This is a genomic window from Photorhabdus akhurstii (genome assembly GCF_019090985.1).
Taxonomy (GTDB): Bacteria; Pseudomonadota; Gammaproteobacteria; order Enterobacterales; family Enterobacteriaceae; genus Photorhabdus; species Photorhabdus akhurstii.
In genome coordinates this window covers 1845486-1903156 of sequence record NZ_CP020335.1, presented here as the reverse complement: position 1 = coordinate 1903156, position 57671 = coordinate 1845486, and the positions used below count along the sequence as shown (strand labels likewise).

47 protein-coding genes and 1 other annotated feature (2 of these 48 cut by a window edge) are annotated in these 57671 nt (G+C 41.3%); of the genes, 32 read left to right on the top strand and 15 right to left on the bottom strand.

Translation table 11 applies throughout. The annotated features are described in order from the left end of the window. The 3 genes from B0X70_RS08270 to B0X70_RS08260 all read left to right on the top strand — a co-directional run. Positions 1-253, top strand: partial view of a BPSS1780 family membrane protein gene (locus B0X70_RS08270; RefSeq protein ID WP_246593473.1) — the final stretch only. 545 nt of this gene lie to the left of the window's left edge; the window shows 253 of its 798 coding nt (coding positions 546-798); its start codon lies beyond the left edge, outside the window; it ends in the stop codon at positions 251-253. Between the two features lie 1570 nt (positions 254-1823). Beyond that, complete coding sequence (locus B0X70_RS08265) at positions 1824-2618, top strand: BPSS1780 family membrane protein (protein WP_217471275.1); 795 nt, start codon at positions 1824-1826, stop codon at positions 2616-2618. 1239 nt (positions 2619-3857) lie between these two features. Further along, a complete protein-coding gene (locus B0X70_RS08260; protein ID WP_214067955.1) occupies positions 3858-4658 on the top strand; it encodes a BPSS1780 family membrane protein in 801 nt (266 codons plus the stop codon). A 117-nt stretch (positions 4659-4775) separates the two neighbouring features. Here B0X70_RS08260 and serS read toward each other — a convergent pair whose 3' ends face one another. The 5 genes from serS to lrp form a co-directional block, all read right to left on the bottom strand. Continuing rightward, on the bottom strand, positions 4776-6065 hold the full coding sequence (gene serS / locus B0X70_RS08255) for a serine--tRNA ligase (RefSeq protein ID WP_217471274.1): 1290 nt from the start codon (positions 6063-6065) through the stop codon (positions 4776-4778). 106 nt (positions 6066-6171) lie between these two features. Continuing rightward, positions 6172-7515, bottom strand: coding sequence for a replication-associated recombination protein A (locus B0X70_RS08250; RefSeq protein WP_217471273.1), 1344 nt, complete (start codon positions 7513-7515; stop codon positions 6172-6174). Positions 7516-7522: 7 nt separating this feature from the next. After that, entirely contained in the window at positions 7523-8134 is a 612-nt protein-coding gene (lolA, locus tag B0X70_RS08245; protein WP_036815190.1) for an outer membrane lipoprotein periplasmic chaperone LolA, read from the bottom strand. A gap of 90 nt (positions 8135-8224) precedes the next feature. After that, the gene (locus tag B0X70_RS08240; RefSeq protein WP_217471272.1) at positions 8225-11767 is read right to left on the bottom strand and encodes a DNA translocase FtsK 4TM domain-containing protein; all 3543 of its coding nucleotides are present in this window, start codon (positions 11765-11767) and stop codon (positions 8225-8227) included. Between the two features lie 147 nt (positions 11768-11914). Next, positions 11915-12409, bottom strand: coding sequence for a leucine-responsive transcriptional regulator Lrp (lrp, locus tag B0X70_RS08235; protein ID WP_011145896.1), 495 nt, complete (start codon positions 12407-12409; stop codon positions 11915-11917). A 500-nt stretch (positions 12410-12909) separates the two neighbouring features. Here lrp and trxB point away from each other — a divergent pair, with 500 nt between their 5' ends. The 5 genes from trxB (at position 12910) to infA (ending at position 18598) form a co-directional block, all read left to right on the top strand. Continuing rightward, the gene (gene trxB, locus B0X70_RS08230) at positions 12910-13869 is read left to right on the top strand and encodes a thioredoxin-disulfide reductase (protein WP_217471271.1); all 960 of its coding nucleotides are present in this window, start codon (positions 12910-12912) and stop codon (positions 13867-13869) included. A gap of 134 nt (positions 13870-14003) precedes the next feature. Further along, complete coding sequence (gene cydD, locus B0X70_RS08225) at positions 14004-15773, top strand: heme ABC transporter permease/ATP-binding protein CydD (protein WP_217471270.1); 1770 nt, start codon at positions 14004-14006, stop codon at positions 15771-15773. 2 nt (positions 15774-15775) lie between these two features. Continuing rightward, positions 15776-17524, top strand: a complete 1749-nt coding sequence (gene cydC, locus B0X70_RS08220) for a heme ABC transporter ATP-binding protein/permease CydC (RefSeq protein ID WP_217471269.1) — start codon at positions 15776-15778, stop codon at positions 17522-17524. Positions 17525-17530: 6 nt separating this feature from the next. Further along, positions 17531-18223, top strand: a complete 693-nt coding sequence (aat, locus tag B0X70_RS08215) for a leucyl/phenylalanyl-tRNA--protein transferase (RefSeq protein WP_036780073.1) — start codon at positions 17531-17533, stop codon at positions 18221-18223. A gap of 156 nt (positions 18224-18379) precedes the next feature. Beyond that, a complete protein-coding gene (gene infA, locus B0X70_RS08210; RefSeq protein WP_002211347.1) occupies positions 18380-18598 on the top strand; it encodes a translation initiation factor IF-1 in 219 nt (72 codons plus the stop codon). Positions 18599-18681: 83 nt separating this feature from the next. On the opposite strand, the gene clpA is transcribed toward infA, so the two are convergent. Both clpA and clpS read right to left on the bottom strand, forming a co-directional pair. Then, positions 18682-20958 carry an ATP-dependent Clp protease ATP-binding subunit ClpA gene (gene clpA, locus B0X70_RS08205; RefSeq protein ID WP_036814641.1) on the bottom strand — a complete coding sequence of 759 codons (2277 nt, stop codon included), beginning with the start codon at positions 20956-20958 and terminating at the stop codon, positions 18682-18684. A 31-nt stretch (positions 20959-20989) separates the two neighbouring features. Beyond that, positions 20990-21310 (bottom strand): ATP-dependent Clp protease adapter ClpS, encoded by a 321-nt coding sequence (gene clpS / locus B0X70_RS08200; protein WP_214067945.1) that lies wholly within the window; start codon positions 21308-21310, stop codon positions 20990-20992. A 343-nt stretch (positions 21311-21653) separates the two neighbouring features. On the opposite strand from clpS, the gene cspD reads away from it, so the two are divergent. Next, positions 21654-21875 carry a cold shock-like protein CspD gene (gene cspD, locus B0X70_RS08195; RefSeq protein ID WP_036814644.1) on the top strand — a complete coding sequence of 74 codons (222 nt, stop codon included), beginning with the start codon at positions 21654-21656 and terminating at the stop codon, positions 21873-21875. A gap of 83 nt (positions 21876-21958) precedes the next feature. Here cspD and macB read toward each other — a convergent pair whose 3' ends face one another. Then, positions 21959-23902: a macrolide ABC transporter ATP-binding protein/permease MacB gene (gene macB, locus B0X70_RS08190; protein ID WP_036780063.1), complete on the bottom strand. Its 1944-nt coding sequence runs from the start codon at positions 23900-23902 to the stop codon at positions 21959-21961. Further along, positions 23902-25017: a macrolide transporter subunit MacA gene (gene macA, locus B0X70_RS08185; protein WP_036814648.1), complete on the bottom strand. Its 1116-nt coding sequence runs from the start codon at positions 25015-25017 to the stop codon at positions 23902-23904. The genes macB and macA overlap by 1 nt, the downstream gene beginning before the upstream one ends. A 334-nt stretch (positions 25018-25351) precedes the next feature. On the opposite strand from macA, the gene B0X70_RS08180 reads away from it, so the two are divergent. From B0X70_RS08180 to artM, 5 genes are all read left to right on the top strand, one after another. Next, positions 25352-26251 (top strand): LysO family transporter, encoded by a 900-nt coding sequence (locus B0X70_RS08180; protein ID WP_036814649.1) that lies wholly within the window; start codon positions 25352-25354, stop codon positions 26249-26251. Between the two features lie 243 nt (positions 26252-26494). Next, positions 26495-27223, top strand: coding sequence for an arginine ABC transporter ATP-binding protein ArtP (artP, locus tag B0X70_RS08175; protein ID WP_110086314.1), 729 nt, complete (start codon positions 26495-26497; stop codon positions 27221-27223). Positions 27224-27242: 19 nt separating this feature from the next. Then, entirely contained in the window at positions 27243-27977 is a 735-nt protein-coding gene (gene artJ / locus B0X70_RS08170; protein ID WP_036814652.1) for an arginine ABC transporter substrate-binding protein, read from the top strand. Between the two features lie 14 nt (positions 27978-27991). Continuing rightward, positions 27992-28708, top strand: coding sequence for an arginine ABC transporter permease ArtQ (artQ, locus tag B0X70_RS08165; RefSeq protein WP_217471268.1), 717 nt, complete (start codon positions 27992-27994; stop codon positions 28706-28708). Further along, positions 28708-29376 carry an arginine ABC transporter permease ArtM gene (gene artM / locus B0X70_RS08160; RefSeq protein ID WP_217471267.1) on the top strand — a complete coding sequence of 223 codons (669 nt, stop codon included), beginning with the start codon at positions 28708-28710 and terminating at the stop codon, positions 29374-29376. The genes artQ and artM overlap by 1 nt, the downstream gene beginning before the upstream one ends. Before the next feature lie 53 nt (positions 29377-29429). Here artM and rlmC read toward each other — a convergent pair whose 3' ends face one another. The 3 genes from rlmC to B0X70_RS08145 form a co-directional block, all read right to left on the bottom strand. After that, entirely contained in the window at positions 29430-30563 is a 1134-nt protein-coding gene (gene rlmC, locus B0X70_RS08155) for a 23S rRNA (uracil(747)-C(5))-methyltransferase RlmC (RefSeq protein WP_217471266.1), read from the bottom strand. Positions 30564-30587: 24 nt separating this feature from the next. Continuing rightward, the gene (locus B0X70_RS08150) at positions 30588-31100 is read right to left on the bottom strand and encodes a type III secretion system chaperone family protein (RefSeq protein WP_036814657.1); all 513 of its coding nucleotides are present in this window, start codon (positions 31098-31100) and stop codon (positions 30588-30590) included. 91 nt (positions 31101-31191) lie between these two features. Further along, on the bottom strand, positions 31192-31494 hold the full coding sequence (locus B0X70_RS08145) for a YbjC family protein (protein WP_217471265.1): 303 nt from the start codon (positions 31492-31494) through the stop codon (positions 31192-31194). 189 nt (positions 31495-31683) lie between these two features. On the opposite strand from B0X70_RS08145, the gene B0X70_RS08140 reads away from it, so the two are divergent. From B0X70_RS08140 to B0X70_RS08130, 3 genes are all read left to right on the top strand, one after another. Then, positions 31684-31944, top strand: coding sequence for a GrxA family glutaredoxin (locus B0X70_RS08140; protein WP_214067937.1), 261 nt, complete (start codon positions 31684-31686; stop codon positions 31942-31944). 526 nt (positions 31945-32470) lie between these two features. Then, on the top strand, positions 32471-33079 hold the full coding sequence (gene ybjG, locus B0X70_RS08135) for an undecaprenyl-diphosphate phosphatase (protein ID WP_217471264.1): 609 nt from the start codon (positions 32471-32473) through the stop codon (positions 33077-33079). Between the two features lie 909 nt (positions 33080-33988). Further along, the gene (locus B0X70_RS08130; protein WP_217471263.1) at positions 33989-35287 is read left to right on the top strand and encodes an HAAAP family serine/threonine permease; all 1299 of its coding nucleotides are present in this window, start codon (positions 33989-33991) and stop codon (positions 35285-35287) included. Positions 35288-35363: 76 nt separating this feature from the next. Here B0X70_RS08130 and B0X70_RS08125 read toward each other — a convergent pair whose 3' ends face one another. After that, positions 35364-36188 carry a hypothetical protein gene (locus B0X70_RS08125; RefSeq protein ID WP_046395499.1) on the bottom strand — a complete coding sequence of 275 codons (825 nt, stop codon included), beginning with the start codon at positions 36186-36188 and terminating at the stop codon, positions 35364-35366. 891 nt (positions 36189-37079) lie between these two features. Here B0X70_RS08125 and B0X70_RS08120 point away from each other — a divergent pair. The 3 genes from B0X70_RS08120 (at position 37080) to B0X70_RS08110 (ending at position 40170) form a co-directional block, all read left to right on the top strand. Beyond that, complete coding sequence (locus B0X70_RS08120; protein ID WP_036780034.1) at positions 37080-37394, top strand: hypothetical protein; 315 nt, start codon at positions 37080-37082, stop codon at positions 37392-37394. Between the two features lie 1023 nt (positions 37395-38417). Further along, the gene (locus B0X70_RS08115; RefSeq protein WP_046395500.1) at positions 38418-38756 is read left to right on the top strand and encodes a hypothetical protein; all 339 of its coding nucleotides are present in this window, start codon (positions 38418-38420) and stop codon (positions 38754-38756) included. A 559-nt stretch (positions 38757-39315) separates the two neighbouring features. Further along, complete coding sequence (locus tag B0X70_RS08110) at positions 39316-40170, top strand: hypothetical protein (RefSeq protein ID WP_046395501.1); 855 nt, start codon at positions 39316-39318, stop codon at positions 40168-40170. 91 nt (positions 40171-40261) lie between these two features. Here B0X70_RS08110 and B0X70_RS08105 read toward each other — a convergent pair whose 3' ends face one another. Beyond that, positions 40262-41467 (bottom strand): serine hydrolase, encoded by a 1206-nt coding sequence (locus B0X70_RS08105; protein WP_181150184.1) that lies wholly within the window; start codon positions 41465-41467, stop codon positions 40262-40264. 180 nt (positions 41468-41647) lie between these two features. Between B0X70_RS08105 and B0X70_RS08100 the strand changes: the two genes are divergently transcribed. After that, positions 41648-42268: a glutathione S-transferase family protein gene (locus B0X70_RS08100; RefSeq protein ID WP_217471262.1), complete on the top strand. Its 621-nt coding sequence runs from the start codon at positions 41648-41650 to the stop codon at positions 42266-42268. 6 nt (positions 42269-42274) lie between these two features. Here B0X70_RS08100 and B0X70_RS08095 read toward each other — a convergent pair whose 3' ends face one another. Next, a complete protein-coding gene (locus tag B0X70_RS08095) occupies positions 42275-43102 on the bottom strand; it encodes an SDR family oxidoreductase (protein WP_105395576.1) in 828 nt (275 codons plus the stop codon). Positions 43103-43386: 284 nt separating this feature from the next. Here B0X70_RS08095 and hisL point away from each other — a divergent pair, with 284 nt between their 5' ends. The 11 genes from hisL to B0X70_RS08040 all read left to right on the top strand — a co-directional run. Then, positions 43387-43434 carry a his operon leader peptide gene (gene hisL, locus B0X70_RS25935; RefSeq protein WP_109791964.1) on the top strand — a complete coding sequence of 16 codons (48 nt, stop codon included), beginning with the start codon at positions 43387-43389 and terminating at the stop codon, positions 43432-43434. Further along, positions 43410-43533: a sequence feature (His leader region), on the top strand. (Overlaps the previous gene by 25 nt.) 26 nt (positions 43534-43559) lie before the next feature. Further along, a complete protein-coding gene (hisG, locus tag B0X70_RS08085) occupies positions 43560-44459 on the top strand; it encodes an ATP phosphoribosyltransferase (RefSeq protein ID WP_046395504.1) in 900 nt (299 codons plus the stop codon). A 6-nt stretch (positions 44460-44465) separates the two neighbouring features. Beyond that, positions 44466-45782, top strand: a complete 1317-nt coding sequence (gene hisD / locus B0X70_RS08080) for a histidinol dehydrogenase (protein WP_217471261.1) — start codon at positions 44466-44468, stop codon at positions 45780-45782. A 2-nt stretch (positions 45783-45784) separates the two neighbouring features. After that, complete coding sequence (hisC, locus tag B0X70_RS08075; RefSeq protein WP_046395506.1) at positions 45785-46888, top strand: histidinol-phosphate transaminase; 1104 nt, start codon at positions 45785-45787, stop codon at positions 46886-46888. Further along, positions 46888-47955: a bifunctional histidinol-phosphatase/imidazoleglycerol-phosphate dehydratase HisB gene (gene hisB, locus B0X70_RS08070; protein WP_217471260.1), complete on the top strand. Its 1068-nt coding sequence runs from the start codon at positions 46888-46890 to the stop codon at positions 47953-47955. The genes hisC and hisB overlap by 1 nt, the downstream gene beginning before the upstream one ends. Further along, positions 47955-48560 (top strand): imidazole glycerol phosphate synthase subunit HisH, encoded by a 606-nt coding sequence (hisH, locus tag B0X70_RS08065; RefSeq protein ID WP_105395572.1) that lies wholly within the window; start codon positions 47955-47957, stop codon positions 48558-48560. The genes hisB and hisH overlap by 1 nt, the downstream gene beginning before the upstream one ends. 5 nt (positions 48561-48565) lie before the next feature. Continuing rightward, positions 48566-49303, top strand: coding sequence for a 1-(5-phosphoribosyl)-5-[(5-phosphoribosylamino)methylideneamino]imidazole-4-carboxamide isomerase (hisA, locus tag B0X70_RS08060; protein ID WP_217471259.1), 738 nt, complete (start codon positions 48566-48568; stop codon positions 49301-49303). Then, a complete protein-coding gene (gene hisF, locus B0X70_RS08055; protein ID WP_217471258.1) occupies positions 49285-50061 on the top strand; it encodes an imidazole glycerol phosphate synthase subunit HisF in 777 nt (258 codons plus the stop codon). Before hisA ends, hisF begins: the two co-directional genes overlap by 19 nt. Further along, positions 50055-50660, top strand: coding sequence for a bifunctional phosphoribosyl-AMP cyclohydrolase/phosphoribosyl-ATP diphosphatase HisIE (gene hisIE / locus B0X70_RS08050; protein ID WP_217471257.1), 606 nt, complete (start codon positions 50055-50057; stop codon positions 50658-50660). The genes hisF and hisIE overlap by 7 nt, the downstream gene beginning before the upstream one ends. A 674-nt stretch (positions 50661-51334) precedes the next feature. Further along, complete coding sequence (locus B0X70_RS08045) at positions 51335-52972, top strand: bifunctional metallophosphatase/5'-nucleotidase (protein WP_217471256.1); 1638 nt, start codon at positions 51335-51337, stop codon at positions 52970-52972. 646 nt (positions 52973-53618) lie between these two features. After that, positions 53619-57671 carry the 5' portion of an RHS repeat domain-containing protein gene (locus B0X70_RS08040; protein WP_217471255.1) on the top strand. Its footprint extends 813 nt past the window's final position, so 4053 of the gene's 4866 nt are visible here — the first part of the coding sequence; the start codon lies at positions 53619-53621; its stop codon lies off the right edge, out of view.

The following is a 57671-nucleotide window of genomic DNA, read 5'->3' as shown; positions in this document are numbered from 1 at the left end:
GACTTGGTTTGCGCCAGCACTAATTGTCATCCACAATCTGAAATTTGATGCTGCCATATCCATGAGTTTAGCCGCAGTGAGAAAGAATCTATTACCCGGTTTATTATTCTTTATCACCTCCGCGATCATCTTCATAATCTCGATAATGACTTTTGGTTTAGGTTTTCTCATCTCTATACCAATACTTTTAGTTAGTTATTATTCCTCTTATCGCAGTATTTTTATCGGTAAGGATAAATCATCAACATTTTAATCGGCTAAAAGATATTTAGGTTGGCAAGCCTCTCTATTTAAAACGAGGTTTGTTTTTTTATGATGGGAAACTCCTGCCATTTTTCCCTCTTAACCCCGTTTGATTGCCATTATAGGTTGAATTCTTACCGCAAAGCATAAACCATTTAAGGATTATTTAAAACGAGTAAAAAAATCCGAAGTTATACTGATATTGGAAGAAAAAACGTCAAGAAAAATGAAGTCTAAATTGATTAACAAAATGGGAAAATGACAAATCACCGCATTAAGTAAACTTGCCGAAACAAAAGATTTTACATAGCCGTAATACGTTTTCAAAAAATCAGATAAATCATTAAAAGAAGCCGAAAAATCCTTAGATTAACTAGACTAACATAAAAAATTTAAAAAGATTAAAAGCCATTAAAGAAATAAGCATTGATTTTAATACCATTAATGCCAGATTTTAAAAAAGTACAGGCGCTAAAAACAGCTTATTCCCCGTCGTGTTTAATGCATTTATCGACGATTTTATCCCCCCGATCATTTTACATTTATTTAAACTGCCATAACCATTTAAAAGCACGAACACAGAGAGATTAAGGTTTTTATGTGGCAGGAATATTTAACTATAGTGCAATTTTTTATAAAAGCAATTAATTACACTTAATCGAAATCTATTAACCATTAATAGAGAACTGAAAAGAAATCAGCATGTAAAGGAATATTACCCAAATAGATTGATATTAAGGTGTTTTCTCGCCATTATTTTATGCAGCAAACCATAAAAATGACCTAATAAAAAATGGATAAAACGGTTAATGTGTCGGGATTTAAACCCTTAAAAAGAAAGGGATTATTCGAGAAAACATAAAGGTATATCTTTATATCATCATGCTATTTACTGGTTGATTTATCAAGATAAGATAAAGGTAAAACAGAGCCAGTAAAGATAAAAAAAGTATGATTAATGTTGGTTAAACGAAAAATACGATATTTCATAATGATTAAACTTAATGAAAAGCAGATGTTAAAAGTGGTAAAAAATGGTTAAAACCTTATGCCAATTAAAACCCAAAGTTAAAACAATAGTTTTTAATAACAGTATAAAACCTTCTTTTGGTAAAGCTTATCAGTGAAAACAACAACTTTTTTATTAATACTTATATAACCAATAAGATAATGATATGAATAGGTTAATCAAACAATCTGTTTTCCCAAAAGGGATGATTTTAATAGCGTTTTCAACTACAAGAGTAAATTTTTTCATAACCAATTAAATAATCTATGATGAAAAATCGGCATTGAAATATTAATTAAGCTCTATGAAAGAAGATACAATATATTACAAAGGTGGCTTAGTTATTTAAGTAATGGTAAAACCATTAGTTCAAGTTAAAAAACAAACAAATAGAGAATTATTGCTTATAAATCTACCACTTTATTGGCTAATTACTCCTATTTAGTACTTGTTGGTTAATAAAATTAATATAATATACTTACCAGCTTTTTACATCCGACCGTGACTTTCAAAGTACAGATAGAAAAAGCAATTTAATAAATTACAAATCGATAATTAAATTGGAAAATACATGGATAATAAGAATCTAGATTTTAATTCCAACACTATATCCAACAATCAGGAGGTATTTATTCTTGGCGGTCAGTACCTCAATAGCGGCGAAGGCATAAAATGGATTGGTCAATCATGGTGGCTCGTCAGAAATAAGTTAAGTATGTGGATACTACTCGGTATTATTTATTGCATCATTACAATAGCTATTCAATTTATTCCTTTCCTTGGGATACTTTATGTAATTTTTAGTTCAGTATTTCTTGGCGGTATTATTACCATGTGTGAAAAACAAAGAGCGACTGGGCAATTCAAACTAGGATTGTTATTCAGCGGATTTCAGAAAAACTTTGCATCACTGCTTGGCGTTGGTGCTTTATCGTTTGGCATTATGTTCCTTGGCATTATCACAATGCTTATTATCAGCGGCAGTACAATGGATCAGATATTGTTAGATAGCCAAGATGGTGAGATTCCTGTTGATATATTCGAAAATGATCTCTCTTCATTATACCTTGGTGCTTTTGTTCTGATTATTTTTAACATTTTTGGTACTGCTTTAACCTGGTTTGCACCAGCATTAATCGTTATTCATAATTTGAAATTTGGTGCTGCCTTGTCAATGAGCCTGGAAGCTGTGGAAAAAAACCTACTGCCCGGTTTGTTATTCTTCATCACCTTGACAGTCATTTTCATAATCTCGGTAATGACTTTGGGTTTAGGTTTTCTAATCTCTATACCGGTATTTATTGTTAGCTATTATTCCTCCTACCGCAGCATTTTTATCAATACGAATAAATCATCCACATTTTAATTATCTAAAAAACACATCTACTATTTGCTGAAAGTAATCACTTTATTTTCAGCAAATCATAACGAAGACAAAAAAGCGCTATTTAATCTTGAAATCATTGAGAAACCCTACTATTTCAAACAAAGTTTGTTTTTTATGATGAGAAAACTCCTGCCATTTTCTCGATTAAACCTGATTTATTTACACTTTCACCCCAGAACATAAAGCAGATGCTTTTTAGCACTCTTTTCACAAAAAACAGGTAAAAGCGTTAACAATGAAAGGTAAAAAACAGTGATTAAGGATTTTTAAAAATGGATAAAAAATCCGATGCTATACTGATATTATAAGAGAAAACATCAGGAAAAACGGGGTTTAAATTGATTAACAAAGTGGTAAAACGTCAGGTAACTACATTAAGAAAACTTGTTTAAACAAAATATTTTTCACGGTTATAAGAATTTTTTAAAAACCATAACTTTAATGCATTTATCAGCGATTTTTACATTTAACTAACCTACCATGATCATTTAAAAGCACAAATATAAAGGGGTTAAAACTTTTATACAAAAAACGGATTTAACTAAATATACGCATCCTGTTACTCATAGCATTATTATATGGCGTTTATTATGCAATAACCGCGATATCTTAAATACTCAACATTAAACTAAATACAAAGCAGGTATCAAGCGTGGTAAAAACAACCGTTAAAACCTTATACCGATTAAAATCAGAAGTTAAAACAATGGTTTTTAATAACAGGTTTAAAATCGGCCTATCATAAAGCTATCGGTGAAAAATGAAAAATAAAAATTGAATTTATTAATGCTTATATTCCATGAAGAAGGCTCATCAGGATGCAAATAGGTTAACCATTCCCAAAACAACCAACTTTAATGATATTTTCAACCACAAGAAAAAATTTTTTTATAAACCAGTTAAATAATCTATAATGGAAAATAGGCATTGAAATATAAATATTAATTAATTTACATGATAGAAACTACAATATATTACCTAAATAACTTAATTATTTAGGTAAGTATAAAACCACTCGAACAAGTTAAAACACACACAGCAACACATTGCTTATAAATCCACCACGCCCATTAGGTAATTACTCCTATTTAGTACTTGTTGATTAATAAATTTAATATATTATACTTGCCAGCTTTTTACGGCTGACTGTAACTTTGAAAACTCAGACAGAAAAAGCGATTTAATAAATTACAAGTTAATAATGAAATTGGAAAATACATGGATAATAAGAGCCTAAATTTTAATTCCAACACTATACCCAACAATCAAGAGGTATTTATCCCTGGTGGTCAATCCCTCAGTAGCACAGAAGGTATGGAATGGATTAGTCAAGCATGGAGTCTCGTCAAACGTAAATTGGGTATGTGGATACTACTTAGTATCATTTATTTCATTATCATATCTGGTTTACAGCTTATTCCTTTCCTTGGGATATTTACAGGGATTTTAGGTTCAGTACTGGCCGGAGGCGTTATTGCTCTGTGTGAAAAACAGAGAACTACCGGAGAATTTGAATTCGGGCTGTTATTCAGCGGATTTCAGAAAAACTTTGCGTCACTACTTGGCGTTGGCGCTTTATCGTTTGGCATTATGATCCTTGGTATCATAGCAATGTTTATTACCGGCGGTAGTGCAGTGATTAATATCATCTTAGCAAGTCAATCTGGTGAAATTCCTGTTGACATATTCCTAGGTGATTTGTCCCCATTATTTCTTAGTTTCTTTATTCTGTTCATCTTCAGCATTATTGCTGCTGCTTTAACCTGGTTTGCACCAGCGTTAATCGTTCTTCATGATTTAAAATTTGGTGCTGCCGTATCAATGAGCCTGGAGGCAGTGAAGAAGAATTTATTGCCCGGTTTATTATTCTTTAGTATCTTTGGGTTAATGATGGTGCTTTCTATAGTGACTTTAGGCTTGGGCCTTTTAGTCTCTATACCCATATATTTCGCTAGCTATTACTCCTCTTACCGTAGCATTTTTATCGGTAAAGAGAAATCATCGACTTTAGTTAATTAAAAGATAAAGATACATCTATTATTTACTGAATCCAGTAATTTTATTCTCAGTAAATTTGTAATTAATCAAATAGACAGCAAAAAGCGCCAAATCTGGCGCTTTTCATTAATACGATAATTAACCAATATATTCCAAACCACCCATATATGGACGCAATACTTCGGGGATTTCAATGCGACCATCGGCTTGCTGATAGTTTTCCATAATGGCAACCAGAGTACGGCCTACAGCCAAACCAGAGCCATTCAGGGTATGAAGTAATTGAGTTTTCTTATCCTCTTTACCGCGGAAACGTGCTTGCATACGGCGCGCCTGGAAATCCCACATGTTAGAGCAGGAGGAGATTTCGCGATATGTGTTCTGAGCCGGTAACCATACTTCCAAATCATAAGTTTTACATGCGCTAAAACCCATATCACCGGTACACAATAAGACTTTACGATAGGGCAGATTCAGTAATTGCAGTACTTTCTCTGCGTGACCTGTCAACGATTCCAGTGCATTCATTGATTCATCAGGATGAACAATCTGAACCAGTTCAACTTTATCAAACTGATGCATCCGGATCAGACCACGGGTGTCACGACCATAAGACCCCGCTTCTGAACGGAAACAAGGAGTATGAGCAGTCATTTTTAGTGGTAGTTCACTTTCATCCAGAATGTCACCACGAACCAAGTTGGTTATCGGAACTTCAGCGGTCGGAATCAACGCATAATGACTTTCCGCCTCTTCTTCCAACGGTTTGGTATGGAAAAGGTCTTCACCAAATTTCGGCAATTGGCCCGTACCATATAAGGTTTCATGGTTAACCAGATAGGGAACATAAGTTTCCAAATAGCCATGCTGTTCTGTGTGAAGGTTTAGCATAAATTGCGCTAAGGCCCGATGCAGACGAGCAATTTGCCCTTTCATCACCACAAAACGCGAACCCGTTAGTTTAACCGCGGCGGCAAAGTCCAGACCATTGGTCAACTCACCTAATGAAACATGATCTTGAATCTCAAAATCATATTTACGTGGCTCACCCCAACGGCTCACTTCCAAATTATCGCTCTCATCTTTACCTACCGGTACGGAGTCATCTGGAATGTTAGGGATACTTAAGGCTAAATCACGGATTTCAGCTTGAAGTTTTTCCAGTTCGGCTTTCGCTGTATCCAACTTTTCACCTAACTGGTTCACTTCCTGACGCAGTGGATCAATATCTTCACCACGGGCTTTTGCCGCACCAATAGCTTTCGATCGAGAATTACGTTCTGCTTGCAGGGTTTCAGTTTCAACTTGTAAAACTTTACGGCGCTCTTCTTGTTTGCGCAGCGTATCCACGTCAAGGGTATAGCCCCTGCGAGCCAGTTTTTCGGCGACTGCGCCTAGCTCATTACGCAGTATGTTTGGATCGAGCATGCTAGTCCTGTGCTTGTCGTTATTAAGTTAGATGATATAAATAGGCCCACACAAGTTGATGGGCCATAAGGTATTTTTACCCGTCAACCTTACCGCAACAATAACGTTAGCGATAGCGTTTTATCGGGCTATTTTGATCCTGTTCAGCAAGCCAGGCGAGTTTATCGCCTATTTTACTTTCTAATCCTCGGTTAGCCGGATGATAATAGCGGGTTTCCCGCATCTCAGGTGGAAAATAAACTTCACCCGCCGCGTAAGCATTAGGTTCGTCATGAGCATAACGATATTCTTCGCCAAGCCCCATCCCTTTCATCAATGTTGTCGGTGCATTGCGCAAATGTGCAGGAACATCATAGTCAGGTTTCTCCTTCGCATCAGCCATCGCTGCCTTAAACGCGGTATAAACCGCGTTACTTTTCGGTGCGCAAGCAAGGTAAACAATAGCTTGAGCAATCGCTCTTTCACCTTCTGCCGGACCAACGCGCGTAAAACAATCCCATGCAGCAATGGCTACCTGCATTCCCCGAGGATCGGCATTACCAACATCTTCGGAAGCAATAGCCAATAAACGGCGGGCAACATATAACGGATCACCACCGGCGGTAATGATCCGGGCATACCAGTAAAGTGCAGCGTCAGGCGCAGAACCACGAACGGATTTATGCAGTGCTGAAATCAAATCGTAATAACGATCACCTTTATTATCAAAACGAGCACTTCGCTCTCCACTGACCTCTTTCAATAGCGCCGGTGTCAAAACCCTCTCTCCCTGAGCATTGGTTTCTGCCATATCCGCCATCATTTCCAGCAAATTCAATGAACGACGGGCATCGCCGGAAACCAGCTCCGCAATCATGTGACGGGTATTTTCAGGCAAAATGATATTCTGTCCATGATAACCGCGCTCTTGATCATTCATTGTTTGATCAAGCACCTGCTCAATCTCTTCTGTTGTCAATGATTTAAGCAAATAGACCCGTGCCCGTGAAAGTAATGCGGAATTCAGCTCAAAAGAGGGGTTCTCCGTTGTCGCACCGATAAAGGTGATCGTGCCATCTTCAATGTGTGGCAGAAAAGCATCCTGTTGGCTTTTGTTAAAACGATGTACTTCATCAACAAACAGGATAGTTCTACGCCCTGCATTCCGGTTTTGACGCGCCTTTTCAATCGATTCACGTATCTCTTTGATGCCGGAAGTGACCGCAGATATCCGTTCAACATCAGCCTGAGCATAATGCCCAATAATTTCAGCTAATGTTGTTTTGCCCGTCCCCGGCGGCCCCCATAAAATCATGGAGTGAAGTTGTCCAGCCCGGATAGCCCTTGGAAGTGGTTTTCCTTCTGCCAGTAAATGCTGCTGGCCGATATATTGCTCTAATGCCATTGGCCGCATACGCGCGGCCAATGGCTGGAATTCATTTTGTGAAAAATCGAGTGACAGGCTATTCACTTAAACCTCACTGGCGCTGATCATCCAGCGTAACGCCTTTCGGTAGCGTAAAACTGAACTTTGCCGCATCCACATGGGTATTTTGCTGCCCTTTTAATTGATAAGCACTCTTTTGTCCATCCTGTTCTATGGCAGAAAATTTTTGGATAGCGCCATCCGTCGTGACGGTAATCGAGAAGCGTTTCAGATTGCCAGCGACATTATTCGGCGTCAGTTCAAAATCATTTCCTTGCTGGCTAATTTTATATTGAGACCAATCTTTAGCATCGTTACGAGTAATTAACATAAACGGCGTGTTACCTGTGGCATCTTTCAACCAATTGGCCGTTACCTGTTCAACAAACGGATTATAAAACCACAATGTTTTACCATCCGATACCAAGACGCTTTCATCCGGTGATGTCATATGCCAGTTAAATAGGTTTGGACGCTTAACCCACAATTGTCCTTCACCTTCCTGAATTGTCGCCCCATCATCACTGGTGACTGTCTGAGTAAAACTGGCATGAAAACTATTTACTTTACCCAAACGCTCCTGCAAATTCTGGCTAGCATTTGCCCATGCCGCATTGATACTCATGCCAGCCATTAAACAACCAATCAATATCAGCTTTTTCATGTAAGAAATACCTTTCTCAGCGTTATTACTTCTTTTTTCTCAACGTTATTACTTCAAGTGATTTACTATCAGGGTCTTCAATATTCACTATCAACTCTCATGTGGCGGTGGGGCCAATACTTCACGATTACCATTATGACCTGGAGCACTGACAATCTGTTGCGCCTCCATCTGTTCCACAATACGCGCCGCTCGGTTATAACCAATGCGGAATTGACGCTGGACACCAGAAATCGAAACTCGCCGTTTTTCCGTCACAAATTGAACTGCCTGATCAAACAGAGCATCTAGCTCTTCATCACTGTCAAAGCCTAAGCCGCCTTCTGCATCATCACCACCACTGAGAATGCTGTCAACATACTCTGGACGACCACGAGCTTTCCAATCATTCACCACTTCATGAACTTCCTGATCCCGAACAAAGGCGCCATGAACACGCACCGGAATCGAGGAGTTTGGCGCCAAATAAAGCATATCCCCCATGCCCAACAGGGATTCAGCGCCGCCTTGATCAAGGATGGTGCGGGAATCAATTTTGCTGGAAACCGTAAAAGCAATACGCGTCGGAATATTCGCTTTAATCAAACCGGTAATAATATCGACCGATGGACGTTGGGTCGCCAGAACCAAATGGATACCAGCAGCACGCGCTTTCTGCGCTAATCGTGCAATCAGCTCTTCAACTTTTTTACCGACAGTCATCATTAAGTCAGCAAATTCATCGACCATGACAACGATGTATGGCTCTTTTTTCAGTACTGGATGAATAATATCCATGCTGTCACCGGGCTTCCAGAATGGGTGAGGGATTGGGCGTCCCATTTCTTCTGCCTGTTTAACCTTTTCGTTATAACCCGCTAGATTACGCACCCCTAATGCGGACATCAGTTTATAACGGCGCTCCATTTCACTAACGCACCAGCGCAGTGCATTAGCAGCATCTTTCATATCGGTAACAACTTCGGTTAACAGGTGCGGTATGCCCTCATAAACCGATAGCTCCAACATTTTCGGGTCAATCATAATAAAGCGCACATCCTCTGGTTTCGCTTTATAGAGAATGCTGAGGATCATGGCGTTGACGCCAACAGATTTACCCGAACCGGTTGTACCCGCCACCAGCAAGTGCGGCATTTTACCTAAATCAGCGACAACCGGCTGACCGCCAATATCTTTACCCAATACAATTGTTAGCGGCGATGGATTATCACGGAACTTTTCACAATCCAATACTTCACGCAAATAGACCGTCTGACGTTTTTTATTCGGCAATTCCAAACCAACATAAGGTTTACCCGGGATCACTTCAACAATACGCACGGCGACCGCGGATAGAGAACGTGCTAAGTCTCTTGATAAATTGGAAATACGTGCTGCTTTAACACCCGGAGCCAAATCCAGTTCAAACCGGGTAATCACCGGACCGGGTGAGAAACCGACGACATCAGCTTTAACTCGATAATCACTCAGACGCGCTTCAATCAAACGGGACGTTTGCTCAAGGGCAAACATATCAACGGGTTCTTCTTCTGCTAAAGGACTGGTTAGCAGTTCGAGCGAAGGCATTGGTGTCGTTGGTTTTGGCAACGGTTGATCGTTACGAACCAAAAACGGATGGAATAAGCTATTTTGCTGCGGTTGCTGCGGTTGCTGCGGTTGCTGCGGTTGCTGCGGTTGCTGCGGTTGCTGCGGTTGCTGCGGTTGCTGCGGTTGCTGCGGTTGCTGCGGTTGCTGCGGTTGCTGCGGTTGCTGCGGTTGCTGCGGTTGCTGCGGTTGCTGCGGTTGCTGCGGTTGCTGCGGTTGCTGCGGTTGCTGCGGTTGCTGCGGTTGCTGCGGTTGCTGCGGTTGCTGCGGTTGCTGCGGTTGCTGCGGTTGCTGCGGTTGCTGCGCAGTATTGTGTACAGGCGCTGACGCAAAAGCAATTTCTGTGGGCCGTTCTGATTGATTTTTCGGCGCGGATTGAACAGAAGGCATAAACAGCGGCTCTGTTGGCTCCTTTTCAACTAAATCTTCAACCGGCGAGAAGTTATTTAAAATCGATAAACTCTCCAGAGCCGAGAGCTCTTTTTTCTCTTGGCGACTTTGCTCTTGATAACGCTTATGTTGCGACTGCTCAACTGTCTGTTTAACAATCTCTGTCGCTGTTTGAGCCTGTTCTTCCACCGAAGGCCGATTTTCCGGCTCAAATAAATTCTGTCTTATTTGAGGCTGAATTGAGACCTGTTCTTCTGTATCCGTCGTAATACGATAACGCTCGCGCTGTTGCTCAAGAAATTGCTGACGCAGCAACGCTTCTTGCTGTTCATCAACATCAATATCATCATCCGATCCATCTACTTGCTGTTTGATCTCATACTCACGCTGCTGTTCTGCAAGACGTTGTGAAGGAACTTTGATTCCATACAGTTCACGGCGGGTTGGAATACGGACAGGATTAGGACGAGGTAGTTCTGGTCCGATTCCTTGTTTAACCTGAGAGTTACCCGTTATAACCGTTGCGGCGGCGGCTGCCATAACATTTTTTTGCTCTGTATTTTTTGGCTCTGTTTCAGTCATAAAAGTGAAAGTATTACTGCTGTTTTGGCTACTTTCGACAGATTCAAATGTTGGCGTCCCTTGACGGTTAGATTCAGATATAGGTTCAAAATGGTACTCAGCAGGAATTTCAAATGTATAACGAATAGGTTCGTCGTTATTATTCTTTTCACTCTCTTCCACTAATGGCTGAGGCTGTACAATATCATCATCAGATGTATTGACCAAAATTTTAGGTTCAACATCAATATCAGCCATATTAATGGTAGGAATATCCGTTGGCTGTTCTTGTTCGATTTCTGTTTTCACTGATTCTGGTTCATCCAGTTCAGTTTTTGCTAACTCTGCGGCTGAAGGTGCTGTAAATAGCACATCATCATGATCAATATCAGCCGCTGTGAATTCAGGTTCTGTTTTATCATAGGCGAGATCTTCCCGCTCAATAACCGTTTCATCGTATGGCGTATATTCTTGTTCATTACGGCTGCGGTTGGTAATAAATCCTATTGCCCCCAGAATCACTGCCCCTGTTTTTTCAGCAATAGTTAACCATGACCAGCCAGTAAATAGCGTAAACCCAATCGCCCAAATACACAGCAAGACTAAAGTCGCGCCCAATTCATTAAACCAAGGCAACATTGCGCTGCTAAACAGACTGCCAATAATCCCGCCGGAAGCAAAGTAATGGAGATCGTCAACATTCAGCGCCGCTAATCCACATGAAGTTAAGACGATTGCCAATGCGCCAATAACGCGCAAAGCCAGCGCGAAGAAATCGACATACTCCCGGTCATCATGTTGCCTAAAAGCAGTCCAACAACCCAATATCATCACCGGGGGAATGGCATAAGCTAGAATACCAAATGCAGAAAACAGCGTATCGGCCAACCATGCGCCAACCCCGCCACCCAAATTATGCACCGGTTCATGCCATGCAGTCTGAGACCAACTGGGATCAGAAGGATTAAAACTGACAAGCGCGACCATCAGATAAGCCGCCAGGATGACAATAACAAGCAACACAGCTTCTAACAGCCTGCGCCCACTACTCAGTCTCTTTAACTTAATATTTTTATCTTCTGTATATTCCTGGCTCAAGAAAGGCTCTCCAGGTTTCCTGTTGATTTAACGGAACAGTTGATTTAACGGAACAACGCCGAGATAGCTCAGCGTTGAAACTGTATGCATAAACAGGAGTGTACCTAAGTTTTTCCAGTTTTGCACCTGTACATTTTTGGTAAGATTTTAGCGCGTCTTAATGACCAGACGGTTGCTCTGCTTAACTTCTTCCATTACAACATATGTGCGGGTGTCATTAACACCTGGCAAACGCAATAAAGTTTCGCCCAGCAACTTACGGTAAGCCGACATGTCTGGTACGCGGGTTTTTAACAAATAGTCGAAATCACCGGAAACCAAGTGACATTCCTGAATCTCTTCCAATTTTTGTACAGCAGCATTGAATTGTTCAAAAACATCTGGAGCGCCACGGTTTAAAGTAATTTCAACAAATACCAGCAAAGATGCATCCAAATAGTGAGGATTCAGCAATGCCGTGTATCCAGTAATAAACCCTTGACGTTCCAGACGACGAACACGCTCCAGGCACGGGGTTGGAGACAAACCTACCCGTTTAGACAGTTCTACGTTAGAAATTCGCCCATCTTTTTGTAGCTCATTTAGGATATTACGATCTATGCGATCAAGATCTTTTCCCGGACGTTTTTTATTATCTATCATCTTGTTGATCTCTCTTTATTTTCCTACACCCATAACATTTTCCCCTATCTCTCTGAGTCTGAGTTGGAAAAGATGTCTTAAAGTTAAAGCCTCGCTCTATCAGCGTAAAGCAACTCACAGGCCATTTTTTTAATGCTACACAAAAGAGGATTATCCGCATGTCGATTTTTATGGAAACGAATTTAGCGAGGTGGATAATTATCTCTTACAGTGATGTTTTCGCAAATGCACAGCCGATTGTCAAAGTAAATGAGCAAAAATCAGAACAACCTGTGGAACAAATTTTCAGTTAATCGTTTCGATAGTCTACCATTAATTGAAAACGAACAAATGAAATACAAACAGCACTAAAAGAACACTTTTCTCAGGTTAAAATCATTATTAGTTAATATCTATCGGTAAAATCGTTAGTAACATGAGTCTTTTAGCTTTTTTTACCCTCCTATTTCTCCTACAATCCCTCGATATTCGATTAGGTGATAAATGGAAATGAGGTATTCATGAGCGCCGCCAAACACCACAAACTCATTATTCTTGGCTCCGGTCCAGCAGGCTATACCGCCGCGGTTTACGCTGCCCGAGCAAATTTAAATCCGGTTCTTATTACCGGGGTTGAAAGAGGCGGTCAGTTGACTACCACCACCGAGGTCGAAAACTGGCCTGGCGATCCGGAAGGTCTGACTGGCCCTGGGTTAATGGAACGCATGCACCAACATGCTGAAAAATTCCAAACCGAAATCATTTCTGACCATATTCAAAAAGTTGATCTGCAAAACCGGCCTTTACGCCTTTATGGTGATGAACAAGAATATACCTGTGACGCACTGATTATCGCAACAGGCGCTTCCGCCCGTTATTTAGGTTTACCTTCTGAAGAGGCATTCAAAGGACGTGGTATTTCAGCCTGTGCAACCTGTGATGGTTTCTTTTACCGTAACCAGAAAGTCGCCGTTGTCGGCGGCGGTAACACCGCCGTAGAAGAAGCCTTATATCTGGCAAATATTGCAGCAGAAGTTCACCTAATTCATCGCCGTGATACTTTCCGTTCAGAGAAGATCCTAATCGGTCGCCTAATGGATAAAGTAAAAAATGGCAATATCATCCTGCACACCGATCGTATTCTGGATGAAGTACTCGGTGATGATATGGGCGTTACCGGTGTTCGCCTACGCGATACCAAAAGCGGCGCTACAGAAGAATTAGCGGTTACCGGCACATTCATTGCTATCGGCCATACTCCCAATACCGCTATCTTTGAAGGCCAATTAGAACTGGATAATGGTTACATTAAAGTTCAATCCGGTTTGCAGGGTAACGCCACTCAGACTTCAATTCCCGGTGTATTTGCCGCCGGCGATGTTATGGACCATACCTACCGTCAGGCAATTACGTCCGCCGGTACAGGTTGTATGGCAGCCCTTGACGCAGAACGTTTCCTTGATGGGCTAGCCGCTAAATAAATTCTTTTTCTTTCAAGGCGCTATTTCGGTAGCGCCTTTTAACATGTAACATATCAGCAGGATGCTGACACATAGGATATGTCCAGCCTTTTGGTACACCATTACCCTCACCCGCTAGATTAGAATTTTTTTCTATGGACAAAACAAGACAGTACGAATTGGTTCACTGGCTGAAACAGCAAAGTGCCCCGGCCCAACGCTGGCTCCGCCTGTCCATGTTACTCGGCTTAATCAGTGGATTGCTGATTATCACTCAAGCCTGGTTACTTGCCTCAATTCTGCAAGCTTTAATCATGGATAACCTTCCGCGCGAGCACATCTCGAATGAATTTTGGTTGTTAGCAACCATCTTTGCTCTACGGGCCATCATCAGCGCTATTCGGGAACGAATAGGTTTTATCTGTGGCAAAGTCGTGCGTCAAAAAATCCGCGCTATGGTATTGGATAAACTTGAGCAACTTGGCCCGGCGTGGGTTAAAGGCAAACCGGCCGGTAGTTGGGCCACTATCATTCTTGAGCAAATAGAAGATATGCAGGATTATTACTCCCGCTATCTGCCACAGATGTCTCTTGCCGTCATGATCCCTATTCTTATCCTGATCACCCTATTCCCTGTTAACTGGGCTGCCGGGCTAATTTTATTCGCGACGGCTCCGCTAATTCCCCTGTTTATGGCACTGGTTGGTTTAGGCGCCGCAGACGCTAATCGGCGTAATTTTGTCGCGCTAGGCCGGTTAAGCGGTAATTTCTTGGATCGACTACGCGGGCTAGAAACATTGCGCCTGTTTTATCGCGGTAAAGCAGAAGCACAACAAATCAGCGAATCCACCGAAAACTTCCGTTGCAGGACGATGGAAGTGCTGAGATTAGCGTTCCTTTCTTCCGCAGTGCTGGAATTCTTTGCTGCCATTTCTATTGCTATTGTCGCTGTCTATTTCGGTTTCTCCTATCTGGGGGAACTTAATTTTGGCAGTTACGGGATGGGCGTGACCCTGTTCGCCGGTTTTCTGGTGTTAACCCTCGCTCCAGAATTTTTCCAGCCATTGCGTGATCTGGGCACTTATTATCACGCCAAAGCACAGGCGGTCGGCGCCGCAGAAGCATTAGTGACTTTATTGAGCAGTGATGGCGAACATGAACCTACCGGTGGTGATAAAACGCTAAATACCCAAGATTCGTTAACCATCATTGCTAATAATCTGGAAATTCTGGCCCATGATGGCAACCGGCTTGCTGGCCCGTTGAATTTTACTATAGAGAAAAATCAGCGGGTGGCATTAGTTGGTCCAAGCGGAGCAGGTAAAAGCTCCCTGTTGAATTTACTGTTAGGGTTCCTGCCCTATCGTGGCTCAATACAAATTAATGGCGCTGAGCTGCGTGAGTTGGATCTACAAAGATGGCGTAACCAACTGAGTTGGGTTGGACAAAATCCACATCTGCCTGAACAGACTTTGCTTGATAATATTCGTCTGAACCAACCTAATGCCAATCAACAACAAATCCATCAGGTTATGGAACAAGCATACGTCACCGAATTCATTCATGATTTACCCGATGGGCTGAATACTATCATCGGTGATAATGCAGCACGATTATCCGTTGGTCAGGCCCAACGTATCGCGGTTGCCCGTGCCCTATTGAAACCCTGCCAGTTACTATTATTGGATGAGCCTGCCGCCAGCCTGGATGCGCATAGCGAACAACGGGTTATGGAAACACTCAATCAGGCATCTCATCATCAGACGACCCTGTTAGTTACCCACCAATTGGAAGAAACGCTGGAATATGATCAGATTTGGGTCATGGAAAAGGGGTTGATTATTGAACAGGGAGATTACCAGACGCTAAGCCAATCTCAGGGGGTATTCACCCGCCTGTTATCCCATCGAAGTGAGGAGCTGTAATCATGCGGGTATTGCTTCCTTTTCTGGCGCTCTATCGCCGTCATTGGTTTCTTATCAGTTTAGGTATGGTTCTGGCCGTTGTTACGCTCCTCGCCAGTATAAGTTTACTGACCCTCTCTGGCTGGTTCCTTGCTGGCGCAGCACTAGCAGGTTTTGCCGGTTATACATTCAACTATATGCTACCGGCCGCAGGTGTCCGTGGCTCTGCCATTCTTCGAACTGCCGGGCGCTATGCTGAACGGTTGGTTAGCCATGACGCCACTTTTCGGGTATTGGCACATTTACGAGTTTTTGCCTTTCAAAAAATTTTGCCGCTTTCACCAGGAGGAATGGCTCGTTTTCGTCAGGGCGAATTATTAAACCGGTTAGTCGCTGACGTTGAAACATTGGATCACCTCTATTTACGGGTGATTTCACCGATATTATCAGCTTTTATCGTTATTATAGTTCTCACTTTCGGTCTTGGTTTTCTGGATCTTACATTAGCCTATACTCTTGGCGGTATTATGCTGGCGCTGTTGATCCTGCTGCCATTGGTATTTTATAACGCAGGTAAATTCGTCGGCCGTGATCTGACTATTCTGCGTGGTCAATACCGCACCCAACTTACAGCGGCGTTGCAAGGGCAAGCTGAATTGATGGTATTCGGTGCTGTTGGCCGTTTTCGCAAGTCAATGGCCGATATTGAGTCACATTGGTTAAGACGTCAACAACAGCAAGCCAATCTGACCGGTTTGTCACAGGCAATCATGATTTTCGCCACCGGTATGACTGTCACATTGATCTTATGGCTGGCAGCTAACGGCGTGGGAGGCAACAGCCAGCCGGGAGCATTAATTGCACTGTTTGTCTTCTGTTCTCTTGCCGCGTTTGAAAGCCTGGGGCCTGTCACAGTTGCATTCCAACATCTAGGGCAAGTCATTACCTCTGCAACCCATGTTTCTCAATTGATGCAACAAGAACCGGAAATCACATTTCCTGCATCAGGGCCGGAAAGTTCGGCACAAGCCAGCATTGATATCAAAAATATCAGTTTCACCTACCCTGATCAGCCAATAGCCGTCCTGAAAAACATTTCTCTCTGCTTGAAAGCGGGAGAACATATCGCGCTGTTAGGCAAAACCGGTTGTGGTAAATCTACCTTACTACAATTACTGACCCGGGCCTGGGATGTTGATTCAGGCACAATCTGTCTGAATCAACATCCCATTACTGCTTATGACGAATCAACTCTGCGCAGTATGATATCGGTTGTTCCACAACGAGTGCATGTGTTCAGTCATACTTTGCGTCAGAATTTATTACTGGCAAAACCAAATGCAGCCGATAATGAACTGGAAACTGTGCTGAAACAGGTAGGTTTAAACAATCTACTGGAAACCGACGAGGGGCTAAACTGCTGGATGGGCGAAGGTGGTCGTCAGTTGTCAGGTGGTGAACAGCGCCGCTTGGGAATTGCCAGAGCGTTATTGCACTCGGCACCACTGATGTTGCTGGATGAACCTACTGAAGGGCTCGATGCGGACACTGAACAGCAAATTCTGTCTCTACTGCGCCAGCATTGTCAGCATAAGTCATTAATTATTGTCACCCACCGTCTGTACGGACTTGATCATATGGATCGTATTTACGTCATGGATGGCGGCACCATTATTGAACAAGGGCAACATGATGAATTACTGACCCAGCAAGGTCGCTATTATCAATTTCATCAACGGCAACATCAGATTCGTCTTGAACCGGAGCAGTAACACACGATGCCAATAATTCAACTGAATGATGATTCATATGATTTCCCTCACCCGAAAGAAGCATTAACGGAGCCTAATGGCCTACTGGCGGTAGGAGGGGATTTATCCGCCAAACGATTAAATGCGGCTTACCATCAAGGCATTTTCCCTTGGTTTTTACCCAGCGAAGTGCCACTTTGGTGGTCTCCCGATCCACGTGCGGTAATCATTCCCGGTGAATTACATATCGGCCGAACATTACGCCGGTTTTTGCGCAATCATCCATACCGTATTACGGTGAATCATGCCTTTGAACAGGTGGTTTATTTCTGCGCTCAACGGCAGGAAGGAACATGGATAGGCCGGGATATCCAACAAGGTTATCAGAAATTGCATCAAACAGGACAAGCGCACTCAATAGAAGTCTGGCACAATGAGCGGATTGTTGGTGGCTTGTATGGTGTTAGCGTCGGCACACTATTCTGTGGTGAGTCTATGTTTAGCAGAATGGAAAATGCATCCAAATGTGCGTTCATTGCTTTCTATCACCATTTTCTGCGACACGGTGGTGAACTACTGGATTGCCAAGTGCTTAACCATCACACTGCGTCACTAGGTGCAAAAGAGATCTCCAGGGAAGAATTTATTCAGCATCTTTATCAATTCAGAAATCGGTCATTAAGACTCGGTTGCTGGTCACAACAAGTACTGGAATTATAATCAACATTTGACCGATTCATGTTGATTATAACGTAAATATCACCATGCACCATTTGCAAAATAGCGGGTTAAAATACAACATTCCTTTACATAATGAGGGTTTTTCGGCATTATCTTGCCCGTTAAAAACGATGGTTATTAAACTTAGAGGATTAGATGGCCAAAGAAGACAATATTGAAATGCAAGGTACCGTGCTAGACACACTACCAAACACTATGTTCCGCGTTGAGTTAGAAAACGGGCACGTAGTCACTGCTCACATCTCAGGTAAAATGCGTAAAAACTACATCCGCATCCTGACAGGCGACAAGGTTACAGTTGAGCTGACCCCATATGACCTGAGCAAAGGCCGTATCGTCTTCCGTAGCCGCTGATTCATTACCGTTTTCAGGTATTACACCACAGGTAGCAACTTTGTATTTAACAACGTTGTTTTCACCTGTGGTGTCGCTCTTTATTAGTGCACTACATCTTCCGGCTTCTGCTTATAAGCACTGCTGAAATCGTAGGTCAGTACGCGTCTTACCTTATCCAGGCCAATACTTACTGAGCCACCGTGAACTAATGAGCCGAACAGAAGTTCATTTGCCAACGGTTTTTTCAAGCTATCCTGAATAACCCGCGCCATTGGTCGAGCACCCATTGCTTTATCATAGCCTTTGTCACATAACCATTGACGAGCATCCGCACTGACCTCCAACGAAACGCCTTTTTCATCCAATTGTGCTTGCAGGGCGACAATGAACTTATCAACTACCTGTTGAATAACCTCGATAGAAAGCGTATTAAACCAGATGATGCCATCAAGACGGTTACGGAATTCCGGTGTAAACACTTTCTTAATCTCTTCCATTGCATCAGAACTGTTATCCTGCTGCTTAAATCCAATGGACTTGCGCTGTGTTTCACGTACTCCCGCATTTGTTGTCATGACTAAAATGACGTTACGAAAATCCGCTTTACGGCCATTGTTATCAGTCAAAGTACCGTTATCCATGACTTGCAATAACAGGTTAAATACATCTGGATGTGCTTTTTCAATCTCATCAAGCAGTAATACTGAATGAGGATGTTTAATCACCGCATCTGTAAGCAATCCCCCTTGATCAAAACCAACATATCCCGGTGGCGCCCCAATTAAACGGCTTACTGTATGGCGCTCCATATATTCTGACATATCAAAACGCAATAATTTGATATTCAGCACCTTAGCAAGCTGTACGGTGACTTCCGTTTTCCCCACGCCTGTCGGACCTGCAAGCAGGAAAGAACCCACCGGTTTATTATCCTGCCCCAACCCTGCACGACTCATCTTAATGGCCTCGGTCAATGCCGCAATCGCGGTATCCTGACCAAATACCAACATTTTCAGCCGCTCATCCAGTGTTCTTAGGACATCTTTATCACTAGCAGAAACAGTTTTTTCAGGGATACGGGCAATCCGGGCAACGACGAATTCAATATCCGACACATTAATCGTTTTTTTACGGCGACTAACCGGCACCAGACGGGTACGCGCCCCAGCTTCATCAATTACATCGATCGCCTTATCCGGCAAGTGGCGATCAGTAATGTATTTCACTGATAAATCAACCGCAGCGCGGATCGCTTTCGTGGTATAACGTACATCATGGTGCGCCTCATATTTTGGTCGCAACCCTTTAATAATCTGTACCGTCTCTTCGGGTGAAGGCTCAACAATATCAATCTTCTGAAAACGACGCGCTAACGCCCGATCTTTTTCAAAAATATTACTGAACTCATGATAGGTCGTAGAACCAATCACTCTAATACGACCACTAGATAACAATGGCTTAATCAGATTAGCCGCATCGACCTGCCCCCCTGACGCGGCGCCCGCACCGATAATGGTATGGATTTCATCTATAAATAGAATACTTTTCTTATCCTGCTCAAGGGTTTTTAACAATGCTTTGAAGCGCTTCTCAAAATCACCACGATATTTAGTTCCCGCCAGCAATGAACCAATATCCAGCGAATAAATCGTACAATTAGCCATCACCTCCGGTACATCTTTTTGCACAATCCGCCATGCCAACCCTTCTGCAATGGCGGTCTTACCGACCCCCGACTCGCCGACTAACAATGGGTTGTTTTTCCGACGACGACACAACACCTGGATTGTTCTTTCCAACTCATCCTGACGGCCAATCAATGGATCAATCTGCCCTCTTTGAGCGAGTTGATTCAGATTAGTTGTGAAATTTTCCAACCGATCCTCACCTGTAGAGTGCTCTTCCGCAGATTGCGAGCCTGTCTCCTGATGATCCGATTCAGTGTCCTCTTTTTGCGTTCCGTGAGAAATGAAATTAACCACATCCAGACGACTAACATCATGTTTACGCAGCAAATAAGCAGCTTGAGACTCCTGTTCGCTAAAGATAGCCACCAGCACATTAGCACCGGAAACTTCTGAACGCCCAGAGGATTGAACATGAAATACCGCGCGTTGAAGAACACGTTGAAAACTCAACGTCGGCTGAGTTTCCCGCTCATCATTTTCAGGTAACAACGGTGTCGTTTGTGAAATAAAATTCTCCAGCTCCTTACGCAATTGAGCCAGATTGACCTTGCAGGCTTCCAATGCTTCACGCGCTGATGAATTGCTTAACAACGCCAGCAATAGGTGCTCCACAGTCATAAACTCGTGTCTGTTATCCCGTGCTTTAGCAAAGGCAATATTAAGACTAAGTTCAAGCTCTTGGTTGAGCATAGGCACCTCCCCCTAAAATCAGTATACCTGGTCAGATTTTTTCCAGCGTACAAAGTAATGGATGCCCGTGCTCCCTGGCATACATATTTACCTGAGCCGCTTTAGTTTCTGCCACTTCAGCAGTATAAACCCCACAAACAGCCTTCCCTTGATAGTGGACATCCAACATTAATTGCGTTGCCCGTTCAATATCATAAGAAAAGAACTTTCGTAATACGTCAACTACAAACTCCATCGGAGTGTAATCATCATTGTTAAGAATGACCTGATACATTGACGGCGGCTGCAATTTTTGCTGTCGTTCATCCTTAACAGATTCCTTAGTTTTCAAACTGTTATGATACTCGCTCATTATTTTCCCAACAGGATTAATCTCTAATACCAACTACGACCAGCAAATAAATTATGTTGCCGTTTATCTTATCATTCTCTGGGCAACTCCTTTTACCACAGACTATTCCCCTATGAAAACTCGGCATAAAAGTGAATGAACGAAACTCATATCGTTATCTATATCAAACTTTAGTCATTCAAAACAACCAGACATTTGTTCTGTGCTTGACGAGAATTTGATTTTTACTACAGTATGTTTTGTGAACAAACATAGATAATGTCACTGATTACATGTGATTGTTTACAACTGTTATATTAATGGCTCATCTCAACCGAAATTATTAAACGAGGGATGTAGAAGTATGGAGACAGGTACTGTTAAGTGGTTCAATAATGCGAAGGGCTTTGGGTTTATTTGCCCGGCAAGCGGCGGAGAAGATATATTCGCTCATTACTCAACCATTCAGATGGACGGTTACCGGACGCTGAAAGCGGGCCAGAAGGTGAATTTCAGCGTTCACCAAGGCCCAAAGGGAAATCATGCCAGTATTATTGTTCCCCTTGAAAACGAACCCAAAGGCTAAATAGCCTGGCCTGTGGGTCACAACCAGGTATTATTCACACGCCGCTGGTCATTGCCTGCGGCGTAACGTTATTTCATTTCCACTTATTCTCTTGCCAACGCTTCTATCGGATCAAGGCGAGCAGCATTACGGGCAGGTAGAAACCCAAATATCACGCCAATTGCGGTAGAACAGGCGAAAGCACTGAGTAAGGCTATCGGCTGGAAGACAAAATGCCAACCAGGCAGAGCCAGTTGTGCAATCAATGCAATCGTATAAGAGAGTGCAATGCCCAAAACACCGCCAACCAGACAAACCAAAATAGCTTCTATCAGAAACTGCTGCATCACATCACTGGTTCTGGCGCCTACTGCCATACGGATACCGATCTCTCTTGTACGTTCAGTCACCGAAACTAACATAATATTCATCACGCCAATACCGCCAACTATCAGCGAAATTACCGCCACCATCGTCAAAAACAGTTGTAAAGTATGGGCTGTTTTTTCCGCCGTTTTTACCATCATGTCCACGTTATAGGTGAAAATATCCTTTTTCCCGTGGCGTAAAGTGAGCAATTGAACAATCTTCTTTTCTATATCCTTAGAGTTATAACCATCCTTTATTCTGACAGTAATCGAATCCAGATAATTTCGGTTCACCAGACGGCTGGTCATCGTGCTATGAGGCAACCAGACATGCAATGATTTGCTACTGCCAAATGTCGCTCTCTTATCAGATACCACTCCCACAATTGTGGCCGGCATATTACCCACCAGGATCACATCTCCAATCACATTTTTCTGGTGAGGAAACAGCTTACGCTGGGTATTTTTATCAATCACCACAACTTGCCCCTGACGGCGTATCATATCCAATGAAAATCCCATCCCTTGGGAAAAGCGCAGAGCATAAACTTGAAAAAACTCATCACCCACGCCAGTCACCCTCGAAGCTACATCAATGTTCCCTTTACGAAGGCGCATTTGTCCCTCAATTTCTGGTGAAACCGCCAGAATATAGGGCTGCGCTTTAATCGCGTCGGCATCCTCTATTTTCAGCGCTTGCATATTGACCGGATCATCAAGGCCAAAATCTTCTCCCGGATAAATATCAATAGTGTTGGTCGCAATCTCTTTAATATCAGATAACACCGATGCCCTAGCCGCATCTCCGATAACCAAAATAGTCACAACGGAAGCAATACCAATGATAATCCCTAACATGGTTAGTAAAGTTCGCATCTTGTTGGCAACCATCGCCCGCCATGCCATGAATAAGGCTTCATTAAACCGCCCAAGGGTCTGGCGTATCGACGATATTTTTGATGTTAATGACGGGGCCTTAGTGACTTTTCTACTCACTTGCGTGCCAGAATCACTCATAATGCGACCATCTTTGATCTCAATAATCCTCTGTGCCTGCGCCGCAATTTTCGGATCATGAGTGACAATAATGACGGTATGCCCCTGTTCACACAATTGTTTGAGGATTGCCATCACCTCTTCGCCAGAATGGCTATCCAACGCTCCGGTTGGTTCATCAGCCAAAATGACTTGACCACCATTCATCAACGCCCTGGCGATACTGACCCTCTGCTGCTGCCCACCAGAGAGCTGCCCCGGCTGATAGTCGATTCGCTCTTCAAGCCCTAAACGACCAAGCAACTCTATTGCTCTCTGGCGACGTGCTGCTTTAGCGGCTCCTGCGTAAATAGCGGGAATTTCCACATTCTGTTCAGCAGTTAAATGAGTCAGTAAATGATAACGCTGAAAAATAAAGCCAAAATGCTCCCGTCTCAGTGCGGCCAATTCATCATTACTCAGTTCAGCAACATTCTGTCCCGCGACCCGGTATTCACCGTTACTGGGTTGATCAAGACACCCAAGAATATTCATCAGTGTCGATTTACCCGAGCCTGACGCACCGATAATCGCAACCATCTCACCGGCGTAAATAGACAAGGTGACATCATCCAGTACTTTTACCTGTTGCTCACCCGCGGGATAGCTGCGTTCTATACCTTTCAGCTCAAGTAACGCATTCATTACTCATCCCCTGCTGCATCACTAAGACCAGTAATCACCTGCTCATGCTCTTTCAGACCAGACAGAATTTGTACATTCACATCATTGCGTACGCCAATGGTCACTTCTCGTTTCTCTTCTTTATCTCCATTCAGGATATCCACCTCATAGCGAGTTGGCGTAATCTGTTTACCCAGAGCCGAGATCGGGATCATTAACACATCACGATGGGAATCGAGTTGAATTTTCACCTGGGCGGTCATTTGCAAACGCAAAAGTTGCTGAGGATTAGCCACCTCAAAACGGGCATAGAAGAAAATTGCATCATTAATCTTTTCTGGCGTCGGCAAAATATCTTTCAACACCCCTGGAAAATTTTTATCCGGGGCGCCTAATACGGTAAAAGAAGCTTTCTGACCCGGTTTCAGGTAAATAACATCTGCCTCTGATACTTCTGCTTTTACCAACATCGTGCCCAAATCAGCCAGCGTCAGAATGGTCGGGGCTTCCTGTGCCGCAATGACTGTTTGCCCCTGAAGCGTTTTGATATTGACAACGATACCATCCATTGGTGCGGTAATCCGGGTATATTGCAAATTCGTCTCAGCAGTATCAAGGCTGGCCTGGTTTTTACTGATTTGCGCCAATAAAGTTTCTACCTTCGCTCTTTTCACTTCAACATCCGTTTTAGCCTGATCCAATTCCTGGAGCGAGACCGCCTGCACTTTTGCCAGATTGTTCTGACGCTGTAATGTAAGCCGCGCCAATTTCAATTGTGCCCTGGCTTCTATCAGATCAGCATTCAACTCTCTGATCGTGGCTTCAACTTCTTTAACCTGGTTTTGCGCTGGCTTAGGATCAATCAATGCCAACAACTGGCCTTTTGTCACCTTATCACCCACCTCAACATACAAATTCTGCAACTGACCACTTACCTGTGCGCCAACATCTACTTTTCTGACTGCATCCAGTTTCCCTGTTGCCAATACATTCTTTTCCAAATCACCTTTAATGGCAGGAACTGTTTGATATTTAATCGCTTCCGTCCCATGTAGAAAATACCCCAGAACCAATGTGATAACTGCCACAATAGCTAACAACACAACCCATCGACGTTTCGAACGAATAAAATTCATTTAAATATCACCATATTAAGCATTGAATTCAAAGAAATGGTAAAAACTTATTTCTTGCAATACCACGAAGACTAAGGACTTCCACTCATTCTAGATAGATACTGTTCCTTTTACGTTTTATACACATTAAACGTTTTTAATAACACTCCACCTTAAGAATAAAAAATTCTTTGAGCAACAGCATACTTCTCTCTATCCTGACTATTCTCTTAATGTAAAAAAATTGATATCTTTTATTTTCATGGTTTTTACAACCATTTTTGAAAGTCTTTACAACCGATTTTTATACTAGATTTGGATAAAAAGACATTAACTGTTTTACAGGATGTTAATTATGTACTCTGGGCTGCTGATCATTCTTTTGCCGTTAACGCTAGGCTATCTTATCCATTTGAATAATAAGGCATTGTTAAATGCTATTCATCGCCTTCTTAACGCGATGGTTTATGTCATTCTGTTTTTAATGGGAACCAGCCTGGCTTTGTTAGACGATTTAGGCCGTAACCTCTTCTCTATCTTTCAATATGCGATGACATTTTTTTTATGTATTTTTACAGCTAATATGCTAGCACTATTCCTTCTTGAAAAATGCGATCCTTGGGTTATTAGTCCACATAAACAAGAAAAACCCCCTTCCCGTTTACATATGATTTTTGAATCATTGAAATTATGTGGCGTGCTGATTTTAGGTTTCCTATTTGGACTCACTGGCTGGTCATGGCTACACTTCTCCAATCATGCTAGTGAAATTGCCTTAATCGTTTTACTATTACTTGTCGGTATTCAATTACGTAACAGCGGTATGAACCTGAAACAAATATTGCTGAACCGCCGAGGTATGATTATTGCAATTATTGTCGCGACCAGTGCACTTGTCGGCGGTGCGATTGCAGCACTTATCCTTGGGCTGCCAGTGAAAACAGGTTTAGCGTTGGCTTCCGGCTACGGCTGGTATTCCCTTTCTGGTATCTTACTTTCTGATGCTTACGGGCCGGTAATCGGCAGTGCCGCATTCTTTAATGACCTGGCGCGTGAGCTAGCAGCAATTATGCTAATTCCTGTTTTTATTGATCGATATCGCTCAAGCGTAATAGGGTTAAGCGGTGCGACTTCTATGGATTTCACCTTGCCGATATTACAACGGTGTGGTGGAGTCAGTATCGTCCCGGCAGCGATAGTCCACGGTTTTGTGCTGAGTTTGCTAGCACCCTTGCTGATGGCATTCTTTACTTAACCAGAATTTGAGCCACAATTAATACTTGACGCTATAAATAACGGTTCGGACGCTTCATCTTTCCTCTGTAGGGTAACAGAATAAATAAGCTTTTATTGGAAAATCACACAAGGAGAAAATAGAACGCGTTAATCAGGCATGTAATTGAAATATCAATTAATAATATTCTGTGCATAAGATGTTGCATAATTATGCCAACGGGTTTAGCATCGGACCAAACCACTGACTATTCAGAATTAAAGCATGAGTATTCAATTAAAAAACATTGATTGTTACTACGGTGCCCACCAAGCACTGTTTGATATTAATCTTGAGTGTTCTCCCGGGGAAACGATGGTTTTGCTAGGGCCAAGCGGCGCGGGTAAAAGTACGTTGTTGCGAGTATTAAACCTGCTGGAAATACCACGATCCGGCCAGTTACATATTGCTAATCATCAATTCAATTTTGAACAAACGCCAGGAACGAAGGAGATTCGTTCTCTACGCCAAAATGTAGGTATGGTCTTTCAGCAATATCACTTATGGCCCCATCTTACTGTTATAGATAACCTGATCGAAGCGCCTTGTCGCGTGTTGAATTTATCCAAGCAACAGGCACAGGAAAAAGCGAATAAGCTCCTTTCCCGTTTGCGCTTAGATGATTTTGCAGGCCGCTTCCCACAACATTTATCTGGAGGACAACAGCAACGGGTTGCTATCGCACGAGCATTAATGATGGAACCACAGGTTTTATTATTTGATGAACCAACGGCAGCACTGGACCCAGAAATTACAGCACAGGTTGTCAATATCATCCATGAATTATCTGCAACGGGCATTACACAGATTATCGTTACCCATGAAGTGGAAATCGCCCGCAAGGCCGCAAGCCGTGTCGTATATATGGAAAACGGCCGCATTGTAGAACAAGGTGATATCAACCATTTTACCCAACCACAAACCAAAGCCTTTGCTAATTATCTATCACACTAACTATTAATAGGATATAGCGATGAAAAAACTACTTTTTGCAGCCTTCTTAGGAACAGTAACTTTCTCTGCAACCGCCACGGAAAAAGAGACCATTCGTTTTGCCACAGAAGCCACTTATCCTCCGTTTGAGTTCATTGATGCAAATAATAAAATTCAGGGTTTTGATGTCGATTTGGCCAATGCTCTCTGTGAGAAAATTAATGCAACATGTACCTTCACTAACCAATCCTTTGACAGCCTGATCCCCAGTCTGAAATTCCGTCGCTTCGATGCTTTAGCCGCCGGTATTGATATCACCCCTGAGCGCCAAAAGCAGGTTGATTTTACTAACACTTATTACGACAACTCAGCGGTTTTTATTTCCGTTAAAGGTCAAATCTCCAGCGTCGCAGAGCTGAAAGGCAAACTTGTGGGTATCCAGAATGGTACAACTCACCAGAAGTATCTGATGGAACAACGAAAAGAGATTAAAACCGTTCCTTATGACAGCTATCAAAATGCGATTCTGGATCTGAAAAATGGCCGTCTGGACGCCGTTTTCGGTGACACTGCCGTTGTTAACGAGTGGCTGAAAAAGAATGAAAATTTAAATACCATCGGTAACAAAGTCACCGACAAAAATTACTTTGGTATCGGTTTAGGGATTGCCGTTCGTAAGGGTAACAAAGAACTACAAGATAAATTTAATAAAGCACTTGCTGACATCAAACGAGATGGTACTTATGACATCATCTATAAAAAATGGTTTAAATAAGTAGCTGAATCTCCATGAATGAATTCCAATCTCTAACAAGCGCCGCCGGCATCACCGTCGGCCTTGCCGTGTCTGCATTAGTGCTTGGTCTGATTTTAGCCATGCTATTTGCCGCTTGGGAATCAGCCCGTTGGAAACCCTTTGCCATACTTGGCACCTGTTGGGTCACTCTGTTCAGAGGATTGCCGGAAATTTTGGTCGTGCTGTTCGTCTACTCCGGCGCGTCACAACTTCTCCTGATACTGGCTGATGGCTTTGATGTTTATCTTATCTTCTGGCATCCCAAGATTCAGATAGATATTCAAGACTTTTATGTCAGCCCATTTCTTTGTGGCTTCATTGCCCTTTCCCTGCTCTACTCTGCCTACGCATCCCAGACACTCCGTGGTGCGATAAAAGCCATTCCTGTCGGTCAATGGGAAGCCGGTCAAGCATTAGGTCTTGGTCGCGCCGCAATATTTTTTCGCCTGATCATGCCGCAAATGTGGCGACACGCTCTACCAGGGCTAGGCAACCAGTGGTTAGTTTTGTTGAAAGATACCGCGCTGGTATCGCTTATCAGTGTGAATGATCTGATGCAACAAACCAAAAGTATTGCCACACGCACTCAGGAGCCTTTTACCTGGTATATGATTGTGGCGCTTATCTATCTGGGTATCACTCTACTCAGTCAATTTATTCTAAAGAAAATTGAGATGCATACCACCCGCTTTGATCGGAGTGTTTCCTGATGCTTGAGTATATTCAACAGATTTTGCCGGGGCTGACAACCAGTCTGAGTCTGACCATCACAGCGCTTTTTGTTGCTTTCATGATGTCCGTTCTGTTCACTATGGTTCTGACCATGAAATTGCCGGTACTGACACAACTGGTAAAAACCTACATTACCCTGTTCACCGGTACGCCTTTGCTGGTGCAGTTCTTTCTGATTTATTACGGCCCCGGACAATTTCCAGCCATAAAAGCATACCCGTGGCTTTGGCAGTTACTGTCTGAGCCTTGGCTGTGCGCAATGGTAACGCTGGCGCTTAACAGTGCGGCATATTCTACTCTGCTATTCTATGGCGCGGTAAAGGCAATTCCTGCCGGTCAGTGGCAATCCTGTCAAGCGTTGGGCATGTCTAAAGCACAATCTATGCGGATACTGCTGCCCTATGCTTTTAAACGGGCGTTATCCTCCTATTCCAACGAAGTCGTATTGATTTTTAAAAGTACTTCTCTCGCAAGTACGATTACTTTGCTGGAAGTCATGGGATACAGTCGGCTTCTATTTGGCCGTAATTATGATGTGATGGTTTTTATCGCCGCAGGGGTGATTTATCTATGTGTTAACGGCATCCTGACTTTGCTGATGCGGATGATTGAACGCCGTGCACTCGCTTTTGAGCGCCATAACTAAATGGGATGGGCGGTTCTTCTAGAACCCCCATTCCTCACATATTCTTTGGTTGTTTAATCGTGACTTAACCTCAATAACGTTAAAACTTCGTAATGCTCGGTATGGGGAAACATATCAAACAACTGTGTCTTTTCTACACGATAGTTGGCTAGTGCCGCAATATCTTTCGCCATTGTCTGAGCGTTACAGCTTGAATAAAGAATATAATCCGGCGCCATTTTACTGAGATAATCGCACAACGCTTTACCAATTCCCCGACGAGGTGGGTTTACCAAAACCAATTGCGGAATTTGCTCTTTCGCCACGGCGAAATTTGTCGAGTCCAAAGCTTGAAACTCGATATTTTCCAAACCCAGTATTTTTGCCGAATCACGGGCGCAATCAATGGCTTCGGGGCTGATTTCGATTCCGGTTAAACAGGTGTTTTTATCTGCGCAATGCAGACCAAAACCCCCAACACCACAAAATAGATCCCACATGCTACTGATTTTCAATTCACGAACCCAACGCCCTGCTGTTGCATACAATTCAGAAGCCATGTTCGGGTTAGTCTGGAAAAAACTATGTGGACGAATGTAAAGAGGAATACCATTGAACTGTTCCTTGAGCGCTTTTTGCTCAGTAAATAGGATCTCTGTTTCTCCCTCTAAGATCGCCATATGGATCGGCTGAATATTAGCAGAGATCACCGTAAGCTGCGGCAATTGCTCAAGCAACCGGGGCAAGGCTCGCTCCAATTGAGCAATTTTCGTTTCAGAACGCAGTACAAAACGCAACATCATTTCACCGCTATGACGGCTTTCTGTCAGCAACAAATATTTTAGTTCACCCCGCTTACGAGCAACGTTATACGGCGTCAACCCGGCATAAGCAATGAACGATTTAACAACATCGAATACAGGCTGAAAATGTGCTGGATAGAGGGGACAATTACACAGATCAACCGCCGTGCCATCACGATGCAGCATACCTAGTAATGGACGTTCTACACTGCCACTGACGACCATTTTGGCTTTGTTACGAAAAGCGTCTGATTGGCTGGCGATTGGAGGTAACCATTGATTTACAAAGGTTTGAGATAATAACTGTTTTAGATTCTGCTGTTTATCTTCTAACTGCTGAGAATAGGGTTTTTCAAGCCACTGACAAGAGTGACAATGCCCCGCAGAATAATGCGTACATTGCATTGTAGGATGACCGTGTTGGAAATATTAGTGCAAAGTAAAAGTCGGCGCCTTAGTAGAAGCTTGTGCTTCTTCTTCCTCTTCAATGTCACCCTCAATTTCGATATCACGATTAATATACAGCAAGTTATTACTGTGAATTTCAAAAATCACACCTGCAATCTGCTCTTCGCTTTGTTGCAAGAAATGAGAAAACTGGGAAAAAGTCAGCCCGGCTGAAATAAGGAAAGATTGACACACCACCAGTTTCGGTAAATTTTCATCCTGAATATCAAGAAAAGCCTTGATTGTCAGGGAACTGGCATTAATCTGGCTTAGATTAGCCATCAGAGGAATAATGGCGGTTGGTTTAACTTCAGCCAATGCAGAAAACAAGATTACATTGTCTAACAGATCAATTTTGGCATCAAATAAACCATCAATATTCTGCATATGAGGTAGATGCAGCGCTTGGCATGAATCGCACTCAAAGTAGGAAATTTTGAGCTGATCCAACCACTCACGCAATACCGATAAGTCAGGAATGACAAGTGAACTCATCTAACAACCCCATACAACGGAAAATGAAAAAGCGCTATAGCTTACGAAATAATTCTTTATCGCGCTATCACCAATAACTGATAAATTATTTTTATCTACCGTTATCACTACCTTCTGCCTTATTTTTACTCTCTTTTTTATGATCAATTCCCAGAAAAGAGAGACCACACACTGCACGCCAAATGATATTAACCGCAGCGGGGACCAAACAACCCACGCCGGTAAAAATCATAACAACATGTGCTTCTGGCGTCATTAGTAAATCTGTTAAGACGACAATATCATTAATAGTCAAATATGCTAGGAGCAAGCAGCCAATGCCGACAATTTCTAGCAGGATAACCTGTTTTGGCATATCTGCCAATGAACTCATACTGCTTCGATGACTTTTCATCACACCCTCTTTAACAACCTGATGCCGCATTATACTACCGGAAACTCTGTTACCAAAATTGGTATGTTGAATTAAAACAAAAGGCAATTTCTGCTTTTTTTTACAGATCTATGCAGGCATAGTAGCGATCAAATAAGCATGAACAACACATCAAACCGCATTATTTTAATATAACCAAGAGGAATTTATATGTTTACTGTGATTTTCGGTCGTCCTGGCTGCCCATACTGTGTCCGCGCGAAAGAACTGGCGGAACGACTGAAAGAGCAACGTGATGACTTTGACTTCCGTTATGTTGATATTCACGCAGAAGGTATTACCAAAGCCGATCTGGAAAAAACGGTTGGTAAACCCGTAGAAACTGTGCCACAGATTTTCGTTGACGAGCAACATATTGGTGGCTGCACAGACTTCGAAGCGTACGTGAAGGAACACCAACTGCTACAATAATCGGACTTCCCGCTCTGCTTTATTGTGGTAAAAATCGCCGTTGATTATTAGCCGCAGTGGACTCGGTTGATTTGTGCAAAAAATGTTATTTTCACCAAACTGAAAAAAAATCTGATTTTTTTTCTTATCACGAAGAACTTTCTTGCCAAGTCGTAGTCTGAGTTAATGCCACTGCTTTTCTTTGATATCCCAATATTGAGGAACCCGATAGTCATCCACTTTGGTTCAAGACTATCGGGTTTTTTTATCGTTTGAAGAATATACCGTCATAAACACATAACCGATTCTACAAATGATCAAACTATCAACTACTTGTACTATCACTTCGGTAATCCAGAAACTATCATCATATATATCAACGGCTTGCTTAGTTTTCGTCATAACGATTGCCTGATGTTTCCTTGACGAAAATATAAACCAAACATAAATAACACCAACAATTACGCTTTACTCACAAGTCGGCCAACTTTACTCTCTTGCGTCCGACTATCGTGATGTACATAAGTGACTATATGTGAGGCCCGATTTGTTAGAACAAATAAATCATGATCTGTTTACTTTTTTCAATGCTACACCTGAATCATCACCAGCCATGATTGCAATAGCGGTGTTCATTGCAAAATATCTGGTTCTTATTTTTCCTCTAACATTGGTTAGTTTCTGGTGCTGGGGTTCAGAGCGTACTCTCCCTTATCATCGGGTTATCGTCAGTAAAACCACCATTGCCTTCTGTTTTGCCATGCTAACCTCATACTGTATCGGTTTACTCTGCCCTCACGACCGCCCTTTCGCAGAAGGTTTTGGTTATAACTTTCTGCCTCACGCACCAACAACCTCATTCCCAAGTCACCACGGAACAGCTGTCTTCACTTTCGCTTTATCCTTTCTATTCTGGTATAGAATTTGGCCAAGCTTATGTATGATGGCAATTGCACTGGCTATCGCATGGGCCAGAATCTATTTAGGCGTTCATTGGCCGATGGATATGGTCGGGGCATTTACCGTCAGCCTAATGGGATGCGCTTTTGCGCAAATAATATGGAGCCTGTCTGGTGAAAGTTTACAAAAAAGATTGAACAGCCTGTACCAACGTTGCTGCGCTTTTCCTATCCGTAAAGGCTGGATAAAAAGCTAGTAACATAAATGCAACTTAGTGACTTGGGATAAACAAACCCTATTCCAATCAAGGTCTTTTTATTAGAAATCATTGGCTAAACTTTACATGCCAAAATGAACATGAGTTAACCAGCGGGGTAATATTCTGTACCCTATTTTAACATTTATTTGCGCTTAAATTCAGTCCAACGATTTTCATATAAATCAATAAATCTGTATAAATCACTATGTAAATAGATATATAACGAAGGAGATTATTAAAACTTGATCAAAGGATAGCGAGTACATCTTTCATGCATATTATTGATGCCATTAATCCATTATCCTAGTTTTATATATATCTTTCACAAAAATACAAACATGACATCAGAGATAGCTATTTTTAAAATTCGGTAACAAATTGATATTTATCAATCTATTAACCATACCTTCTATTTGCCATTTTTATTCATTAATATATAAACAAATGGATGGAGAATAACAAAAACATAAGATAATAATGAGAGTTGAGTAATAGGAAAATTGAGGTTATAATTTGACCTCGTTAAAATTCGCAATATTTAGGCAACAATTACACTAAATCTCGCAACATGATGACTTTTCGAGATATATTCCGCATTTGAGACTATGATCACGGTACTATTCACTAAAAATCGCTATCTTGCCGCTATCAAAAGTCTGGTCTTAAAATTTCCAGACTTTCTTTCAAAAAAGAAAGTAAAGCGAAAATTTTGGCTTGTTAATTCAAAGTCCAATTTTCGACCAAGATGTTAATGTGGTAATAAAAACGTTTAAATAAACACCAAAGATATTTAAAGAATTTATTTTTTATAAAGAAAGAGTTAGGCCACATGTATTTGCATTTATTGCATACTTGCGGCATTGTAATTTCGTTTTTTAATTTACCGCGTTATTCTCGGAGATAACTATGGATATGACTCAAACAGGTACAATCGCATCGCAGGCGACCAGCCCAAGCGATTATAAAACCTGGCGTAAATCAGATACAGTATGGATGCTTGGCTTATACGGCACCGCGATTGGCGCCGGTGTATTATTCTTACCTATCAACGCTGGTATTGGCGGCCTGCTGCCTCTTCTGGTGATGGCGCTACTGGCTTTCCCAATGACTTTTTTCGCCCATCGCGGGATGTGTCGTTTCGTTCTATCGGGTAAAAACCCAGGTGAAGATATTACCGAAGTCGTAGAAGAGCACTTTGGCAACCTGGCAGGTAAACTTATCACCCTGCTCTACTTCTTCGCTATCTACCCGATTCTGTTGGTTTACAGCGTTGCTATTACCAACACCGTAGACAGCTTTATTGTTCACCAATTACATTTGCCATCACCTCCTCGCGCCCTGCTGGCTCTGATCCTAATTATTGGTATAATGACCATCGTTCGTTTCGGTGAACAGGCTATTGTTAAGGCGATGAGTGTGCTGGTATTCCCATTTGTTGCCGTTTTGATGCTGCTGGCGTTCTATCTGATCCCTAATTGGAACACCGCAATCTTTGAAAACATCACCGTCTCTGCATCAGGTGCAAGTCATGGACTGCTTATTACGCTATGGCTGGCAATCCCGGTAATGGTATTCTCCTTCAACCACTCGCCAATTATCTCGGCGTTTGCCGTGGCAAAACGTGAAGAGTACGGTGAGAATGCTGAGAAAAAATGCTCCCGCATTTTGGCTTACGCCCATATCATGATGGTTGTCACCGTGATGTTCTTCGTATTTAGTTGCGTATTGAGCCTGTCTCCAGAAAATCTAGCGGAAGCCAAAGCACAAAATATTTCTATCCTCTCTTATCTGGCTAACCACTTTAATACACCAGTGATTGCCTACATTGCTCCATTTATTGCATTCATCGCCATTACCAAATCTTTCCTTGGTCATTATCTGGGAGCGCGTGAAGGTTTTAATGGTATGGTTGTTAAGACATTGCGTGACCAAGGCAAAACTATTGAGCCTAAAAAGCTGAATCGTATCACGTCAATTTTCATGTTAGTCACGACTTGGATTGTTGCGACTCTGAACCCAAGTATTTTGGAAATGATCGAAAGATTGGGCGGTCCTGTTATCGCAATGCTGCTGTTCATTATGCCAATGTATGCAATCCGCAAAGTGCCTGCAATGCGCAAATATGGCGGCAAGCTAAGTAACCTATTTGTCATCTTTATGGGATTGGTGGCTATTTCCGCAGTCCTCTATTCACTGTTTGCATAGATAAACATGACTTGGTTGCTGTTCTCTTTAAACGAACAGCAACCGAATAATGACATGAACTAACCGGTGGAAAAATTTAAGCTTCCCTCCACTTCACCCAATCCCCTTGCTGTTCATCATATTGCCACAGATCGTCCTCGTTAAAATATCCACGTTCATCTATTGGCGCCCCCTGCTCCTCTTCTTCGTCCCATTGTTGCCGCAACTTATCTGTCAGGATATAAGGCGTCTTGGTCGCAATCTCCCCGGTAAAAGGAAACCTATAGCCTGTCTCTTCCAGACGGATAAACCTAGCATCGGTAGGAATATTAGAGATAACTACAGCCTCGGTTGCTGAAGGGAAGAGAATATAGCCGTTAATCAGAGGGAAATATCGTGGTAAACCCGGTTTATATGGTGGTGGAATGACATCAACCGCGTTCCACATAAGAAGATAATCTAACCCCTCATCGTTATTCGGCCCCATTGGATAACCTTGGTAAAAATAACGATTATGAACGGAATAATTTTCCGTCAATACAGCTGCAATATAAAAATAGTAACTAATCAGATCGATTTCTTCTGTTCTGAACGTACCAAATATTGAATGTAAAGGAAATATTCCCATGCCACCAAGGAGACCAAGAACCTCATACTGTTCATCATGACCATATTGATCAATATATTTCCCGGTCTTGATTTTTGACACTTGCATATCGGTCAAAATACTATCGTGTCCATTACTTGGGTTGAATCTATATCGACCATAAAGAAAGTGCAGACTATCCTCATAAATGTAAGTAAATTGCTCCTGATTAAGCATACGGAGAGGATTAGGTTTATCCGTCCATCGCTTGTCAGCACCTAAATTATTGCGATTTCCAAAACGGATAGAAAGCGCCAACGGATCAAGATATGACATATAACCACCTTTTCATCATAGAACAATGAGCCTATACGCCCATTAGAAAACGATAATTATTTTTCCAACAACGGTTCAACACTATATTGTCATGTCAGTTTATCACTGCCTCCCCATAATTATCTTAAATGTATTAATGCTAAAGCACTAAATGCCTGTATTAACTCTCTATCCAAAATAAGCAATCTACATCTATATTCAATAGAATAATGAATTCTAATTATTTTATTTCTAATAACATTCTTCTATTGATAAATAGAAAATTACCCCAAAAAAATTTAGTCTTAATATTGAAATAGTTATTTGCATGGCTATTTTATTTACTATTGAGTTTTTTAAAGAATAGACCAATACTTCATAAAGAAAAGTTTTTTTTATAAAAAACACACACAACATCTCATTTACATTAATATTTATATAAATTTCAAACAAATAAATTAACCATATTTATTTACAACAATCAAAAATATAATTTAAATTTTTAATTACCAAGCTAATCATTCAAAATAAATAAATTACCAATAAAATTTTAATTTAATCTAATTATATGAAACATAGAAAATCCCAATTATTTTATATTTCTCCCGTTGACAATTTATTTTCTATTTTTAGCAATATAACTCTATTTATCAATTAATTACATTATTTTTTCAAATTTATTTGACAACCTATAAATGGCACCTATAGTTATATGTGTTAGAGAAAATGTTATATGCCAATTAAAAATGTTAACTGTCCTATATTTTTAGTGCGAAAAAAATTTCTTATGTAGATTGCTTTTATAGTAGAAGTACCAACCACCTTATATTTCTCAAACAAACGGTTTTCCGTTAATTATTCAGAGACAATATAAGTCATTTATTAATTAATTTATATTTTGGAGTTTATATTATGATTAACGACATGCATCCTTCTTTAATCAAAGACAAAGATATGGTAGACGACGTAATGTTACGTAGCTGTAAAGTCATTGCAATGAAAGTTATGCCAGACAAAGTTATGCAAGTCATGGTGACTGTATTAATGCTTGATGGCACATCTGAAGAAATGCTTTTAAAATGGAATCTGCTAGATAATAGAGGCATGGCGATTTATAAAGTCCTAATGGAAGCGCTTTGCGCGAAGAAAGATGTGAAAATAGGAACCGTAGGAAAAGTTGGTCCTCTCGGTTGCGATTATATTAATTGCGTAGAAATCTCTATGTAAAATAATCGCCTGTGAAATGCTTGAGCCAAATAATAGATTCCTAATAGAAACGCAATCTGATTGAAGCGGTTTCATTAATCGCAACATACAGTACTTTTGTGATAGGAGTTTGGCACAACATTTCTGTGGTATAATGAAGCTGACTTTTACAACAGCACATTTTACCCTATTTGAGGCAGAGCGTAATATTAACGCTCTGCCTGCCTGGTTGTATTTAATATAAAAATATAAATGCATAAAAATAATATAAAATAAAACTCCAAAAAATTATAATTAATTAACCAGTTATCTATTTCAAACAGACAACATCAATATATTATTATAAAAATTTAATTTCGTTCGAAAACATTTCTTATAAAAACCACCTTTAGGATAGAACACAGCCCCTACTCAATCTTAAAAAAACAAGGCATAACAATATCCCATTATTGTACACTGTGAACAATTAACAACATATGTAATTACATCAATAACATTCGCAATATATAATTATTAATAAAATATCATATGCCCAGGCACTATTAACATTAAAATAGATTCAAATTAATTAATTTCAAAAATTGTAGTTATATATATCCATGCGAAATATTATAGGATAATAATAATTTCATAATGTTTTATCTGAATATTAACTAGAAAACAGAAATTTAAACCATTCACTACATACTGACTGTTCGTTTCAATGCCTACAGCTTATTTCTTACCCACACTCTATTATAAGAACATCCTGCATAAATAATGCCTATTGGAACAGATTATTAATTTTTCCATTTCAACAGCACGAAATAAATATCAATATTATTTTTTGATTAGAGTGATACCTTTGATTATTATAACCATTTAGAGGAAATATATTATTGGCAACATTTTAACAGCATCAATAATTATATAACACAGATAAACTTTTAGTATAGATTACAATTACCAATTATCTTATATTTCTTCGGCGGACAAATTACTGTTCTGCACATTTTGGTAAAAAAATTCTATTTTTCAATTACATTAAATTAAAAGGTTAACACGATGAACTATGCAAATCCTTCTTCTAATGAAGCGGTAACAGAAAATAAACCTGAAAACACTTCTCCAACTCCTAATTACTATTTCGCTGTTGGTACAGTAACTTCAGTTCAGGCTGCACCTGATCAAAACCAATTACAAGTGACTGTAACTATGCAATTCCCTAACGGCAAATTTAACTATCTGTTATGGTGGAATGCGCAGGACTACAGAGGTGCTGCACTGTATCATCTTCTTCTGAACGCTTGCAGTAATAACAAACGTGTAAATATAACTTCTTCATCAGCGGTTTCTCCTGGTGGTTACAATTATATCTACAACGCAACATTGTTGGCTTCTTAATATAAAGTCATAAATTGCTAGATAGCTGCACCTAATTCCTTATTGCTACAATAGAAATTGAGTGTAGTATTTCTCTGGTAGAACAAAGCTGATGTTGAGTAAAAGCTAACAGTATTTTCTACCAGAGATTCCCTTCTCCAGGCAGGTCCTTAATCACAAGGTTCTGCCTGTTCTCACAACACCGTTTTGAATTCACGATAATTAATAAATAATATCTTATTTCAATAATGCTATTTCGGTGTCATTAATCTATATTCAATGAATTTAAAAATCATTTCAAATAAACAATAATAGACCTAAAATTAACCCTAATAAATTTATTGATCATATATTTAACACACCCAATAACAACATATTAAAACAATTATATTAAATCTATTTCTGAACATGGATATTTTAATTTTCTACAAATTAATTTCCTATCTAATATTACCTATAGAATAATAAAAACCCAATCAAAACCCATTTTCTTGACAAATATCAATAATGCTTACTACTATTTTTAATGCTTGAATATCTATTTTTCTCTCACTCATTTCTCTTCATAATAGGTGATAAAATGTCAGAAGAAAGCCAACGTATTAAAAAGCCATCCTCAGGTTATGCAACAGATTATTTCTACGATGGAGCATGGCATAGAGCCGTCAAATTTGTTGAGGGCAGTGTTGAATTTTTTGATGTTTATGATGTTATCTTTGAGGGGATTACTTACCAGTCTCCACCGATCTTAGTTTCTGAGAATCTCATTGTTGTTCCCATAGCAAAAGATGAAGTTGCCTGGAACAGTAAAATAGAAATATACGGTGCTATTGGCACTGGAGAAAGTGAAAAGATTTTTTCTGACGGTGATGCTGTCCGGCCTTTTGCTGGTGAACTTGATGTTTCAAATCATCAGGAACCTCTTGTTATTTTCGGCGGAGGCAATGTTAGTCGTTTTCCCAACTACACAGCCAATGTCAATGGGGTTGAATATGGTGGTTTGATTATAGATCCAGAAAAAAATTCAATATCCTTATTGCGCCCCATTGAAGATGGAAAACTGATGGTATTTGGTAAAACTGAAACTGGCAAAAATGTCATTGTCTTTGAAATAGAAACTGAAGGTGAAAATAAACCGCTTAATGGATGGGTAGAGTTTCATGACGTAGCAACCTGTATTCTATTCAGAAGTGGCGATTTAACAGGATTCGCTAATAGCTATGAACTCCGATATGAAGGAACATCAACCCGCAATTATCGAGGTTTATCACCTACACATATTCGCTACGAAAATATTGGTCATCATGTTAAAACTGAGGTTGAATTATGGGCTTACTGGCAAGATAAACCTGATGGTGTCTTGTTATTCAAAGGCCGGTACAACGGATCTGCTGTAAAAAACAACAAACGTTGCTCTCTGGATGAAAAAAAATAAGTGTAAAACGTGCGCGGCAAAATGCCGCGCCCTAAGCAAGGAAGAATATAACTCCATCCAACCCGCCGCATAAACCACACATTGACGTCAATCAACCAAAAAGCGCCTTAAACCAACCACTCACCTTCATCACAATCAAATCCCAAATGCGACTAAAAAAGCCACCTTCTTCCACCGCCTCTTTAACTACCAAAGGACGTTGTTCAATCACCTTATCCCCTAATTGGAAATTAATCACGCCGACAAACTGATTTTTCGCCAAAGGCGCTGTCAATGGCGTCTGATTTAACGTGTAACTGGCTTTCAGGTTTTTTAGCTGCCCACGAGGAATGGTGATTGCCGCATCTTTTTCCACGCCAAGAGCAACATCTGAACGATCTCCATACCAAACCTTTTCTGAAACAAACGGTTCGTTAGCTTTAATGGGCGTCACTGTTTCATAAAAACGGAGTCCCCATGCAAGTAATTTTTCACTTTCGGCGAAACGAACCCGATCACTTGGCGCACCTAGCACAACAGAAATCAACCGCATAGGTCCTTCTGTCGCTGAAGCAACCAGGTTATAACCAGCGCCGCTGGTATATCCTGTTTTCACACCATCAACATTCATATTCTTATTCGACAACAATCGGTTACGGTTAGGCTGTTGGATTTTATTAAAGGTGAATGTTTTCTCTTTATGCAGGGCATACTCATCAGGCACATCACGGATCATAGCCTGACTCAATATCGCCATATCACGCGCAGTGCTGAATTGGCCCTCAGCATCCAATCCATGAACCGTGCGAAAATGGGTGTTAGTCAACCCAAGTGCTTTTGCATAATTATTCATCAGACTAACAAATACATCCTGACTACCCGCCACATAATCAGCTAAAGCAATGCTGGCATCATTGCCAGACTGAATGACAACGCCGCGATTCAAATCGATCACTTTTACCCTATCACCGGGTTTAAGAAACATGAGAGAAGAACCTTTCAATATGGGATTACCCGTCGCCCAAGCATCCTTTCCCACAGTAACGATATCTTCCGGCGTGATTTTTCCCGCTTTTATCGCCTGACCGACAACATAACTGGTCATAATTTTTGTCAGACTGGCTGGATCGAGCCGCTCATCAGGATTACCCGCCGCCAGGATTTTACCGCTGTCATAATCCATTAACACATAAGCTCTAGCGTCCACTGGTGGAACGACAGGTTCATCCGATGCATAAACACTGGCACCTACCATTGATGCTACTGTCAGCACCGCAATAACACATTTCATCGTCATCGCCAAACTTTTCTTCATCATCGTTCCCCTTTATTTAATAAGAAAAAATGTCAAATTCTTATTAATATAAAATGTTGTACGATAAGAAACCAACATAAACAGTGTAAAGATTGTGCTGATCATTGGTTTTCATGTAATCCAATAAAGCATATTGGTAGCAAATAACCGACTTTATTATTATTCTAATTCAAGGAGAAGCCCATGCTGACCATTTGGGGCCGTAAAAACTCTTCCAATGTAAAAAAAGTGCTCTGGTGTCTGAAAGAACTCGATGTGCCGTATAATCAGGTAGATATTGGTGGTAAATTTGGCAAACTGGACGACCCGCAATATCTGAAAATGAATCCGAATGGGCAAATCCCCTGTTTGCAAGAAGATAATTTTGTCCTGTGGGAATCTAATGCAATCGTTCGTTATCTTGCAGCGAAATTTGGCAAAGATGTGCTTTATCCGCAAGATTTACAGGAAAGAGCTAATGCCGATAAATGGATGGATTGGGTTGGTTCACACCTGTTTCCTCATATCAAACAACTCGTGATAGGTTTTATTCGCACACCTGAAGCAGAGCGGGATCAAAAACAAATAGAACAAACCCTGACTGAAATCGAAAAACTGATGAAAGTGCTCAATAACACCCTGGCAGCACAGAAATATCTTTCTGGTGATAAATTTGGCATGGCTGATATTGCATTAGGCCCCATGATTTATCCTTGGCTTAACATCCCAATCAAACGTCCATCTCTGCAAAATATTGAACGCTGGTATCAATTAATGGCAGAAAGACCAGCGTTCAAAGAAATTGTCATGATTGAGTTAAGTTGAGAAAAATCAGCTCATTGGCATCCATCTAGGATCGGGATATTGATACTTAAATCCTAACTCCTGGCAAATACGGCTGCCATCAACAATTCTGCTGCGCACCTGAGTTTCTTCTCTGGAAAACTCAGGTGGAACTAAATCAAGCTGATTACTGGCCTTAGGGTAAAATTCAGCTTTAGTTGGGTGAACAGGCGCACATAAATTATAAATATGCCCACCATTACTCCTCTGAATTAATAAGTTAATGGCTGAAATCACATCATCCTGATGAACTAAATTGACCGGCTGATTCCCCCCTTTAACGTCCTTTTTGCCCGCCAGAAAACGCCCGGCATGACGATCACTGCCTACCAAACCGGCTAAACGTAAAATATCAACGGAAATATTTGGTAGTTTGTGCAACCAATTCTCTAATTCAACCAATGCCTGAGCGGAAGGCGTTTCAGGGCAAAAAGGCGCATCTTCATTGAGATTGCCAGCAACAAAACCATAAACAGAGGTAGAACTGGTGAAAATAATCCTTGGCACGGAGTATGAAAGAGCGGTATCGACAATTAACTGAACTGCCTTAACATAGTTATAACTGCCCCCCGCCGTGTGGCTTGCCGGTAAAGTGATGATCATCACATCGGCTACCATCAGTTGCTCTAAATCATCAAGCGCACAATTGATCTGAGGTTCCAGTTGTAACAAATAACATTCGATACCAGACATACGTGCTGCCTCTACACCATCTGGCGTCGTTTTACTGCCAACAACTTGCATACCACTGCGACTCAATGCCTTGGCTAATGGCATCCCCAACCACCCCAGACCGATAATGGAAACTTTTTTCATCACCACTCCTTATATGCCTGATATTATTTTGATTATGCAAATAATTCGAACATTAAGCCACTGTTATTATTGGTACTGTATCTCTCTCATAGAGAGCAATATTTCGAGTAAAAACAAAACACTATTACAATATAAATTTATTGTTAAAAAAATAGATTGCTTTTAGGCCATCAAATCGTATAGGTTGAATGGCAAGCAAAAAATTTAACCTCTGCTGGTCAATGAATAAAAACAACTGGCAGCAAACAGTCACCAATAGCAATAATAAATAAAGAGAAACCATTATGATCCGCATTCAATTTAGCCATTACCACCATCATCATCCTGATTAGTCTTTCAGGCGGTTGTGTGCTGGAAGACGTTTAGCGGGTCTTCCGGTGGCATGAATGCGATGAAAACCCTCGGAAGAATCCTTCCGGGGGTTTTTTTATGTTTACAATTTTAAGTGGGGATAAAAATGTTAGATAAATCACGTTTACGTATCGCAATGCAGAAATCAGGCCGATTAAGCGAAGATTCACGAGAATTACTGGCTCGCTGTGGTATTAAAATTAATCTGCAACAACAGCGCCTAATTGCATTCGCAGAGAATATGCCAATTGATATCTTGCGAGTACGTGATGACGATATTCCAGGGCTGGTTATGGATGGCGTTGTCGATCTGGGTATTATCGGTGAAAACGTGCTGGAAGAAGAGCTATTAAACCGTCGCGCTCAAGGAGAAGATCCACGTTATTTCACTTTACGTCGTCTTGATTTCGGCACCTGTCGCCTCTCATTAGCCGCACCTCTAGACTACAATTATACTGGCGTCGAATGTTTACAAAATGCCCGTATCGCAACCTCTTATCCTCATCTGTTAAAACGTTATCTCGATCAGAAAAAAGTCCACTTTAAATCCTGTCTGCTAAATGGCTCAGTTGAAGTTGCCCCGCGCGCCGGGTTAGCAGACGCTATCTGCGATCTGGTTTCAACTGGCGCAACACTGGAAGCGAATGGCCTGCGGGAAGTAGAAATTATCTACCGTTCCAAAGCTTGTCTTATTCAACGTGATGGTGAAATGCCCGCTGATAAACAGCAACTGATTGAAAAACTGTTGACTCGCATTCAAGGGGTGATTCAGGCCCGTGAATCCAAATACATCATGTTGCACGCACCAAGTGCAAAGCTGGAAGAAGTGATTGCTCTGCTACCAGGGGCAGAACGACCAACGATTCTACCGCTGGCGGGGGATCAGAACCGCGTTGCCATGCACATGGTAAGCAGTGAAACACTGTTTTGGGAAACGATGGAGAAACTTAAATCCCTTGGCGCCAGCTCCATTTTAGTATTACCAATTGAAAAGATGATGGAGTAAACGAAAATGACTAGCCGTTTCGATACCCTGATCCATTGGCAGGAATGCCATGATGAACAGCAAAGCGCTTTACTGACACGCCCTGCTATTTCAGCTTCCGAAGAAATCTCCCGTACAGTGGAACAAATTCTGCATGCGGTAAAAGAATATGGCGATCACACTCTGCGTGAATTCAGCCGCCGTTTCGACAAAATGGTTATTGAAAATATCCGTATTTCGCCGGAAGAGATCGCCGCCGCGGAAAACAGCCTGAATGACGACATTAAACAGGCAATGCAACGGGCAATGAATAATATCCGCGTCTTCCACGAAGCGCAAAAACCTATAAAGATCGAAGTAGAAACCCAACCTGGGGTCTATTGTCAACAAGTAACACAACCTATTGATTCTGTCGGGCTTTATATCCCCGGCGGATCTGCACCATTACTTTCTACCGTTTTGATGCTCGGAACACCTGCTCAAATAGCGGGTTGCCATAGAGTTGTACTTTGTTCCCCACCACCGATTGCCAATGAAATTCTCTATGCGGCCACACTGTGTGGAATTACGGAAATATTCCAGATTGGTGGCGCTCAAGCCATTGCCGCTATGGCATTTGGAACAGAATCCGTACCCAAAGTAGATAAGATTTTTGGTCCAGGTAACGCTTATGTTACCGAAGCCAAAAGACAAGTTAGTCAGCGCGTAGATGGTGCCGCCATTGATATGCCTGCTGGCCCATCGGAACTGCTTATTATCGCCGATGCGGGGGCAAACCCCGTTTTTGCGGCTGCCGATTTACTCTCACAAGCAGAACATGGCCCTGACTCACAAGTGATATTGGTTACACCTGATGAAACGTTAGCCAGGAAAGTGATAGCGGAAATCGAAAAACAGCTTACCCTGCTTCCTCGCAACCAGATTGCCGCCAAAGCACTAGCGCACAGCCGGATTATTGTGACAAAAAGCCTGCAACAGTGCGTAGAAATCAGCAACCGCTATGGCCCAGAGCACCTGATTATCCAAACCCGTCAGCCAGAACAACTGATTGAAAAAATCACTAGCGCCGGTTCCATTTTCCTCGGTGACTGGTCGCCGGAATCTGCGGGAGATTATGCATCAGGAACCAATCACGTATTACCAACTTACGGCTACACTTCAACCTATTCCAGCCTTGGTCTGGCAGATTTCCTAAAACGTATGACGATCCAGCAACTGACGCCACAAGGGCTACTGAACCTATCTCAGACCATTGAAACACTGGCGCAAGCAGAACAATTGACTGCCCATAAAAACGCCGTCACTTTACGTGTAGCTGCACTGAATATTGCAGATAAGGAGTGAATATGAATAACATTTTTGATGCCAATCTGTTGGCACGAGAAAATATCCGCAAATTAACACCTTATATGTCTGCCCGTCGCCTTGGCGGCAAGGGTGATGTTTGGTTGAATGCCAACGAGTACCCACTAGCGCCTGATTTCCAATGCACTGAGCAAACATTAAACCGTTATCCTGACTGCCAGCCAGCCTCGGTTATCCGTCGTTATGCCGCTTATGTCGGATTACAACCTGAGCAAGTGCTAGCCTGTCGGGGTGCTGATGAATCCATTGAACTTCTCATCCGCGTATTTTGTGAACCCGGACAAGACGCGGTTCTGTTTTGCCCTCCGACTTATGGTATGTACAGTGTCAGCGCTGAAACTTTTGGTGTCGAACAAAAGAAAATTGCCGCACTGGAAAATTGGCAACTGGATATCGAAGCGATCGAAAATAACCTTGACCGGGTAAAATTGATCTATATCTGTAGCCCTAATAATCCAACAGGAAACTCAATTAATCCTGGTTCATTGCGTAAAATTCTGGAACTGACCGCCAATCGTGCAATTGTCACTATCGATGAAGCATATATTGAATTTTGCCCGGAAAATAGTATCGCAAGCTGGCTAAAAAACTATCCAAATTTAGTCATTTTGCGAACCCTCTCGAAAGCTTTTGCTTTAGCCGGTCTGCGCTGTGGATTTACTCTCGCATCTGTGGATATCATCACTCTGTTGTTAAAAGTGATTGCACCTTACCCGCTTTCTACTCCCGTTGCGGATATTGCAACACAAGCACTGACAGCAAAAGGCATCGCCGTTATGCAAAAACGCGTCATTGAGACCAGGAAGAACCGCGATTATTTGCAACAAGCCTTGAATAAATTGGCTATCGTTGAAAAGGTATTTCCCAGTGAAACCAATTACATATTGGTGAAATTCTATGACGCAGAAACTGTTTTCAAAACATTATGGCATCAAGGCATTATCCTGCGCGACCAGCGCAAACAGCCTGGTTTAGAGGGTTGCCTGCGGATCACTATCGGCAGCCGTAAAGAGTGTGAGCGAGTGGTTGAAGCCATCAGCGCCCTTTCCACTATAAATGAACAACCAAAGGAGACAACAAACTGATGAACCAGAAACTCCTTTTTATTGATCGGGATGGTACGCTGATCACTGAACCACCAACAGACTTTCAGGTTGACCGTCTGGATAAACTGGCACTGGAAACCGAGGTTATTCCTGCGCTACTTGCCCTGCAAAAATCGGGGTTCAGGCTAATTATGATCACCAATCAGGATGGTCTTGGCACAGACAGTTTTCCATTAGAACAGTTTGAACCGCCACATAACCTGATGATGCAGATTTTCAGTTCTCAAGGCATCCATTTTGATGAAGTTTTAATCTGCCCTCACAAACCAGAAGAGAACTGTCATTGCCGTAAGCCAAAAATCAAACTCGTAGAAAAATATCTGGCAGAAAGCTTGATGGATACCGCTAACAGCTATGTGATTGGCGACCGGGAAACCGATCTGCAACTGGCAAAAAATATGGGCATTCAGGGATTACGTTATCATCCGAAAAACTTTGGCTGGTCCGCCATTAGTGAACAACTGACCCGTAAAGATCGCCACGCTCATATTCAACGTGTTACTAAAGAGACATCCATCAATATTGACGTTTGGCTCGACCGTGAAGGCGGCAGCAATATCAATACCGGCGTCGGGTTTTTTGACCATATGTTGGATCAGATTGCCACCCACGGAGGTTTCCGCATAAATGTTCAGGTTAAAGGCGATCTCTGTATTGATGATCACCACACCGTTGAAGATACCGGTCTGGCATTGGGGGAAGCATTGAAGCTGGCTTTGGGAGATAAACGAGGCATTTGCCGCTTTGGTTTTGTGTTGCCAATGGATGAATGCCTTGCCCGCTGTGCTCTCGATATCTCCGGTCGCCCTCATCTAGAATATAAAGCTGAATTCAAACACCAGCGGGTGGGTGATCTGAGTACTGAAATGATTGAACACTTCTTTCGTTCACTCTCTTATGCAATGGCCTGTACGCTGCATCTGAAAACGAAAGGCAGCAACGATCATCACCGAGCAGAAAGCCTGTTTAAAGCCTTTGGCCGCACACTACGTCAGGCGATTCGGATAGAAGGCGATACATTGCCTAGTTCCAAAGGGGTTCTGTGATGAAAATCGTCATTCTCAATACTGGCTGCGCCAACTTGTCATCGGTAGCTTATGCCATCCGAAAATTAGGCTATCAACCTGAAATCAGCCAAGAAGCAGCGACGATCCTGGCAGCAGATAAATTACTTTTGCCTGGCGTCGGCACTGCCAGCGCCGCAATGGATCAATTAACACAACGGGAGCTTATACCGTTAATTAAAGTACTTAGCCAACCTGTGTTAGGTATTTGCCTTGGCATGCAGCTATTCGCTGCCACCAGCGAAGAAAGCGATAATGTTGCAGGAGATAATGTCACCCTACTCGAAATTATTGATTCCCCCGTCCAAAAAATGGCTACTCATGGGCTTCCATTGCCACATATGGGCTGGAATCAAGTTTTGCCAAAAGCGGGACACCCGTTATTCCGTGGTATTGCAGACAATACCTATTTTTATTTTGTCCATAGCTACGCGATCCCAGTGAATACTTACACCATTGCGCAAACCGAATATGGCAACACTTTCAGCAGTGCAATCACTAAAGATAATTTCTTTGGCGTACAGTTTCACCCTGAACGTTCCGGTGCAGCCGGAGCCAGACTATTAAAGAATTTTCTGGAGATGTAAGCACAATGATTATACCGGCATTAGATTTGATTGATGGCAAAGTAGTACGGTTACATCAGGGGGACTATGCTCAACAACGGGATTATAAGCACGATCCTCTGTCTCATTTTCAACAATATGAACAACAGGGAGCAAAACTGCTCCATCTGGTCGATCTAACCGGTGCTAAAGATCCATCCGCCCGCCAGATCCCTTTACTGCGCAAATTACTTGCAGCGGTTTCTATACCTGTTCAAGTTGGCGGCGGCATCCGTACAGAAGAAGATGTGAAAACATTGCTTGATGCGGGGGCCAACCGGATCGTCATTGGCTCTATCGCCATAAAACAACCGGCACTAGTTATCCAATGGTTTAAACATTATGGTGCGGAAAATATTGTGCTGGCGCTGGATGTCCGTATCAACGATACAGGCATGAAACAGGTTGCCATCAATGGCTGGCGGGAGAATTCTGCTATCACTCTGGAACAAGTTATTAAACAATATCTGCCTTACGGGTTGAAATATGTACTGTGTACCGATATTTCCCGCGATGGCACGCTAACTGGCTCAAATGTCGAATTATATCGGTCAATTTGCCAATACTATCCACAAATCGCATTTCAGGCTTCAGGTGGCATCGGCACATTAAATGATATCGCTTCTCTGCCTGCCAGCGGTGTAGCCGGGGTTATTATTGGTCGTGCATTACTTGATGAGAAATTTACCCTGACGGAGGCAATTCAATGCTGGCAAAACGCATAATTCCTTGCCTTGATGTTCGTGATGGGCAAGTGGTTAAAGGTGTTCAATTTCGCAATCACGAAACTATCGGCGATATTGTGCCACTCGCTCAACGATATGCGGAGGAAGGGGCAGATGAACTGGTTTTCTACGATATCACCGCCTCATCTGATGGACGGGTAGTTGATAAAAGTTGGGTCGCCAAAGTTGCGGAAGTGATCGATATTCCTTTTTGCGTTGCCGGTGGAATCAAAACCATCGAAGACGCAGGGCAAATCCTCTCATTTGGGGCAGATAAAATCTCTATCAACTCCCCTGCCCTGACTGATCCTACCTTAATTACCCGTTTAGCCGATCGTTATGGCGTTCAATGCATCGTCGTAGGGATTGATACCTGGTTTGATGAAAGTGCAGGCCGCTATCAGGTTTATCAGTTTACCGGTGACGAAAAACGCACAAAGGCTACTCAATGGCAAACCCTCGATTGGGTAAAAGAAGCGCAACGCCGTGGTGCAGGTGAAATCGTACTCAATATGATGAACCAGGATGGTGTTCGCAATGGCTATGATCTGGCTCAACTAAAACAGGTGCGCGAGGTTTGTCATGTCCCTCTTATTGCCTCTGGCGGCGCAGGCGCACCAGAACACTTTCTTGATGCCTTTAAACAGGCAAATGTCGATGGAGCACTAGCAGCATCTGTATTCCATAAACACATTATCAATATTGGTGAATTAAAACAGTACCTTTCACAACAAGGCGTGGAGATAAGAACTTGCTGACCGTACAACAAATCGAAAAACTGGATTGGGAAAAAGTCGCTTATATGATGCCGGTTATTGTGCAACATGCTATATCCGGCGATGTCCTAATGATGGGTTACATGAATAAAGAAGCACTGAATACAACTATCAGTTCAGGCAAAATCACTTTCTTTTCCCGCAGTAAACAACGTCTGTGGACCAAAGGTGAAAGCTCCGGCCATTTTCTTAACTTGGTCAACATCTATCCTGATTGTGACAATGATGCCCTATTGGCACTCGCAGATCCAATCGGCCCTACCTGTCACTTTGGTACATGCAGTTGCTTTGCTCCGGCACAAACTGAATGGGGATTTCTTTATCAGCTTGAAAAATTGCTGGCAAGTCGCAAAACAGCCGACCCTGACCACTCATACACCGCAAAATTATATGCCAGCGGTACGAAACGAATCGCTCAGAAAGTGGGTGAAGAAGGAGTAGAAACTGCTTTGGCAGCGGTAGTTAATAACAGAGAAGAGCTAACGAATGAAGCAGCAGATCTGATGTATCACCTAATGGTTCTACTACAGGATCAAGAGCTGGATCTTAGCTGTGTTATTCGTCGATTACGACAAAGATAAGGCAGAAGACAAGTTAATTTCAGGTTTTTATCCCGTCAATACAATTTATTTTCCATTTACACCAGCTTCACCATTGAAAAACAACTTCACCCCAAAATAGCCGATTTGCGAATCGGCTGTTACTTTTAGACACAGCCCATTAATAGGTTTGTGGGGAGACAATTAATTCCACATTAAATAAAAAGATAGGTATTTGGCCCGAATGGTTTTTTAAAATTTATATGATTTCATTTAAATACAACCTTCTCAGTAAGAAAAGGTTTCATTCAAATAGGATTTGAATTACTAACCTGAATTCTGGATAAAAGATTGAACTAATTGCCTATTTTAAGATCAAAATCTTCCCCCACAAGAACCGATCTTATTTAGAAAATGGATTTTTATGGTATTGATGTGAAATAGCACTGGAATCGCATCGAAAGTAGTCTATATGCGGGTTACTACCTGCATGATGTAAATACAAATACCTTTAATTATAAAAAACAGACTTACACTGTTGGTTTAGATAAACGTTTTGCCATTTCCAAGTACAATAATCTGCTTTTGTTCGTCGAAGTACCATATTAAAGATAAAACCATTCAGATCAATCGTGATGAGTTTTACATTTATTACAGCAAAGACTTAAAAGTGATTGACTGTCCAAAACGTGAACTCAATACCAAGAGATAATAAGATGAATAATAAGTATAAATTAATTTTTTTGGCGATTGGCAGTGCCCTATTGACCGGATGTGTCATTAAACCCGGTCACGATAAAACAGATATTATTGATGTTCGTGTCCTGGCTATGAATGACTTTCATGGCGCCCTGAAAGCATCAGATCCCAACAAATCAGGTGGCATTGAACATATATCCACGCTAATCAAGGAACTAAAGAAAGAGAACCCTAACAATATTGTCGTTGGTGCTGGTGATATGATCGGTGCAAGCCCATTACTCTCTTCAATGTTCCATGACGAACCAACGATTGAAACGCTATCCAAAGTAGGTTTGGAAGCAACTGCCGTTGGTAATCATGAGTTTGATAAAGGTAAGGATGAACTACTGCGTAAACAGAATGGCGGCTGTCATCCTATGACTGGCTGTCAGGGGCCAGAACCATTTACCGGGGCGAAATTTCAGTACCTGGCAGCAAATGTCACCGTCAATCAAACGGGTAAAACCCTATTTCCTGCATATATCATTAAAAAATTTAAAGGCATTCCGGTGGCTTTCATTGGTCTGACTCTGGAAGGTACGCCAGAGATCGTGATACCAAGAGGAACCGAAGGTTTAAGCTTTGCTAACGAAGTTAAAACCATTAATGCTTTAGTGCCTGAACTACAGAAACAAAGTATTAAAGCAATAGGTGTTCTGATTCATGAAGGCGCTGAACAGAAACGTGATGGAAAGCGTATTAATGTGAATTCCTGTAATGATCTAACCGGTAAGGTTCTAGACATTGTTAACCAATTGGATAAAGAAATTGATTTCGTCATTACTGGTCACACGCATCAAGCATACAACTGTGTGGTTAATGGTAAGCCAGTCACTTCCGCACAAGCTAACGGCGCGTTAATAACCAATTTGGATCTAAAACTAGACAAATACACTAAGGATATTGTGGATTTTAAAGCAAAAAATATTTGGGTTGATAACCGTAAATATGAAAAAGATCCAGAAGTAACTAAAATATTGGATGCATATGAAAAAATAGCCGCTCCATTGGCAAACCGGGTCATTGGTAAGTTGGATAGCGACCTGAATAGGCAAACTAATCGCGCTGGTGAATCTTCACTGGGTAAAGTGATTGCAGATGCACATTTGTATACTGCTGCATCTAAAGAGAGTGGCGGCGCCCAAATTGCATTTATGAACAGCGGCGGTATTCGTGCTGACATGACTAGCGGTGAGATAACTTACAATGCTATCTACGCTGTTCAGCCATTCTCTAATATATTATTAACTAAGACACTAACCGGCGAACAAATTAAACGTCTGCTGGAACAACAATGGGACCGTTCACGTTCGCAAGTTTTAGCGGTTTCTAATGGTTTTGAATATCAGTGGGATAGCACCAAACCAATAGGCGATCGTGTTATTGCCAGCTCAATAAAAATCAATGGTGAACCTGTTGAATTCAATCGAAAATACCGTGTGGTTGCTAACGAATTTTTAGCAACAGGGGGAAGTAACTTTTCTGTGTTTAACGAAGGTATTGATCCTGTATATAGCGTGCCTGACGTTGATGCAGTAATGAAATATTTCGCTGAAAAATCTCCTATTGCTTATCCTAAACAAGATCGCATCATTAACGTGAACAAAGAATAATTAACAGCCTATTTCGTTAGGTTATTTTATTAATCACGCCCAACGAAATAGGTACAGCGGATACATACAATTTTATATTTTTCGTTGTCCCCTGTAACCGCGATCCACCGCCCTTTTCCGGTAGATGAAAAGGGTAAAAACCAGTTAGAAAAGAATCACCCATTTCTCCTCTTGCAGGCCAACAACCAATGATTTTATTAGCTGTTTTTCCATATCCAAGAAATACAACCATCGTTCATTTTGGAGTATAAATGTTATAATAGAAATAATTCAATCTAGTTAGTATATTTTTTGATTTGACAATTAATCAGATTGCTAAAACTAGATTGAATTCCCTCAACGTAATCGATTATTTTGCAAAGCTATCTTAGTATTATCAGATAAATATAATATGATTAATTATTTTATAAATAGATTAACATAATCACTAAAATTAATTTTCAATTATGATGCAACAACCTTCATCTAATTAATAATATTAAAAATACTTAATTATGATTATTGTGATGTATCTTTATTAGACTATTTTTACAATTAGGGAAATTGGCATTCTTAATCCATATATGAATGGCTATATTACCATTATTACATGAATGACTAAAAAAATTTTACCTGACCATAACCTTAATTAAAAAGGAAATTAAAAATGAATGCTAATGATATATATTCCAATGCATTTAATTTTGGATCTTATATTAATTCTGGCGTAGATCCAAGAACAGGTCAATATAGTGCAAATATTAATATTTTCACGTTAAGGCCCAACAATATTAATAATTTTGAGCAGACACTCAGCCTATCATTTTCACCATTAACAACTTTAAATAATGGATTTGGTATTGGCTGGCGATTTTCATTAACAACATTAGATGTAAAAACACTCACATTTCGCAGAGCAAGTGGGGAACAATTTAAATGTAAACCATTTCCTCCTAACGGTCACGATATCAGCTTTAAAGATAAAAAATTAAAAGATCTTCGCGTATATAAACTTGACGGTAATACTTTCTACGTTATTAATAAAAGTGGCATCATAGAAACACTTAAAAAAATTGGAACAAGTGATATTGCGAAAACAATTTCACTTGAATTTCCTAATGGAGAAGCATTTGATTTTTCTTATAATGCAAGATTTGATCTGACTAAGATAAAATATCGCATCACCGGGGAGACATATCTTAAATTCAATTACGATGGAAATAATTGTACCTCCATTGAATATCCTGAAGATAATAATATATCTGCTAAGATATCATTTGATTATCTAAATGACCATCTTATTACCGTTACTGAACCTTATGATGCTTCAGGCCCTATTGCTTCTGAAAAATTTAAGATAACCTATCAAATACTACAAGAAATATTTCTCGTTATTAGTAGTTTTCGTACTCCAACAGGTTATGTTGAACTGGTGCGTTATAAAGAGGAAGGACTTAAAGTTACAGATACTGAATCTATTCCTTGCGCTATTGCATTAACGATCCAACCCGGTAATGGGCAACCGGAAATCAACAAATTCTATGAATATCACCTATCACACAATTTCTTAGGATATTCTTCTGGCAGAACAAGTTTTGATTCTAACCAAGATAATTTGTATCTGGTCACTGGAAGATATAATTATTCTTCAATTGAAATGCAGCAACAGTCAAATAATATAGTAGTAGAGAGAGTTTTTAATAAATTCCATCTAATGATCAAAGAAGCAAAGAGAGGATATGGGATAATATTTATAACAGAAATTAAATATAACGAAGATTTGTCGAAAGATTTTTCCGAACAACCAGAAAATTTACATCAACCATCTCGTATAGTAACTCGTCATTTCAACTGGATCACAAATACTTCACGCGAAGAAGTCGTCAATATTAAAAGTGATGATTGGGGTAACATCTTAAATATTACTGAAACAAGTGGGATACAGAAAGAATATGTTTATTACCCTGTCAACGGAGAAGGAAATAACTGTCCTGCTGATCCGCTAGGTTTTTCTCGATTTTTAAAATCAGTGACACAAAAAGGAGCACCTGGCACTTCTCAAGATGTAGAGAATAAAGTCATTCACTACACATATCAAAAATTACCCTCTTTTACTGACACTTATATTAATGAATATGTCAACAAGGCTTCAGAAACAATATATGACAAGATAGTGAAAACTTTTACCTATATGAATTCACCTGAAAGTAGAATTCATGGATTGTTGGCGAAAATAACTTCGGTGATGAATAATAAACAAACTGTAACGACATTTAAACATGAATATGCAACAAACACCATTGCCACAAACGTGACGGTAACAGGCTTCGATGGTACGAGTATGCAATCGAGAACTGTGATCTCCATTTATACGCAGAGGCAACTTAGCAAGGTTGATGTGAACCATGTCATTACGGATCAATCTTATGACCTCTTGGGTCGAGTTACTGAACAAATTATCAACCCCAGCACAACAAAAGAAGTTAAACGTAGTTATTCTTATCAACATCCCGGTGATAACGATAATAATTCCTGGCCGGTGATGACAGAAATTGATTCTCAAGGTGTCGGACGTAAAACCCATTACGATGGTATGGGACGCATTTGTTCGATTGAAGAACAGGATGATGACGGTACCTGGGAAACATCGGGAATTTATAAAGGTACATATCGTACAGTCCTTACCAGAAGATATAATATTTTCGGACAACTGTCCGAAGAACGCACATATGATTGGTCATGGGATTTATCTTCGGATCCTCTGATCCGTCTTCCCTCACCTTTGATAACAATAAAAAAATATTCATTCGATATTTGGGGGAACCATTCCGTTACTAACGATGACCGATATTACAACCGAATCGACATGGAAGAACATGATCCTGTTGCAAGAACAATTATTCAATATACGTCGGAAGTACCGGGTAAATTGCATATTCAGAAAAATAACTTTGGGCAACCTGATTCGATCAAAATCGTTTATCCAAATACAGAAACGGTATACAGCTCTCACACCTACCACTATGATGGATTTGGTCGCCTTGTGAGTGAAATCGATGCAGAAGGCCATGTTACACAAATAGCCTACGATGTATTTGACCGTATAGTAAAAAAAACCCTTCCAGACGGGACAGAATTAGAACCTACCTATGCGAACTTTAGCCATGAAGAATTAATTTCGTCGTTGAATGTTAATGGAACACAATTGGGCGCATTAGTCTATGATGGTCTTGGGCGCGTAATAAGCGACACCGTGGGAGGCCGCAAATCAGAATATTTGTATGGTGCTCAAGGTAACAAACCTATTCAATCTGTTACTCCTTCGCATAACAAACAAAATATAGATTATCTGTACGATCTTGGTGGTGTAATGTCCAAATTTACGACAGAAACAAACCAACAAAATTTTCATTACCATACAAAAACTGGCGCATTATTGTCTGCGTCAGATTCGGTATCCCAAAGCAATTACAGTTATTTCCCATCAGGTATATTACAACGAGAATCACTTTCGCAGGCTGATAAACCCATTTCATCAGGCGATTATCTTTATACAATGTCCGGTTTGATTCAACGTCATAAAGATAGCTTTGGTCATGAGCATATTTATGGCTACGATAACGCAGGAAAATTAGTGACAGTGCAGCAAGGTTTACAATCCGCTACATTGACATATGATTCTATTGGCCGACTGGTGACAACGACAATAAAGGACTCGGAATCATTCTCCCAGTTAGTCACGAGAATCGAATACGATGATTTTGATCGGGAAATAAAGCGTACACTAATTAGTAACTTCTCAATGCAAATTATCACTTTAGACTACACAAAGAATAATCAAATTAGACAACGTATCACCACCATAGATGGAGTGGTGATGAAAAAAGAACATTATCAATATGATAAAAACCAGCGTCTAAACCAGTACCAATGCGAGGGAGAGCAGCCGCCAGTTGATCACAGAGGTCGTGTATTAACTCAGCAAATTTACCATTATGACCAATGGGGAAATATTAAACAGCTTGATAACATATACCAAGATGGTAAAGAGACGATCAACTATTATTTCAGTGCTCTTGATCCAACCCAACTTATCTGTATTTCCAACGGCAAGCACCAGATAAAATTAAATTATGATGCTAACGGTAACCTGATACGTGATGAGAAAGGGCAGACTCTCATTTACGACCAAAATAATCGCCTGGTAGAAGTTAAAGACCGTCAAGGGAACCTGGTGTGTAGCTACCAATATGATGCACTAAATAAGTTAACCACACAGATTTTAGCGAATGGCACGGTTAATCGTCAATATTATGCTTCAGGTAAAGTGACTAATGTTCAGTTAGGTGATGAAACAATTACTTGGTTGAGTAGTGATAAGCAACGGCTTGGTCATCAAAGTACAACAAAAGGCCAGTCAGCCTACTACCAATACGTCAATGACCACAGTAACACGATTGTGGCAAGTCAGCACGAAGGTGAATTAACATCTTTGTCCTACACACCTTATGGCTTCAGAAGCTTAATATCTTCGTTACCGGGTTTGAATGGTGCACAGATCGATCCGGTAACCGGATGGTACTTTTTAGGTAACGGATATCGCGTTTTCAATCCCATCCTGATGAGATTTCACAGCCCGGATAGCTGGAGTCCATTTGGACAGGGAGGGGTTAATCCCTATACGTATTGTCAAGGTGATCCCATAAACCGGATTGATTTG

What these genes read in the sequence shown, in the direction of transcription:
- B0X70_RS08265 (WP_217471275.1), top strand. Translation starts at nt 1,824, where the DNA reads ATGGATAATAAGAATCTAGATTTTAATTCCAACACTATATCCAACAAT.
- B0X70_RS08260 (WP_214067955.1), top strand. Translation starts at nt 3,858, where the DNA reads ATGGATAATAAGAGCCTAAATTTTAATTCCAACACTATACCCAACAAT.
- serS (WP_217471274.1), bottom strand. Translation starts at nt 6,065, where the DNA reads ATGCTCGATCCAAACATACTGCGTAATGAGCTAGGCGCAGTCGCCGAA.
- lolA (WP_036815190.1), bottom strand. Translation starts at nt 8,134, where the DNA reads ATGAAAAAGCTGATATTGATTGGTTGTTTAATGGCTGGCATGAGTATC.
- lrp (WP_011145896.1), bottom strand. Translation starts at nt 12,409, where the DNA reads ATGATAGATAATAAAAAACGTCCGGGAAAAGATCTTGATCGCATAGAT.
- trxB (WP_217471271.1), top strand. Translation starts at nt 12,910, where the DNA reads ATGAGCGCCGCCAAACACCACAAACTCATTATTCTTGGCTCCGGTCCA.
- cydD (WP_217471270.1), top strand. Translation starts at nt 14,004, where the DNA reads ATGGACAAAACAAGACAGTACGAATTGGTTCACTGGCTGAAACAGCAA.
- cydC (WP_217471269.1), top strand. Translation starts at nt 15,776, where the DNA reads ATGCGGGTATTGCTTCCTTTTCTGGCGCTCTATCGCCGTCATTGGTTT.
- aat (WP_036780073.1), top strand. Translation starts at nt 17,531, where the DNA reads ATGCCAATAATTCAACTGAATGATGATTCATATGATTTCCCTCACCCG.
- infA (WP_002211347.1), top strand. Translation starts at nt 18,380, where the DNA reads ATGGCCAAAGAAGACAATATTGAAATGCAAGGTACCGTGCTAGACACA.
- clpA (WP_036814641.1), bottom strand. Translation starts at nt 20,958, where the DNA reads ATGCTCAACCAAGAGCTTGAACTTAGTCTTAATATTGCCTTTGCTAAA.
- clpS (WP_214067945.1), bottom strand. Translation starts at nt 21,310, where the DNA reads ATGAGCGAGTATCATAACAGTTTGAAAACTAAGGAATCTGTTAAGGAT.
- cspD (WP_036814644.1), top strand. Translation starts at nt 21,654, where the DNA reads ATGGAGACAGGTACTGTTAAGTGGTTCAATAATGCGAAGGGCTTTGGG.
- macB (WP_036780063.1), bottom strand. Translation starts at nt 23,902, where the DNA reads ATGAATGCGTTACTTGAGCTGAAAGGTATAGAACGCAGCTATCCCGCG.
- macA (WP_036814648.1), bottom strand. Translation starts at nt 25,017, where the DNA reads ATGAATTTTATTCGTTCGAAACGTCGATGGGTTGTGTTGTTAGCTATT.
- B0X70_RS08180 (WP_036814649.1), top strand. Translation starts at nt 25,352, where the DNA reads ATGTACTCTGGGCTGCTGATCATTCTTTTGCCGTTAACGCTAGGCTAT.
- artP (WP_110086314.1), top strand. Translation starts at nt 26,495, where the DNA reads ATGAGTATTCAATTAAAAAACATTGATTGTTACTACGGTGCCCACCAA.
- artJ (WP_036814652.1), top strand. Translation starts at nt 27,243, where the DNA reads ATGAAAAAACTACTTTTTGCAGCCTTCTTAGGAACAGTAACTTTCTCT.
- artQ (WP_217471268.1), top strand. Translation starts at nt 27,992, where the DNA reads ATGAATGAATTCCAATCTCTAACAAGCGCCGCCGGCATCACCGTCGGC.
- artM (WP_217471267.1), top strand. Translation starts at nt 28,708, where the DNA reads ATGCTTGAGTATATTCAACAGATTTTGCCGGGGCTGACAACCAGTCTG.
- rlmC (WP_217471266.1), bottom strand. Translation starts at nt 30,563, where the DNA reads ATGCAATGTACGCATTATTCTGCGGGGCATTGTCACTCTTGTCAGTGG.
- B0X70_RS08150 (WP_036814657.1), bottom strand. Translation starts at nt 31,100, where the DNA reads ATGAGTTCACTTGTCATTCCTGACTTATCGGTATTGCGTGAGTGGTTG.
- B0X70_RS08145 (WP_217471265.1), bottom strand. Translation starts at nt 31,494, where the DNA reads ATGAAAAGTCATCGAAGCAGTATGAGTTCATTGGCAGATATGCCAAAA.
- B0X70_RS08140 (WP_214067937.1), top strand. Translation starts at nt 31,684, where the DNA reads ATGTTTACTGTGATTTTCGGTCGTCCTGGCTGCCCATACTGTGTCCGC.
- B0X70_RS08130 (WP_217471263.1), top strand. Translation starts at nt 33,989, where the DNA reads ATGGATATGACTCAAACAGGTACAATCGCATCGCAGGCGACCAGCCCA.
- B0X70_RS08125 (WP_046395499.1), bottom strand. Translation starts at nt 36,188, where the DNA reads ATGTCATATCTTGATCCGTTGGCGCTTTCTATCCGTTTTGGAAATCGC.
- B0X70_RS08120 (WP_036780034.1), top strand. Translation starts at nt 37,080, where the DNA reads ATGATTAACGACATGCATCCTTCTTTAATCAAAGACAAAGATATGGTA.
- B0X70_RS08115 (WP_046395500.1), top strand. Translation starts at nt 38,418, where the DNA reads ATGAACTATGCAAATCCTTCTTCTAATGAAGCGGTAACAGAAAATAAA.
- B0X70_RS08110 (WP_046395501.1), top strand. Translation starts at nt 39,316, where the DNA reads ATGTCAGAAGAAAGCCAACGTATTAAAAAGCCATCCTCAGGTTATGCA.
- B0X70_RS08105 (WP_181150184.1), bottom strand. Translation starts at nt 41,467, where the DNA reads ATGATGAAGAAAAGTTTGGCGATGACGATGAAATGTGTTATTGCGGTG.
- B0X70_RS08100 (WP_217471262.1), top strand. Translation starts at nt 41,648, where the DNA reads ATGCTGACCATTTGGGGCCGTAAAAACTCTTCCAATGTAAAAAAAGTG.
- B0X70_RS08095 (WP_105395576.1), bottom strand. Translation starts at nt 43,102, where the DNA reads ATGAAAAAAGTTTCCATTATCGGTCTGGGGTGGTTGGGGATGCCATTA.
- hisG (WP_046395504.1), top strand. Translation starts at nt 43,560, where the DNA reads ATGTTAGATAAATCACGTTTACGTATCGCAATGCAGAAATCAGGCCGA.
- hisD (WP_217471261.1), top strand. Translation starts at nt 44,466, where the DNA reads ATGACTAGCCGTTTCGATACCCTGATCCATTGGCAGGAATGCCATGAT.
- hisC (WP_046395506.1), top strand. Translation starts at nt 45,785, where the DNA reads ATGAATAACATTTTTGATGCCAATCTGTTGGCACGAGAAAATATCCGC.
- hisB (WP_217471260.1), top strand. Translation starts at nt 46,888, where the DNA reads ATGAACCAGAAACTCCTTTTTATTGATCGGGATGGTACGCTGATCACT.
- hisH (WP_105395572.1), top strand. Translation starts at nt 47,955, where the DNA reads ATGAAAATCGTCATTCTCAATACTGGCTGCGCCAACTTGTCATCGGTA.
- hisA (WP_217471259.1), top strand. Translation starts at nt 48,566, where the DNA reads ATGATTATACCGGCATTAGATTTGATTGATGGCAAAGTAGTACGGTTA.
- hisF (WP_217471258.1), top strand. Translation starts at nt 49,285, where the DNA reads ATGCTGGCAAAACGCATAATTCCTTGCCTTGATGTTCGTGATGGGCAA.
- B0X70_RS08045 (WP_217471256.1), top strand. Translation starts at nt 51,335, where the DNA reads ATGAATAATAAGTATAAATTAATTTTTTTGGCGATTGGCAGTGCCCTA.